This window comes from Streptomyces roseolus, from assembly GCF_014649855.1.
Lineage (GTDB): Bacteria > Actinomycetota > Actinomycetes > Streptomycetales > Streptomycetaceae > Streptomyces > Streptomyces roseolus.
In genome coordinates, this window is the sequence record NZ_BMTV01000017.1 from 129603 (window position 1) to 180487 (window position 50885).

Annotated in this window: 40 protein-coding genes; 24 read left to right on the plus strand and 16 right to left on the minus strand. The window is 72.7% G+C overall.

Features of this window, described 5'->3' with window-relative positions:
• The 6 genes from infB to IE245_RS21215 all read left to right on the plus strand — a co-directional run.
• Positions 1 to 2122 (plus strand): translation initiation factor IF-2 (gene infB, locus IE245_RS21190; protein WP_229851421.1); only part of this gene is annotated, 2122 nt, incomplete at its 5' end.
• Between the two features lie 189 nt (positions 2123 to 2311).
• Entirely contained in the window at positions 2312 to 2605 is a 294-nt protein-coding gene (locus IE245_RS21195; RefSeq protein ID WP_031008504.1) for a DUF503 domain-containing protein, read from the plus strand.
• Positions 2606 to 2634: 29 nt separating this feature from the next.
• Positions 2635 to 3075, plus strand: coding sequence for a 30S ribosome-binding factor RbfA (rbfA, locus tag IE245_RS21200; RefSeq protein ID WP_169094413.1), 441 nt, complete (start codon positions 2635 to 2637; stop codon positions 3073 to 3075).
• The gene (gene truB / locus IE245_RS21205) at positions 3072 to 3971 is read left to right on the plus strand and encodes a tRNA pseudouridine(55) synthase TruB (RefSeq protein WP_189949903.1); all 900 of its coding nucleotides are present in this window, start codon (positions 3072 to 3074) and stop codon (positions 3969 to 3971) included. Before rbfA ends, truB begins: the two co-directional genes overlap by 4 nt.
• Positions 3972 to 4237: 266 nt before the next feature.
• Entirely contained in the window at positions 4238 to 7630 is a 3393-nt protein-coding gene (locus tag IE245_RS21210; protein ID WP_189949904.1) for a S1 family peptidase, read from the plus strand.
• Between the two features lie 40 nt (positions 7631 to 7670).
• Positions 7671 to 8630, plus strand: coding sequence for a bifunctional riboflavin kinase/FAD synthetase (locus IE245_RS21215; protein WP_189949905.1), 960 nt, complete (start codon positions 7671 to 7673; stop codon positions 8628 to 8630).
• An 18-nt stretch (positions 8631 to 8648) separates the two neighbouring features.
• Here IE245_RS21215 and IE245_RS21220 read toward each other — a convergent pair whose 3' ends face one another.
• A complete protein-coding gene (locus IE245_RS21220; protein WP_229851422.1) occupies positions 8649 to 10031 on the minus strand; it encodes a cytochrome P450 in 1383 nt (460 codons plus the stop codon).
• 179 nt (positions 10032 to 10210) lie between these two features.
• Here IE245_RS21220 and IE245_RS21225 point away from each other — a divergent pair, with 179 nt between their 5' ends.
• On the plus strand, positions 10211 to 11341 hold the full coding sequence (locus tag IE245_RS21225; RefSeq protein ID WP_189949906.1) for a type III polyketide synthase: 1131 nt from the start codon (positions 10211 to 10213) through the stop codon (positions 11339 to 11341).
• 121 nt (positions 11342 to 11462) lie between these two features.
• Entirely contained in the window at positions 11463 to 12353 is an 891-nt protein-coding gene (locus IE245_RS21230; RefSeq protein WP_189949907.1) for a hypothetical protein, read from the plus strand.
• Between the two features lie 70 nt (positions 12354 to 12423).
• Here IE245_RS21230 and IE245_RS21235 read toward each other — a convergent pair whose 3' ends face one another.
• From IE245_RS21235 to eccE, 9 genes are all read right to left on the minus strand, one after another.
• Positions 12424 to 13413: an oligopeptide/dipeptide ABC transporter ATP-binding protein gene (locus IE245_RS21235; protein WP_189949908.1), complete on the minus strand. Its 990-nt coding sequence runs from the start codon at positions 13411 to 13413 to the stop codon at positions 12424 to 12426.
• Entirely contained in the window at positions 13410 to 14378 is a 969-nt protein-coding gene (locus tag IE245_RS21240) for an ABC transporter ATP-binding protein (protein ID WP_189949909.1), read from the minus strand. Before IE245_RS21240 ends, IE245_RS21235 begins: the two co-directional genes overlap by 4 nt.
• A complete protein-coding gene (locus tag IE245_RS21245; protein WP_189949910.1) occupies positions 14375 to 15259 on the minus strand; it encodes an ABC transporter permease in 885 nt (294 codons plus the stop codon). Before IE245_RS21245 ends, IE245_RS21240 begins: the two co-directional genes overlap by 4 nt.
• Positions 15256 to 16317 (minus strand): ABC transporter permease, encoded by a 1062-nt coding sequence (locus IE245_RS21250; RefSeq protein WP_189949911.1) that lies wholly within the window; start codon positions 16315 to 16317, stop codon positions 15256 to 15258. The genes IE245_RS21245 and IE245_RS21250 overlap by 4 nt, the downstream gene beginning before the upstream one ends.
• 2 nt (positions 16318 to 16319) lie before the next feature.
• Positions 16320 to 18203, minus strand: a complete 1884-nt coding sequence (locus IE245_RS21255) for an ABC transporter substrate-binding protein (protein WP_189949986.1) — start codon at positions 18201 to 18203, stop codon at positions 16320 to 16322.
• A gap of 200 nt (positions 18204 to 18403) precedes the next feature.
• Complete coding sequence (locus tag IE245_RS21260; RefSeq protein WP_189949912.1) at positions 18404 to 21649, minus strand: SCO5717 family growth-regulating ATPase; 3246 nt, start codon at positions 21647 to 21649, stop codon at positions 18404 to 18406.
• Positions 21650 to 22074: 425 nt separating this feature from the next.
• A complete protein-coding gene (locus IE245_RS21265; protein ID WP_189949914.1) occupies positions 22075 to 22308 on the minus strand; it encodes a DUF397 domain-containing protein in 234 nt (77 codons plus the stop codon).
• A 166-nt stretch (positions 22309 to 22474) separates the two neighbouring features.
• Complete coding sequence (locus tag IE245_RS21270; RefSeq protein ID WP_189949916.1) at positions 22475 to 23194, minus strand: hypothetical protein; 720 nt, start codon at positions 23192 to 23194, stop codon at positions 22475 to 22477.
• Positions 23191 to 24543 carry a type VII secretion protein EccE gene (gene eccE / locus IE245_RS21275; protein WP_189949918.1) on the minus strand — a complete coding sequence of 451 codons (1353 nt, stop codon included), beginning with the start codon at positions 24541 to 24543 and terminating at the stop codon, positions 23191 to 23193. Before eccE ends, IE245_RS21270 begins: the two co-directional genes overlap by 4 nt.
• A 181-nt stretch (positions 24544 to 24724) precedes the next feature.
• Between eccE and eccB the strand changes: the two genes are divergently transcribed.
• The 7 genes from eccB to IE245_RS21310 all read left to right on the plus strand — a co-directional run bounded on the left by eccB (position 24725) and on the right by IE245_RS21310 (position 32155).
• Positions 24725 to 26248 carry a type VII secretion protein EccB gene (gene eccB / locus IE245_RS21280; protein ID WP_189949920.1) on the plus strand — a complete coding sequence of 508 codons (1524 nt, stop codon included), beginning with the start codon at positions 24725 to 24727 and terminating at the stop codon, positions 26246 to 26248.
• Positions 26245 to 27531 (plus strand): type VII secretion-associated serine protease mycosin, encoded by a 1287-nt coding sequence (gene mycP / locus IE245_RS21285; RefSeq protein ID WP_189949942.1) that lies wholly within the window; start codon positions 26245 to 26247, stop codon positions 27529 to 27531. Before eccB ends, mycP begins: the two co-directional genes overlap by 4 nt.
• Before the next feature lie 215 nt (positions 27532 to 27746).
• Positions 27747 to 28193: a DUF2563 family protein gene (locus IE245_RS21290; RefSeq protein ID WP_189949945.1), complete on the plus strand. Its 447-nt coding sequence runs from the start codon at positions 27747 to 27749 to the stop codon at positions 28191 to 28193.
• A gap of 6 nt (positions 28194 to 28199) precedes the next feature.
• Positions 28200 to 30011 carry a WXG100 family type VII secretion target gene (locus tag IE245_RS21295; protein WP_189949947.1) on the plus strand — a complete coding sequence of 604 codons (1812 nt, stop codon included), beginning with the start codon at positions 28200 to 28202 and terminating at the stop codon, positions 30009 to 30011.
• A 37-nt stretch (positions 30012 to 30048) separates the two neighbouring features.
• On the plus strand, positions 30049 to 31344 hold the full coding sequence (locus tag IE245_RS21300) for a S8 family serine peptidase (protein WP_229851423.1): 1296 nt from the start codon (positions 30049 to 30051) through the stop codon (positions 31342 to 31344).
• Between the two features lie 89 nt (positions 31345 to 31433).
• Positions 31434 to 31796 carry a WXG100 family type VII secretion target gene (locus IE245_RS21305; protein ID WP_043230526.1) on the plus strand — a complete coding sequence of 121 codons (363 nt, stop codon included), beginning with the start codon at positions 31434 to 31436 and terminating at the stop codon, positions 31794 to 31796.
• Between the two features lie 62 nt (positions 31797 to 31858).
• Complete coding sequence (locus IE245_RS21310) at positions 31859 to 32155, plus strand: WXG100 family type VII secretion target (protein ID WP_189949951.1); 297 nt, start codon at positions 31859 to 31861, stop codon at positions 32153 to 32155.
• A 106-nt stretch (positions 32156 to 32261) separates the two neighbouring features.
• On the opposite strand, the gene IE245_RS21315 is transcribed toward IE245_RS21310, so the two are convergent.
• The 4 genes from IE245_RS21315 to eccCa form a co-directional block, all read right to left on the minus strand.
• Complete coding sequence (locus IE245_RS21315; protein WP_189949952.1) at positions 32262 to 32711, minus strand: hypothetical protein; 450 nt, start codon at positions 32709 to 32711, stop codon at positions 32262 to 32264.
• A gap of 71 nt (positions 32712 to 32782) precedes the next feature.
• Positions 32783 to 33481 (minus strand): hypothetical protein, encoded by a 699-nt coding sequence (locus tag IE245_RS21320; RefSeq protein WP_189949953.1) that lies wholly within the window; start codon positions 33479 to 33481, stop codon positions 32783 to 32785.
• 20 nt (positions 33482 to 33501) lie between these two features.
• Positions 33502 to 34638, minus strand: coding sequence for a hypothetical protein (locus tag IE245_RS21325; protein WP_189949954.1), 1137 nt, complete (start codon positions 34636 to 34638; stop codon positions 33502 to 33504).
• A 70-nt stretch (positions 34639 to 34708) separates the two neighbouring features.
• Entirely contained in the window at positions 34709 to 38671 is a 3963-nt protein-coding gene (gene eccCa, locus IE245_RS21330; RefSeq protein ID WP_189949955.1) for a type VII secretion protein EccCa, read from the minus strand.
• A gap of 287 nt (positions 38672 to 38958) precedes the next feature.
• Between eccCa and eccD the strand changes: the two genes are divergently transcribed.
• From eccD to IE245_RS21360, 6 genes are all read left to right on the plus strand, one after another.
• On the plus strand, positions 38959 to 40458 hold the full coding sequence (gene eccD, locus IE245_RS21335) for a type VII secretion integral membrane protein EccD (RefSeq protein ID WP_189949956.1): 1500 nt from the start codon (positions 38959 to 38961) through the stop codon (positions 40456 to 40458).
• A gap of 166 nt (positions 40459 to 40624) precedes the next feature.
• Entirely contained in the window at positions 40625 to 40915 is a 291-nt protein-coding gene (gene rpsO / locus IE245_RS21340) for a 30S ribosomal protein S15 (RefSeq protein ID WP_128976159.1), read from the plus strand.
• Positions 40916 to 41188: 273 nt separating this feature from the next.
• Positions 41189 to 43399, plus strand: coding sequence for a polyribonucleotide nucleotidyltransferase (locus tag IE245_RS21345; RefSeq protein ID WP_189949957.1), 2211 nt, complete (start codon positions 41189 to 41191; stop codon positions 43397 to 43399).
• The gene (locus IE245_RS21350; RefSeq protein WP_189949958.1) at positions 43396 to 44775 is read left to right on the plus strand and encodes a M16 family metallopeptidase; all 1380 of its coding nucleotides are present in this window, start codon (positions 43396 to 43398) and stop codon (positions 44773 to 44775) included. Before IE245_RS21345 ends, IE245_RS21350 begins: the two co-directional genes overlap by 4 nt.
• Before the next feature lie 23 nt (positions 44776 to 44798).
• Positions 44799 to 45551 carry a 4-hydroxy-tetrahydrodipicolinate reductase gene (gene dapB, locus IE245_RS21355; RefSeq protein WP_189949960.1) on the plus strand — a complete coding sequence of 251 codons (753 nt, stop codon included), beginning with the start codon at positions 44799 to 44801 and terminating at the stop codon, positions 45549 to 45551.
• Positions 45552 to 45556: 5 nt separating this feature from the next.
• Positions 45557 to 46009: a hypothetical protein gene (locus tag IE245_RS21360; RefSeq protein WP_189949961.1), complete on the plus strand. Its 453-nt coding sequence runs from the start codon at positions 45557 to 45559 to the stop codon at positions 46007 to 46009.
• On the opposite strand, the gene IE245_RS21365 is transcribed toward IE245_RS21360, so the two are convergent.
• Positions 45999 to 46547, minus strand: coding sequence for an SCO5741 family PH domain-containing membrane protein (locus IE245_RS21365; RefSeq protein WP_189949962.1), 549 nt, complete (start codon positions 46545 to 46547; stop codon positions 45999 to 46001). The genes IE245_RS21360 and IE245_RS21365 overlap by 11 nt on opposite strands.
• 54 nt (positions 46548 to 46601) lie before the next feature.
• Positions 46602 to 46841 (minus strand): hypothetical protein, encoded by a 240-nt coding sequence (locus tag IE245_RS21370; protein WP_189949964.1) that lies wholly within the window; start codon positions 46839 to 46841, stop codon positions 46602 to 46604.
• A 158-nt stretch (positions 46842 to 46999) separates the two neighbouring features.
• Between IE245_RS21370 and thyX the strand changes: the two genes are divergently transcribed.
• The 3 genes from thyX to IE245_RS21385 all read left to right on the plus strand — a co-directional run bounded on the left by thyX (position 47000) and on the right by IE245_RS21385 (position 50631).
• Positions 47000 to 47740 carry an FAD-dependent thymidylate synthase gene (thyX, locus tag IE245_RS21375; protein WP_189949966.1) on the plus strand — a complete coding sequence of 247 codons (741 nt, stop codon included), beginning with the start codon at positions 47000 to 47002 and terminating at the stop codon, positions 47738 to 47740.
• A gap of 177 nt (positions 47741 to 47917) precedes the next feature.
• Entirely contained in the window at positions 47918 to 48817 is a 900-nt protein-coding gene (gene dapA / locus IE245_RS21380) for a 4-hydroxy-tetrahydrodipicolinate synthase (RefSeq protein ID WP_189949968.1), read from the plus strand.
• A gap of 128 nt (positions 48818 to 48945) precedes the next feature.
• Positions 48946 to 50631, plus strand: coding sequence for a ribonuclease J (locus IE245_RS21385; RefSeq protein ID WP_189949969.1), 1686 nt, complete (start codon positions 48946 to 48948; stop codon positions 50629 to 50631).
• Positions 50632 to 50885 lie beyond the last annotated feature (254 nt).

Below are 50885 nucleotides of genomic sequence, written 5' to 3' on the forward strand. Positions count from 1 at the left end.
TGGCGGCGGCGGTCGTCCCGGCTTCGCCGGTCGTCCGGCCGGTCCCGGCGGCGGTGGCGGCGGCTTCGCCGGCCGTCCCGGCGGTCCCGGTGGCGGCGGCGGTCGTCCGGGTGGTCCCGGCGGCGGTGGCGGCGGCTTCGGCGGTCGTCCCGGCGGCTTCGGCGGCCGTCCCGGCGGCCCGGGTGGCCGTGGTGGCACGCAGGGCGCCTTCGGTCGTCCCGGCGGTCCCGCGCGTCGCGGTCGCAAGTCGAAGCGGCAGAGGCGCCAGGAGTACGAGGCCATGCAGGCCCCGTCCGTGGGCGGCGTGATGCTGCCTCGCGGCAACGGCGAGACCATTCGCCTGTCGCGCGGTGCGTCCCTCACCGACTTCGCGGAGAAGATCGGCGCCAACCCGGCGTCGCTCGTCGCGGTCATGATGAACCTCGGCGAGATGGTCACGGCCACGCAGTCCGTCTCCGACGACACGCTGGTCATGCTGGCCGAGGAGATGAACTACGTCGTCCAGGTCGTCAGCCCGGAGGAGGAGGACCGCGAGCTGCTCGAGTCCTTCGACATCGAGTTCGGCGAGGACGAGGGCGGCGAAGAGGCCCTGGTCTCCCGTCCGCCGGTCGTGACCGTCATGGGTCACGTCGACCACGGAAAGACCCGACTCCTCGACGCGATCCGCAAGACGAACGTCGTCGCGGGCGAGGCCGGTGGCATCACCCAGCACATCGGTGCCTACCAGGTCTCCACCCAGGTCAACGACGAAGAGCGTCGCATCACCTTCATCGACACCCCGGGTCACGAGGCGTTCACCGCCATGCGTGCCCGTGGTGCGAAGTCGACCGACATCGCGATCCTCGTGGTCGCGGCCAACGACGGCGTCATGCCGCAGACGATCGAGGCGCTCAACCACGCCAAGGCCGCCGGCGTCCCGATCGTCGTCGCGGTCAACAAGATCGACGTCGAGGGCGCGGACCCGGTCAAGGTCCGCGGTCAGCTGACCGAGTTCGGCCTGGTGGCCGAGGAGTACGGCGGCGACACCATGTTCGTCGACATCTCCGCCAAGCAGGGTCTGCACATCGACTCCCTGCTGGAGGCCGTGGTCCTCACCGCCGACGCCTCGCTCGACCTCCGGGCCAACCCGGACCAGGACGCGCAGGGCATCGCGATCGAGTCCCACCTCGACCGCGGCCGTGGTGCCGTCTCGACGGTCCTGGTCCAGCGCGGAACGCTGCGCATCGGCGACACCATCGTCGCCGGCGACGCGTACGGCCGCGTCCGGGCCATGCTCGACGACAAGGGCAACAACGTGGAGGAGGCGACCCCGTCGACCCCCGTCCTCGTCCTGGGTCTCACCAACGTCCCGGGTGCCGGTGACAACTTCCTCGTCGTCGACGAGGACCGCACCGCCCGCCAGATCGCCGAGAAGCGTGCCGCCCGCGAGCGCAACGCGGCCTTCGCCAAGCGCGTCCGCCGCGTCTCGCTCGAGGACCTGGACAAGGTGCTCAAGGCCGGCGAGATCCAGCAGCTGAACCTGATCATCAAGGGTGACGCCTCCGGTTCCGTCGAGGCCCTCGAGTCCTCCCTGCTCCAGCTGGACGTCGGCGAGGAGGTCGACATCCGCGTCCTGCACCGCGGCGTGGGTGCCGTCACCGAGTCGGACATCGACCTGGCGATGGGCTCCGACGCCATCGTGATCGGCTTCAACGTGCGCGCCGCCGGGCGTGCGCAGCAGATGGCCGAGCGCGAGGGCGTGGACGTCCGGTACTACTCGGTCATCTACCAGGCGATCGAGGAGATCGAGGCGGCCCTCAAGGGTCTGCTCAAGCCGGAGTACGAGGAGGTCGAGCTCGGCACCGCGGAGATCCGCGAGGTCTTCCGCTCCTCCAAGCTCGGCAACATCGCCGGTGTCCTCATCCGCTCCGGCGAGGTCAAGCGCAACACCAAGGCGCGCCTCATCCGCGACGGCAAGGTCATCGCCGAGAACCTCAACATCGAGGGTCTGCGTCGCTTCAAGGACGACGTCACCGAGATCCGTGAGGGCTTCGAGGGTGGTATCAACCTCGGAAACTTCAACGACATCAAGGTCGACGACGTCATCGCGACGTACGAGATGCGCGAGAAGCCGCGCGCGTAACACGCGGGGCGTACAGCCCGCGCGAAGCGCGGACCACCAGGGGTGGTGGTCGGGCGACGGGCGGGACGGGGCCGGTCGGCGGAGGTTATTCCGTCGATCGGCCCCGGCCGTTCCGTGTACGGTTTCGGTGTTCCCGTCCAGCGGTGGGCGGGGCCACTGACCCCGAACCGGCGGGACATCCGGACACATATGTATGTGGGGACACTGTCCTTCGACCTGCTCCTCGGCGACGTCCATTCGCTCAAGGAGAAACGCTCCCTCGTGAAGCCGATCGTCGCCGAGCTCCAGCGGAAGTTCTCGGTGAGCGTGGCGGAGGTGAGCGGCCAGAACCTCCACCGGAGGGCCGAGATCGGCGTCGCGATGGTGTCGGGGGACCTCGGACACCTCAACGGCGTGCTGGACCGCTGCGAGCGGCTGGTGGCCGCCCGGCCCGAGGTGGAGCTGCTGTCGGTGCGCCGAAGGCTCCACACTGATGAAGACTGAACGAGCAAGGCAAAGAAGGAGACGGACCAGTGGCCGACAACGCGCGGGCGAAGAAGCTGGCGGACCTCATCCGGGAGGTGGTCGCCGAGAAGCTGCAGCGCGGCATCAAGGACCCGCGCCTGGGTACGCACGTGACCATCACGGACACCCGCGTCACCGGTGACCTGCGGGAGGCCACGGTCTTCTACACGGTCTACGGGGACGACGAGGACCGGGCGAGCGCCGCGGCCGGCCTGGAGAGCGCCAAGGGCATCCTCCGTTCGGCCGTGGGCCGGGCGGCGGGGACCAAGTTCACCCCCACCCTGGCCTTCGTGGCCGACGCCCTCCCGGAGAACGCCCGGACCATCGAGGACCTCCTCGACAAGGCGCGGGCCTCCGACGCCCAGGTGCGGGAGGCGTCCTCGGGCGCCGCCTTCGCGGGCGACGCCGACCCCTACAAGAAGCCGGGCGAGGACGACACCGCCGAATGAGCGACAAGACCCCCACGCCCGACGGCCTTGTCATCGTCGACAAGCCGTCGGGCTTCACTTCGCACGACGTCGTGGCCAAGATGCGCGGGATCGCCAGGACCCGTCGCGTCGGCCACGCCGGCACGCTCGACCCCATGGCCACGGGCGTCCTCGTCCTCGGCGTGGAGCGGGCCACCAAGCTGCTCGGTCACCTCGCGCTGACCGAGAAGGAGTACCTGGGCACCATCCGCCTGGGCCAGACCACGATCACCGACGACGCCGAGGGCGAGATCACGGCGTCGGTCGACGCGTCGAAGGTCACCCGCGAGCAGATCGACGCGGGCGTCGCGGAGCTGACCGGCGACATCATGCAGGTGCCGTCGAAGGTCTCCGCGATCAAGATCGACGGAAAGCGGTCCTACGCGCGCGTGCGCGGCGGCGAGGAGTTCGAGATCCCGGCCCGTCCGGTCACCGTCTCCTCCTTCCGGGTGTACGACGTCCGCGAGGAGACCGCCGAGGACGGCACCCCGGTCGTCGACCTCGTCGTCTCCGTGGTCTGCTCCTCCGGTACGTACATCCGGGCGCTGGCCCGGGACCTCGGCGCCGGGCTCGGCGTCGGCGGGCACCTGACCGCGCTGCGGCGCACCCGGGTCGGCCCGTACAAGCTGGACGGCGCCCGCACCCTCGACCAGCTCCAGGAGGAGCTGACCGTGATGCCGGTCGCCGAGGCCGCGGCGGCGGCGTTCCCGCGCTGGGACGTCGACGAGAAGCGGGCCCGGCTGCTGCTCAACGGGGTGCGCCTGGAGATGCCCGCGTACCCCAAGGGCGCCGTGGCGGTCTTCGGGCCGGACGGCAAGCTGCTCGCCCTGGTGGAGGACCAGCGGGGCAAGGCGAAGAGCCTGGCCGTCTTCGGCTGACCGGAGCCGGCACGAGGAAGGGGCGGGTGCGCGCGGCGCACCCGCCCCTTCGCGTTCCTCGAGCGCCCCCCTTCGCCCTGCTCGCGGCGCGCCCGCCCGCTCGTGTTCCGCGGCGAGACCCCGCTTCGCGTTTCTCGCGGCGCGCCGGCGCTTTCGTGTTTCTTCACCCCATCGGGGAAGCGCTCGGAGTGAAACGGGGGAGTGCGAGGGGGCGCCTTGGTCGCTCGCCGCCCTTCGGCGGCCGTCGCCGACCTACCCTCCACACCATGGGACGCGGGGACCTGGCGGAGCCGGTGGGGCTGGTGCGCATCTGCGATCTGGCGGGCCGGCCGCGCGGCACCGGATTCCTCGCCGACCACGAGGGCACCCTCGTCACCAGTCACGAAGCCGTCGACGGGCTGACGCGCGTCGTGCTGCACGCGCCGGGGGATCGGACCCGGCTCGCCGAGGCCGACGCGATCACCCCGTTCCCCGAACAGGGGCTGGCCCTGATCCGCACCGAGGGCCTGGGCGTGCCCCCGCTGCCGCTCGCCACCCGCGCGGCCGTCGAACCCGGCACGTACGTCAGGATCGCCGCGCACGGCTGGCGGGAGGCCCGCGTGCTCGGTCCCGCCGCCGTCACGTACACCGCCACCGACCGCTTCCACGTCCTGCCCGACGCCCTCGAACTCGCCATCGGCACCGAGGGCGCCGAGGCGCTGCGGCTCGGCGGCCCGGCCGCCGGCGGCCCCGTCGTCGACAGCGCCACCGGCACCGTCCTCGGCGTCGTCGGCACCGCCCTCCAAGGCGACCCGCGCGCCGCCGGACACGCCGTCCCGATCCGCCCCGACGGGCCCCTCGGCGCGCTGCTGCGCCGCAACTCCGCCACGATCCCCGCCCACGGCCCCGACCTGAACCTCGCCGCCCTCCTGGAGCTCACCGCCGCCACGGCGCTCGCGCCCGCGGAGCCGGCCCCCTGGCCGGCCCCGGTCGCCCGGCCCGCCGCGCTGCGCGCCGTCACCGGCTTCGCCCGCGCCGCGGCCCCCTCCGGCGGCGTGCCCGTGCTCACCGTCGTCGGCGAACCAGGGTGCGGCCGCACCACGCTGCTCGGCGCGGCCTGCGAGGCACGGACCAGGGGCGTCGCGCCCGCGCCGACCGTACGGCTGCGCGGCGCCGACCTGCGGGAGGACGACGGCTCGCTCGCCGAGGCCGTCGGGCGGGCGCTGGAGCGGGCCGCGCGGATCGCCGCCGCCTCGGGGGCCGCCGGCGACCCCGTCACCGCCGACCGGGCCGCCACCCTCGCCCGGGAGGCCGGACGGCCCCTCCTCGTCGTCCTCGACGGCCCCGAGGAGATGCCGCCGCCCCTCGCCCACCGGCTCGCCGACTGGACCGCCGCCACCGAGCGCTGGCTGCGCGCCCACGGCGTCCGGCTCGCCCTCGCCTGCCGCCCCGAGCACGCGGAGCAGGCCGCGCCGCTGTGGAGCGCGGCGCCGGCCGTGCTGCCGCTCGGCGACCTCACGGAGGCCGAGGCCAGGGCCGTACGCCAGGGGTACGGCCTCGGGGACGAGGACCTCGACGCGGCGGACGCCCGGCACCCGCTCGCCCTGCGGCTGCTCGCCGAGGTGCGGGCCGCGCTCCCCGGCGACGTGCCGGGACGGCCCGGGCGGGCCGAGATCTTCACCGCGCACCTGGACCTGCTGTGCCTGCGGATCGCGGTCAGGATCGCCGCCGGAGCCGGAGCCGGAGCCGGAGCCGGAGCCGGAGCCGGAGCCGGCCCCCGGCCCGACGGCCGTGCCGTCCGCCGGCTCGCCGCGCGCGTCACCGGCCAGGTCCACGAGGCCGCCCGGCGCTGCCTCGGCCCCGGCCACGGCCTCCTCGACCGCGCCTCCTTCGAGGAGCTCTTCCCCTGGCGCGACGGCTGGGCCCCCGCCGTCCTCACCGAAGGCCTCCTCGTCCCCGCCGGCACCGGCTACCGCTTCGCCCACGAGGAGCTGTCGGACTGGCTCCAGGCCGCCCACCTGGACCTCGACACGGCCCTCGACGCCCTGGTCCGCGGCACGGATCCCGCAGCGGAGGCCGGGGGCGGAGCGGGGACCGGTGCCGGTGCCGAGCGGGCCGCCGTGCCCCGGCACCGGGTCGGGACCGTCCTCCAGGCGCTGTTGCTCGTGCACCGCGAGGGCGGGCCCGCCGCGCTGGCACCGCTGCTCGACCGGCTCGTCGGCGCCCTCGCCGGACGCGGGGAGGAGCCGGCCGGCGAGGCCGCCTGGTGGGCGCGCACGCTGCTCGCGCGGACCCTCGACCGGGTCGGCGACCCGCGGCCGTACCTGCCCGTGCTGCGCCGGCTCGCCGACCGGGTGGGGGAGGGCGCCGGCCGGCCGGACGCCTTCGAAGGCTTCGGGCCCGCCTGGTGGGGGCGGCTCGCCGTCGGCGAGGACGAACGGCTCGACCTGCTGCGCCGGACCGTCACCGCCGACCCGGCGGGCTGCCTCGCCCTCGTCGAGGAGCTGCTCGTCGCCCGCACCCGGGAGGTGCAGCCCCTGCTCTGCCGCTGGTTCACCGACGGCCGGACCCTGCCGGAGCGGCCGTACGTCACCGTGGGCACCGTCGCGCAGGAGCTCCTGCACACCCATCGGGGGCTCGCCACCGACGACCTCTGCGAGGCGCTCGCCGGCACCGCGCACCCCCTCGCCGAAGGGCTGCTCACCGCGCTCGTCGACGACGAGCCGGCCGCGCTCTGCCGGGCCGTGGACCGGTGGGCGCACGACGACGGCCGGCCGGAGCGGCGGATCGCCGCCGCCGTCCACGGCACCCTGCTCGCCGCACGCGGACAGGACGGGCAGGAGCGGGAGCTGCTGCGGTACGCGGCGGGCGCGCTGCTCGGCCGGGCCGCCGACCGGGCGCTCCACGGGGCCGCCCTCGGCATCCTCGTCCGGGACCCCGACACCCGCGGCGCGTACCTCGCGCGCGCCCTCGCCGACGCCCGGGTGCCCGCCGACGCGCTCGTCGGGGCGCTGGCCGAGCACCCCGGGGCCGTGCTCGACGCCTTCCGGGACCGCCTCGACCAGGGACGGGACCCGGGCGGCGCGCTGCGGGCCCTCGCCGCCGTCGACGCGCCCGCCCTCACCCGCCGGATCGCCGGCCTCGTCCGGGAGCACGCGCACCGCCACCCCGAGGGCGCCGCCCACGTCGCCGGCTACGTCGACCTGCGGTTCGAGGAGGGGCCGACCGCGCGGGCCGTGCTCTTCCCGCTGGTCGTCGGACTCGTCCACGGCCCGTCCGCCGCCGTCCGGCGCGCCCTCGCGCCCGTGCTCGCCGCCCCCGGCACCGGCGCCTCCCGCCATCTGCGGGCCGAACTCCTCGACGTCCTCCTCGACCACGAGACGTACGCGACCGGGCCCGGCGACCTGACCGTGGCGGACGCGCTGCTGACCGCCACCGCCGAGGGAGCCGCCCGCCGCTCGCTCCCGCGCAACCGCGCGCTGCTCGCCAGGACCGCCGCCCTCCACGCCCGCGATCCGGGCGGCGCGGCCCACCGGAACCGGCTGCTCGCCGCGCTCGCCGCCGACCATCCGGCCTTCGCCGCACTGCTCGCCCAGGCCCTGCCGGCACCCCGAACACCCGGCACTTCCATGCCGATGCGGACCGACGGGCGTGGGCATGGCAGTCTTAGACCTGCGTAATGGGCGTACAGGGCGAACAGGCGGACGAGGAGCGGTCACAGTGCAGCGCTGGCGTGGCTTGGAGGACATCCCCCAGGACTGGGGGCGCAGCGTCGTCACCATCGGCTCCTACGACGGTGTGCACCGAGGGCACCAGCTGATCATCGGGCGGGCCGTGGAGCGCGCCCGCGAGCTCGGCGTCCCCGCCGTCGTCGTCACCTTCGACCCGCACCCCTCCGAGGTGGTGCGCCCCGGCAGCCACCCGCCGCTGCTCGCCCCGCACCACCGGCGCGCCGAGCTGATGGCCGAACTGGGCGTGGACGCCGTCCTCGTGCTGCCGTTCACGGCCGAGTTCTCGCAGCTGTCGCCGGCCGACTTCATCGTCAAGGTGCTCGTCGACAAGCTGCACGCCCGGGCCGTCATCGAGGGCCCCAACTTCCGCTTCGGCCACCGCGCCGCGGGCACCGTGGAGTACCTCACCGAGCTGGGCGCCACCTACGACTACGAGGTCGAGGTGATCGACCTGTACGTGAGCGGCTCCGCCGGCGGCGGTCAGCCCTTCTCCTCCACCCTCACCCGGCGGCTCGTCGCCGAGGGCGACATGGCCGGTGCCGCCGAGATCCTCGGCCGCCCGCACCGCGTCGAGGGCGTCGTCGTGCGCGGCGCCCAGCGCGGCCGCGAACTGGGCTTCCCCACGGCCAACGTGGAGACCCTGCCGCACACCGCGGTCCCCGCCGACGGCGTCTACGCCGGCTGGCTGACCGCGAACGGCGAGCGGATGCCGGCGGCGATCTCCGTCGGCACCAACCCGCAGTTCGACGGCAAGGAGCGGACGGTGGAGGCGTACGCGATCGACCGCGAGGGCCTCGACCTGTACGGCCTCCACGTCACCGTCGACTTCCTCGCCTACGTGCGCGGCATGCTCAAGTTCGACACCCTCGACGACCTGCTCGTCGCCATGGCCGGGGACGTCGCCACGTGCCGGACCCTGACGGCCGAGTACGACGCCGCGCGGGACTGACCTCCCCCCGGGGGCCCGTCACCAGGTGACGTACAGCTCCCTCGGGCCGCGGATCAGGCCCTTGGACTGGAACGGCACCGACTCGGGCGGGCCCGCGAGCCGCAGCTCCGGGTAGCGGGCGAGCAGGGTGGAGAGCATCACCTCGGACTCCATCCGGGTCAGCATCGCGCCCATGCAGTGGTGCGGCCCGTGCCCGAAGGAGAGGTGGCCGGTGCCCGCGCGGTCGAAGTCGAGGGCGTCCGGGTCGGCGAAGACCTCCGGGTCCCGGTTGGCCGTCAGGTAGGAGGCGTACACCGCCTCGCCCGCCCGGATCACCACCCCGCCGACCTCGACGTCCTCCGTCGCGATCCGGGGCAGCCCCACGCCGTTGCGGTGCGGGATCCAGCGCAGCAGCTCGTCCACGGCCTGCGGCAGCAGCTCCGGCTCCGCCCGCAGCCGGGCGAGCAGCTCCGGACGGGTGAGCAGCACGTAGACCATGTTGGCGCTGTTGTTGCGGACCGCGTGGGCGCCGCTGATCAGCACCGCCATCGCGAGCGACACGGCCTCGTCGGCGCCGATCCGGCCCTCCGCCAGCGCCTCGGCCAGCTCACCCGCCAGGTCCTCCCGGGGCTCCGCCGTCCGGCGGTCGAGCAGCCGGGTGACATAGCCGTGGATCTGCGCCTTGGCGGCGCGGCTGCTCTCCGGGCCCGGCCCGGAGGAGAGGATCAGGTCCGGCCAGGACGCCAGCTCGGCCCGGTCCTCCTCGGGGATGCCGAGCAGGTCGCAGACGACCGCCATCGGCAGCGGCCCGTGCAGATGGGCCATCAGATCGGCCGGCCGGCCCGCCGCCTCCATGGCGTCCAGGAGCCGGTCGCAGGCCGCCTGGGCGAGGGGCCGCAGCCGCTGGACGCCCCGGCCCGTGAAGGTCTTGGTCACCGCCTTCCGCAGCCGGGTGTGGTACGGCGGATCGGCGTAGTTCAGGGCCGCCTTCGAGGCCACCATGTGGCCGGTCATCGTGGTGACCTGGCGGTCGAGCAGGGCCGTCCGGCTGAACCGCGGGTCCGAGGTCACGGCCCGTACGTCGGCGTACCGGGTGACCAGCCAGGCCTCGTTCTCCGCGGCGAACGGCAGGCTGATCCGGGAGACCGGTTCCTTCGCGAGCAGTTCGGCCAGGAGCGGGTCGAAGTCCAGGGCGGGCAGGTCCTCCACGGTCCACACGCGGGCCGGCCGGGCGGCGCCGGGGCAGCCGGCGGGGGCGGCGCCGGGCGCGGCCGGTCCGTCGGCGGAAGCCCCGGACGGCGGAGGGGCGGCCGCCGGCGGACCGGAGGGCGACGGGGCGGACGGCGACGGGCCGGGCGAGGGGCGCCCGGACGGTGGCGGTTCGGACGTCGGCGGCTGCGACGTCAGCGGTTCGGAGGTCATGCGGTGCCTCTTCCCGGCGGCGAACGGGCGCGACACGCCGAAGGCCGCACAGCCCCCCGTACGGCCGAGCCCTCCGCTCACCGTCCGTGATCGGACGGACGCGCTCGCGGTTGCGGGCTCGGGAACACGGGGTGAGTGTGGGCCGCAGTTCGCCCGATCGACAAGAAGGAGCGAGTGCCGTGGTGACCTTGTGTAAACCCGCGGTGGCCGTGCCGGAGCACGTGATCACGATGGAGGAGACCCTCGACCTCGCCCGTGCGCGCCACGCCGACCATCCCCAACTCCCCCTGGCGCTGCGCCTGATCGGCAACACCGGGGTTGCCAAGCGGCACATCGTGCAGCCCATCGAGCGGACCCTGGAGCATCCGGGCTTCCAGGAACGCAACGAGCTGTACGAGGCCGAGGCCAAGGCGAGGGTGCCCGCCGTCGTCGAGGAGGCGCTCGGCAACGCGGGCCTCCGGCCGGCCGACATCGACATGATCGTCTACGTGTCGTGCACGGGCTTCATGATGCCCTCGCTCACCGCGTGGATGATCAACACCATGGGCTTCCCCAGCCACACCCGGCAGATGCCCATCGCCCAGCTCGGCTGCGCCGCCGGCGGGGCCGCGATCAACCGGGCGCACGACTTCTGCACCGCGTACCCGGACGCCAACGTCCTCATCGTGGCCTGCGAGTTCTGCTCGCTCTGCTACCAGCCGACCGACCTCGGCGTCGGCTCGCTGCTCTCCAACGGCCTCTTCGGCGACGCCGTCGCCGCCGCCGTCGTGCGCGGCCGGGGCGGCTCCGGCATCGCCCTGGAGCGCAACGACTCCCACCTGGTGCCCGACACCGAGGACTGGATCGCCTACAGCGTCCGCGAGACCGGCTTCCACTTCCTGCTCGACAAGCGGGTGCCCACGACGATGGAGCCGCTCGCCCCCGCGCTCCGCGAGATCGCCGGCGCGCACGGCTGGGACGCGGGCAACCTCGACTTCTACATCATCCACGCGGGCGGCCCGAGGATCCTCGACGACCTCAGCCGCTTCCTCGAAGTGCCGTCGGAGGCCTTCCGGTTCAGCCGGGCGACCCTCACGGAGTACGGGAACATCGCCAGCGCCGTCGTCCTCGACGCGGTCCGGCGGCTCTTCGAGGAGGGCGGGCAGCCGGAGGGCGCCCGCGGCATCCTCGCGGGCTTCGGTCCCGGCATCACCGCCGAGATGTGCCTGGGGCGCTGGACCACCGCCGCCCGTCCGTCCGAACCGCCGCTGGCCGCCCGCCGGATCGTCGGCTACTCGCCGCGCTTCCAGCACGCCCGCAGCAGGACCTGACGGTCCTGGTTCCCCTGCGCCCGCGGCCGGACCCGAACAGGTTCGCGCCGCGCCGGCTTCCCCCCTCCGCCCGGTCCGAACCGGGCGGAGCGCACCCCCCGCCCCCGCCAAGGAGAGCCGCATGTCCTCCACCCCGCCGTCCCGACGCCGTCTTCGCGGATCCACCGCCCTCGCCGCGCTCCTCGCCGGTGCCGCCGCCGCCTCGTTCACCGTCGCGCCCGCCCAGGCGGCGGGTGCCGGCAAGGCCCGGGTGCCGATGCACCAGTGCTGGGTCAACGGCGTCTCCGCCCCGCCCGGCGACACGGTCGGCGGAACCCCCCACGACGACCACATCTTCTGCGACAGCGACATCCAGAACGTCACCGTCTGGGGCGGCGACGGCAACGACATGATCGAGATCCGCGGCCTCGTCATCGACTCCGCGGTGATGGGCGGCGAGGGCAGGGACGTCATCCGCGCCAAGCACCTGGTGCCGCAGAACGCGACCAGCATGGTCCGCGGCAACAGCGGCCCCGACATCATCAAGGTCGCCACCGTCCGCGGTGACGGCGCCGAGCGCGGAGCCGTCGTCCACGGCGACGAGGGCGACGACCAGATCACCACGGGTTCGGTCTCCGGGGCGCCCGGGAACTTCAACCGCGGCGGCGGGATCGTGACCGGCAACGACGGCGCCGACACCATCAAGACGGGCGTCATCGACTTCTCCGGCCGGGTCCTCGGCGGCAGCGAGAACGACCGCATCGAGGCGGCGGGCCTCGGCCCCGAGTCCGGCGGCCTCATCCAGTCCGGCCCCGGCGACGACACGATCAGCGGCCCCGGCGGCGCGATCCTCACGGTCGGCCCGCACTGGGGCATGGTCGACGCGGGCGTCGGCAAGGACACCTGCACGGTGAAGTCGGTCTCGACCCGGACCTCGATCGCCGCCTGCGAGATCATGCCGAAGGCCGACCCCTCCGGGGCGAAGCCGCAGGGCCCGTCCGGCGCGAAGCCGGCGGCCCCGGCGGCCGGCTGATCCCCCGCACCCCCGCACCACCGCCCGGCGACCCGCCGCCCCCCAGGGCCGCCAGGCGGTTCCGCGTGGGTCAGCCGTCCTCCCGGGCCGTCGCCCAGTGACAGGCCACGCCCGGCTCCCCGCCGGCCGCGCGCAGCACCGGCAGGGGCTCCGTGCGGCAGCGGTCGGCGACCGGGGCCGCCTCGCCCGAGGCCAGGACGTGGCAGCGGGCGTGGAAGCGGCAGCCGCAGGGGATCCGGGCCGGGTCCGGCGGCTCGCCGGCCAGCACCACCGGGGCCGTCTCCGACTCCGGCAGCACCGAGAGCAGCGCGCGGGTGTACGGATGGCGGGGCGCGGTCAGCACCGACTCGACCGGGCCCGACTCCACCACCCGGCCCAGGTACATGACCGCCACCCGGTCCGCGATGTTCCACGCCAGGCCCAGGTCATGGGTCACCACCAGGGCGGAGAGGCCCAGTTCGTCGCGCAGACGGAGCAGCAGGGCGAGGATCTCGCCGCGTACCGAGGCGTCCAGGGAGGCCACCGGCTCGTCCGCGACGATGAGTTCCGGCTCCAGGACGAGCGCCCCGGCGATCACCACCCGCTGGCGCTGCCCGCCGGACAGCTCGTGCGGGTAGCGCAGGAAGAACCGCTCGGGCGGGCGCAGCCCGGCCCGGGCGAGGGCCTCCGCCACCGCCGCGCGCTCGTCGGCCCCGCTCCGGTGGACCCCGTGGATCCGCAGGCCCTCGGCGACCGCCTCGTACACGGTGTGCCGGGGGTTGAGGGAGCCGCTCGGGTCCTGGAGGACGAGCTGGGCGCGCCGCCGGTACGCCTTGAGCGCCCGGCCGGAGTACGCCAGGGGCCGCCCGGCGAAGGAGACCGTGCCGGCCCCGGGCCGCACCAGGCCGAGGAGGGTGCGGGCCAGGGTCGTCTTGCCGCAGCCGGACTCGCCGACCAGGGCCACGATCTCGCCCGCGCCGATCTCCAGGTCCACCCCGTCGACGGCCCGGGCGGGCGGCGCGCCCCGCCGCCCGGGGAAGGTGACGTGCACCCCGCTCGCCGTCAGCAGCGCCTCCGTCATCCGCTCTCCCTCCCCACGAGGACGCAGGCGGCCCGGTGCCCGGCGCCCGCCGTCCGCAGTTCCTGGTCGTCCTCGGCGCACTCCGCCACCGCCACCGGGCAGCGCGGGTGGAAGGCGCAGCCGCCCGGCAGCGCCGCCGGGTCCGGCGGGTCGCCCGGCAGGCCGCGCGGCGCCCGCCGCGAGGCCGGGTCCCCGATCCGGGGGAACGCCGAGGACAGCGCCCGCCCGTAGGGGTGGGCCGCCGCCCGGTACACCTCGCGGGCCGGACCCTCCTCGACGATCCGGCCCGCGTACATGACGGCGAGCCGGTCGCAGGTGTCGGCGAGGACCGCCAGGTCGTGGCTGATCATCATCAGGCCGATGGACTCCTCGGCGACGAGTCGCTCGATCAGCCGCAGGATCTGCGCCTGGATCATCACGTCGAGCGCGGTGGTCGGCTCGTCGGCGACGATCAGGCGCGGTTCGCAGGCGAGCGCCATCGCGATCATCACGCGCTGGCGCTGCCCGCCGGACAGCTCGTGCGGATAGCCGGCCGCCCGGGAGGCCGGGAGGCCGACCTGCTCGAGGAGGGCGGCGACCCTCTCGCGGGCCTCGGCGGGGGTGGCCCGCCTGTGCACCAGGAGCGGTTCGGCGATCTGGTCGCCGATCCTGCGCACCGCGTTCAGCGAGTGCATCGCGCCCTGGAAGACGATCGAGGCGCCCGCCCAGCGGACCGCCCGCAGCCGGCCCCACGTCATGGCGAGGACGTCCTCCCCGTCGAGGAGGATCTCCCCTTCGAGCCGGGCGGTCGTCGGCAGCAGTCGCAGCAGGGCGAGCGCCAGCGTCGACTTGCCGCAGCCGGACTCGCCGGCCACGCCCAGCTTCGACCCGGCCTCCAGGCTGAGGTCGACCCCGCGCACGGCGGGCACGGCCCCGGCCCCTGAGCCGTACGTGACCCTCAGGTCCCTGATCTCCAGGAGGCTCAACGCCCCACCCCCAGCCTCGGGTTGAGCACGGATTCTACGGCCCGGCCGCAGAGCGTGAAGGCGAGCGCGACCAGCGCGATCGCGATCCCGGGCGGGGCCAGGTACCACCAGTGCCCGGAGGAGACCGCGCCCGCCTCCCGCGCGTCCTGGAGCATGCCGCCCCAGGAGACGACCGTCGGGTCGCCGAGGCCGAGGAAGGCGAGGGTGGCCTCGGTGAGGATCGCGGTGGAGATGCCGAGGGTGGTCTGCGCGAGCACCAGCGGCATCACGTTCGGCAGCACGTGCCGCGCCATGACGTGCCCGTGGCCGCCGCCGAGCGCGGTGGCCCGCTCGATGTACGGGCGGGACTCGACGGCGATAGTCTGCGCCCGCACGAGCCGGGCGGTGGTCGGCCAGGAGGTGACGCCGATGGCGAGCACCACCGTCCACATCGACCGGGACAGCACCGTCGCGAGCACGATCGCCAGGACCAGGGCCGGCATCACCAGGAACCAGTCGGTGATCCGCATGACGACCGTGGAGAGCCAGCCGCCGTAGTGCCCCGCGAGGACCCCGACGAGGGTGCCGATGGCGACCGACAGGGTGGCCGCGAGCAGACCCACGAGCAGCGAGATCCGGGCGCCCCAGATCAGCAGGCCGAGCAGCGAGCGTCCGAACTGGTCGGTGCCGAGCGGGAATTCCGCGCTCGGCGGCTCCAGGGCCGTGCCGGGCGCGTTCGTCACCGACTGGACGTCGGCGCCGACGGTCCACGGGGCGGTGAGCGCGAGCAGCGCGATCAGCGCCAGGCCGGCGAGTCCGTACAGGCCCGCCCGGTGGCCGCGGTACGCCTTCCAGAAGCGCGCCGCGGAGCCCCTGCGGCGCTCCCATGCGAGAGAGGTCATCGGCCCACCCGGGGATCGAGCAGCGGATAGAGCAGGTCGGCGATCAGGTTCATCAGGATCATCGCTCCGGCGAAGACGACGAACAGGCCCTGCACGAGGGGGAGGTCGGGCACGCTGAGCGCCTGGTAGAAGAGGCCGCCGAGCCCCGGCCAGGAGAAGACGGTCTCCACCAGGATCGAACCGGCCGCCACGTGGCCCAGGTTGATGAAGACCATGGTGACGGTCGGAAGCAGGGCGTTGGGCACCGCGTGCCGGCGCCGCACCTCGTCGTCCCTGAGCCCCTTCGCCCGGGCGGTCGTCAGATAGTCGCCGCCCATCTCGTCGAGGAGCGAGGAGCGCATCACGAGCAGGGTCTGCGCGTAGCCGACCGCGACCAGCGTCACCACCGGGAGGACGAGGTGGTGGGCGACGTCGAGGACGTACGCGAAGCCGGTCTCGCCCGTCCCCGACTCCATGCCGCCGGTCGGGAAGAGCCCGGGGACCGGGCCCGTGCCCACCGAGAAGACGATGATCAGCAGCAGTCCGAGCCAGAACGACGGCACCGACCACAGGGTGAGCGCGATGCCGGTGTTCACCTTGTCGCCGAGGCGGCCGTGCCGCCACGCCGAGCGGGTGCCGAGCCACAGCCCGAGCGCCGAGTAGATCACCACGGCGACGCCGGTGAGCAGCAGCGTCGCGGGCAGCTTCGCCGCGATCAGCTCGCCGACCGGCGCGCGGAACTGGAAGGAGGTGCCGAGGTCGCCGGTGAGCGCCTTGGCGCAGTAGTCGGTGAACTGCTGCCACAACGGCAGGTCGAGGCCGAACTGGCGCCGCAGGGTCGCGAGTTGCTCGGCGGAGGTGGGGACGCCGTGGGTCATCGCCTTCACCGGGTCACCGGGGATGATCCGGAAGAGGAAGAAGCTGGTGACCAGGACGGCGAAGAGGGAGACGAGCGCGCCGCCCAGCTTCCCCGCCGCGTGGCGGAGATAGCCGGAGGTGACGCCGGTGCGGGGCGCGCCGTCCGTGGCGCGGGCCTCCTCGGCCCGCGCCACGCCGGCGGGGGTGCTTGCCGTCGTCATCGCTACTCGCGGTCGTCGGCGGTGGCGCGCCGGCGCGTCCGGAGGAGGAGCAGTCCGCCGGCGACGACGACCACGGCCGCGCCGACCCCGATCCAGACCCCGGTCGAGGACGAGCCGGAGCCGTCCCCGGAACCGGAGGCGGAGCCGGCGGGCACGGCCGACCACCAGCTCCAGTAGCCGTCCTGCCCCCACAGGTTCCCGGCCGCCTCGGGCATGGTGGTGATGGACGCGATCTGGTCGGTGCGGTACGCCTCCAGGGCGTTGGGGTAGGCCATGACGTTCATGTACCCCGTGTCGTACAGCCGGGACTGCATCCGCTTGACCAGGTCCGCCCGCTTGGCGGTGTCGTACTCCACTGCCTGCTGCGCGTAGAGCGCGTCGAACTCCTTGTCGCAGATGAAGTTGTCGGTGGCGCCGGTGTCCTTCGGGGTGGCCGGGAGGGTGCCGCAGGTGTGGATGGAGAGGACGTAGTCCGGGTCGGGGTTGACCGACCAGCCGTCGAAGGCCAGGTCGTAGTCGCCCTTGACCCAGGGGTCGGAGACGCTGTCCAGGCATTCGACGGTCAGGCCGATGCCCAGCGCGCCCCACCACTCCTGGAGGTACTTGCCGACCGCCTTGTCGTTCGGGTCGGTGGCGTGGCAGAGGATCCGGAAGTTCAGCGGCCTGCCGTCCTTGCCGAGCCGCTTCCCCTCGCCGTTCTTCCGGTACCCGGCGTCGTCGAGGGCCTTCGCGGCGGCGGCGGGGTCGTACGCCCGCTTCTGCTCGGGGCCGGGCTTCCAGAAGTACGAGCCGAAGCGCGGCGGGATGTACCCCTCGCCCTCCACGGCGTGTCCCTGGAAGACCTTGTCGACGAGGGCGGCGCGGTCGACGGAGAGGAAGAGCGCCTTGCGCACGGCCGGGTCGAGGAGGGCCGGGTGGCCGTTGCCGAAGGTCTTCCCGTCCTTCGCGCGGGCGCCCGGGTTGGTGGCGAGCGCGTAGAAGCGGCGCCCGGGGGCGTCGTTGACCTTGATGTCCTTCTGCGTCTTCAGCGCCGCGGCCTGGGCGGGCGTCAGGTTCGGCACGAAGGACACCTCGCCCTTCTGGAGGGCGGCGACGGCCGCGTCCCCGTCCTTGTAGTACTTGAAGACCAGCTCGTCGAACTTGGGGGAGCCGCGCCAGAACGTCTTGTTCGGCTTCAGCTTGATGTACTGGTCGACCTTGTAGTCGGTGATGACGAAGGGGCCGTTGCCGACGATCGGGAACTGCTGGTCGTTGTTGAACTTCGAGAAGTCGCCGACCTTCTCCCACACGTGCTTCGGCACGATCGGCACGTCGAGGGCGGTCATCGTCGCCTGCGGCTTCTTCAGCCGGATGACGAGGGTGCGCGGATCGGGGGCGGTGACCTCGGCGAAGTTCGCCGTGAAGCTGCCGTTGGCGGTGGCCGCGTTCGGGTCGGTCATCATCTTGTTGAAGGTCCAGGCCGCGTCCTCGGCGGTGGCCGGCTTCCCGTCGGACCAGGTGGAGTCCTCGCGGATCCTGTACGTCCACGTCAGCTTGTCCGCCGAGGCGGACCACTCGGTGGCGAAGCCCGGGACGGTCCTCGCGTCCTTGGCGTCGTAGTTGGTGAGGTACTCGTAGGCCAGCCGGTGGATGCTGGTCGAGGTGAGCTTCTGGGCCAGGAACGGGCTGAGCGAGTCGATGCTCTGCGAGACGGCCACCGTGAGCGTCGTGCCGCCGGACTTCTCGTCCCCGGCGGCGGCCGGAGCGGCGGCCGGAGCGGCGGTCGCGGTGGCGGGGAGCGCCGCGAGCGAGGCGGTGGCGAGGGCGGCGGCGAGCAGGAGGCGTGCGGTCCGGCGGGGCCGGTCCGGTCGGCGGGGGAGTGGGCGGGAGGGAACCTTCGTGACCATGACCATGGGACGTGACCTCGCGTCGGGGGATCTGTCGTGGAGTCGTGGATCTTGGGCTGACGTCAAGTGAAGCGAAGATGTATCAGCGGTGGTCTGCCGTCGTCAACGATGACTCAAACCCCGTGTGTGCTGCGGGAATGCAAGGAGGCTCCGTACCGGTGAACCGGTACGGAGCCTCATTGGTCTACTCCTGTGACGCGCTACTGCTGAGGGGCTGGCGGCGCCTGCGGGGGCGCCTGCGGCGGGGCCTGCGGAGGCAGCGGCTGACCGAACGGCTGCCCCGGATCGGGCTGCTGTCCGTACGGCTGCGGAGGCTGCCCGGGCTGCCCCGGCCGGCCGGAAGCCGCCGCCGGCGGGTAGGGCTGCTGCCCGTACGGCTGCCCGGGATGCCCGGCCTGACCCGGCATTCCGGGCTGACCGGCCTGACCCGGCATTCCGGGCTGACCGGGCATGCCCGGCTGGGGGTACGGCTGCGGCTGGCCCTGCGGCGGGTACGGCTGACCGGGGGCGTACTGCCCCGGCATCGGCTGGGCGGCGTAGGGCTGTCCGGGCGCGGGCGGAGCGCCGTACGGCTGCCCCGGACCGGGCTGACCCGGCTGACCCGGCTGACCCGGCTGTCCGGGCGCGGCCGCCGGCTGCCCCGGCATCGCCTGGGCCGGCATCGGCTGCCCGGGCATCGGCTGGGCGGGGTACGGCTGGCCCGGGGCGGGCGGAGCGCCGTACGGCTGACCGGGCGAGGGCTGGCCGGGCATCGGCTGGCCGGGGGCGTACTGCCCCGGCATCGGCGGCGCCATGTGCGGCGGCATGCCGCCCTGGGCGTCGCCGGTCCACAGGCCCTGTGCCTGCTGCGCCCGGGCGAAGTCCTCGGCCACCATCGCCGAGAGGTCGAAGTACGCCTCCCGGGTCTTGGGCCGCATCATGTCGAGGTCCACCTCGGCGCCGGCCGCCAGGTGCTCGTCGAAGGGCACCACGATCACCCCGCGGCAACGGGTGCGGAAGTGCTGCACGATGTCCTCGACCTTGATCATCTTTCCGGTCTCGCGGACCCCCGAGATGACCGTGATCGAGCGCTGCACCAGGTCCGCGTAGCCGTGCGCCGACAGCCAGTCCAGCGTCGTCGAGGCGCTGGAGGCGCCGTCCACCGACGGCGTGGAGATGATGATCAGCTGGTCGGCGAGGTCGAGCACCCCGCGCATGGCGCTGTAGAGCAGACCCGTGCCGGAGTCGGTGAGGATCACCGGGTACTGCTTGCCGAGGACGTCGATCGCCCGCCGGTAGTCCTCGTCGTTGAAGGTCGTCGAGACGGCCGGGTCCACGTCGTTGGCGATGATCTCCAGGCCGGACGGCGCCTGCGAGGTGAACCGGCGGATGTCCATGTACGAGTTGAGGTACGGGATCGCCTGCACCAGGTCGCGGATGGTCGCCCCGGTCTCGCGCCGCACCCGGCGGCCGAGCGTGCCCGCGTCCGGGTTGGCGTCGATCGCCAGGATCTTGTCCTGCCGCTCGGTGGCCAGGGTCGCGCCGAGCGCGGTCGTCGTCGTGGTCTTGCCGACACCGCCCTTGAGCGAGATGACCGCGATCCGGTAGCAGGAGAGGACGGGCGTGCGGATCAGGTCCAGCTTCCGCTGCCGCTCCTGCTCCTCCTTCTTGCCGCCCAGCTTGAAGCGGGAGGCCGCGCCGGGATTCCGGCTCGACTTCGGCTTCTGCTTGTTGTTGCGCAGCAGGCGGTCGGAGGAGAGCTCGACGGCCGCGGTGTACCCGAGCGGGGCGCCCGGCACGGACCGCTCGCGCTGGTCGTGCGTGACCGACTGCGGCCAGGCCGCCCCGGTCCGCGGGTCGACGCCGCCCGGCGGGTAGCCGTACCCCTCGGGCCCCTGAGGCCCCTGCTCACCGGGCGCGCCGGGACCCTGGGGGTAGCCGTATCCGCCGGGGACGGGTGCCTGCGGCGGGAACCCCTGCCCGGCGGGCGCCGGGGCGGCCGGCTGGGGCTGGGGCTGCAGGCCGGGGTGGGGGTATCCGTAACCGCCCTGCGCGGCGGCCGGCGGCTGCGGATAGCCGTACCCGGCGGGCGCGCCGGGGGCGGGGGCCGGTGCCTGGGGGTGCGGCTGGGCCTGGGGCTGCGCCTGCGGAGGGAGGGCGGCGCCCGGGGGGTACCCGTACCCGCCCTGCGGCGGTACGGCTCCGGGCGCGTCGGCCGCCGGCTGCCCGGGCCACTGCTGCGCGGGCGCGGGCGCGGATGCCTGCGGGGCCGGCTGGGCCGGCGGCGCCTGCGGCGCTTCGGGGGAGGCGGGCGGGAAGTCCGGCGGCAGCGGCGGCAGCGCACCGCCCGCGTCGGCCGGGACGACCGGGGCGGCGGTCCCGGCCGGTGCGTCCTCGGCGGGCAGCGGCGCGGCGGCGGGGGCGTCGGAGGGACCGGCCTCGGAGGGCGCGGTCTCCGAGCCGTCCGCCGCGTCGGCGGCGGGCTCGTCGGACTCCGCGTCGGCTTCGGCCGTGCCGTGGGCGTCGGAGAGCGCCGCATCGGAGCCGGAGCCGGAGCCGGAGCCGGAGCCGGAGTCGGAGTCGCCGGTGGCGTCGGCCGCGGCCTCCGTCCCGGTGTCCGCCTCGGCCTCCGGCCCGGTCGTCTCCGCCTCTGCCTCGGTCTCCGCGGCGGGAGCCTCCGGAGCGCGCGGGTCCTCCTGCTCGGCGGCGGGGGCGGACCCGTCCGCGGCCGGCGCCGCCGGGACGTCCGCGCGGGCCAGGCCCGCGGCCTCGGGGGAGCCCGGCGGGGGACCGGCCTGGCCGGCCGCCGCGTCCGCCGCCGCCTCGGGTGCCGGCTGGGCGGCGGCGTCCTGCCGCAGCGCGGCCGGGTTGAAGCGCATGGTGGAGCCGCTCTCCAGATCGCCGCCGCCGAAGGGCGCCGCCGGGGCCGGCTGCGCGGGCGCGGGGACCTGCCCGGGAGCGGACGCCGGGTACGCGGGCGGCGTGCCCGGAGCGGCGGCCTCGGAGCCGTACCCCTCGTACGGTCCCGGCGCGGGCGCCTGACCCGGGATCTGGCCCGGCGCGGGGGCCGGGGGGTACGCGGCCGGTGCGCCCGGGGCGCCGGCCTCCGGTCCGTACCCTCCGTGCGGTCCGGGCGCCGGGGCCGCCGGGTGGCCGGGCGGCGTGCCCGGGGCGGCGGTCCCGGAGCCGTACGCGCCGTAGGGGCCCGGCGGCGGGGTCTGCTGCGGGGGCTGTGTCCAGCCGGGCTGGAGGCCGGCCGGGGGCGTCCCGGGCGCCGGGAGCGGCGCGCCCGTCGGCGGCGGGGGAGTGGCACCGACGCTTCCCGAACCGCCCGGCGCGTTCTGCGTGTACCAGGCCGGCGGGGTGTAGTCGATGGTGAACTCACCCGTCATCTCGGCGGGATCCGCGTCGGACTCGTCGGCGGGCACGTTCCAGCCCCCGCGGATCTCGTCACGATCGCCGTTCACTTTGCCTCCTGGTGTGGTCGAGCACCCTTGTGCCGTCGTGCGTCGGGGCCACCGTTCGCTGCCGGTCGGGCGGCTCTCCCCCTCGGACCCGGCGACCGTTCCGAGGGATACTCCGCCGCGCCCCCACCCACCCTAAACGCCCCCGCCGTCAGGGCGGCAGGCCCGTCCTCCCCCTTCGGGCCGCGGCTCCGCCCGGGAGCACGGCCAGGGTGACGCCGGTGCGGCGGAGCGTGAGGGAGGACCGGGGGCGAAACCGTACGAGAGGGGGCAACGAGGGGTATTGCGTACCGTCTTGCCGGCCCTGTGCCGACCCCTGTCCCTTGCCCGAACGGGTGATGCGACGAACCGGCGGCCGCGCACCCGTCTCCGGGCACCCGACCGCCGGCTCGACACGGTCCCCGCCACCGGAGGGCGGGGCCGCGGACTCACTTCAGGTCGAACTCGCCGTCCCGCGCGCCGAGGACGAAGGCCGTCCACTCCGCCTCCGTGTACCGCAGCACGGTGCCGTGGTCCAGCGAGGAGCGCATGGCGACGGCGCCGTTCGGCAGGTGGGCGATTTCGACGCGCTCCTCGTCCGGGCTCGTGCCGGGGGCGCCGATCCACTCGACGTCCGAGATGTCGAGGGCGTACAACTCGTCCTTCTCCTGCGCGCTCCCCATGGGAGTTCCTTTCGTTCACGGCCTGTCGGCGGCCCCTGTGTCCCGTGGCGCGGGGCGGTTGGGACCCGCCCGTGCCACCAGGGGAAATACTAGGGAAACCGGCTTCCGCGCGGGGGTGCTTCGGCGAACTGCGGCTCTCCTCCGCCCCTGCGCCGGCCCGCTCTTCTCAGTCCATGCGGCGGGCCGTGCCGAGCAGTCCCGACTCCGCGTCCGTGGCGTTGGTGATCACCCAGTGCCGCTCGCCGCCCGCGCACCACAGCGTCACGCCGTCCGCCAGCGTCGGCAGCGCCTCGACCTCGGTCCGCGTCAGGCCCAGGATGCGCCCGGTCTGCTCGGCCTCCTGCGGCGAGACGCGCTGGATGCCGACGAGCGTGGCCGCGCGCATCAGCCGCGGGGCGACCGGGCTGAGGTACGGAAGGAGCGTCAGCACCGACTGCCACGGCGAGGAGACGACCCGGCCGCGCGGCGGCCGCATGCCGCAGTCCCGCACCACGACCGCCGGGCTGCCGACGGTCGCGCCCAGCGGCGGGACCCGGCCCACGTCATGGAGGGTGATGCACTCCAGGCCCGCGCCCGCCGCCTGCGCCAGACCCACCCACGCGTGCGGGCGGCCGGTCTCCACGACGACCCGGGAGCCGGTGGCGGCGGCGCGCAGCGCCAGCACCTGCGCCGTCCACAGACCACCGATGAGCAGGACGTCGTACGGCGTCGAGCGGTGGAAGCCCACCAGCTGCGCGCGGCCCTCGGAGTCCTCGCCGATCACCACGCCGTCGTCGCCCACCGGCAGGGAGAGCGCGCCGAGTTCGGCCGTCGGCACGGTGTGCCCCGCGTGCCGCGGGCCGATCAGACCGCGCAGCCCCTTCACCGCTCCGCCGCGGACCGTCATCGAGCACCCCCGAGAGGCATCGTCGCCAGCACGCCCGGAAGCTGCTCGCGGTCCAGTCGCAGCAGGCCGACCTTCGCGGTGCGCGCCGCCTGCTCCAGGGTCCGGCGCACCCGGACCAGTTCGTTGTCGGAGCCGCCCGTCACCCGGACGTGGCCGCCGACCTCCATCGTGCCCTGGCGCGCCCCGCGCCGGACGGTGAGGCTGAAGGTCGTGGCGTAGGCGGGGACCGAGGTCAGCAGCGAGACGAGCCGCGGCAGCGGCGCCGCGCCCCGGCCCAGCTCGGGCCAGCGCCCGACCGCGTACGTGGTGTGCCAGCGGTCGTCGCACCGCCACACCCGGGAGGTCTCGGCCGTCCGCCGCTGCGGCGCCGCGTCCGCCCGGCCCGCCCGCGCGGCCGCGTGGGGACTCGTACAGGCGGCGGTCGCGATCGTCGAGTTGACCTCCTCCTGGTCCAGCACGACCGCCTGGAAACCGGCGCCGGTGATCCGGCTCGCCAGGTGGTCGGCGATCCGCACCAGGCAGCGCTGCGCGCCCTCCAGGCCGCCGCCGCGCGCCGCGACCGCCTCCTTGCAGCGCTCGGGGTCCAGCTTCACCGCCACCCAGGTCAGCCGCAGCGCGGGCGCCCCGGTCCGCTCCTGGAGGGGGGTGTACGAGAGGCGGGCCACGGCCTGCTGGGGGAGGTGCGGCGCCGGGGCCGGGCGGACCTGCTGCACCAGCTGGACCGACTCGACCACGATGTCGTCGACCTCCAGGGCGTCGCCGAGGAGGGTCAGCGGGAAGGCGCGGGCACCGAAGACCGGCCGCAGCGCCGAACCGCTCGCCTCGACGCGCAGCACGGCGGTCAGGAACGTGCCGTCGCCCAGCATGCCGACGGTGCGGTGGTTGCGGTCGACGTACGGCCGGGCGCCGAAGCCCCGCACGCTCTCGGTGACCGGGGCGAGGGCCGGGTCCGCGTCGGCCGCCGAGGGCGCGGTGTCGCGCCGGCGCGCCCGCAGCGCGAGCGCCGTCCCCATCCAGTCCTGCACGGCCTGCCCGCGGCGCCGTATCACCGCCAGGAGCACGAGGACGCCGGCCACGACACACGTCGGGACCAGCCAGAGCCCGCCCATCACGAAACCGACGGCCACCAGCGCGAGCGCCGCCTCGACCAGCACGAGCTGACGGAGGTGGACGGGGCCGACCCGGCTCGTGCGCGACAGCGGACGGAGCGTCGTCGTCGCCGGGACGGCGGTCTGCGCGGCCGGCCGCGCCGGGGCCTCACCGCTTTCGTTGCTGCGTTGCCGTCGGGAAGATTGAGGCGCTCGGCCGCTGGTCCGCCGCCCGTCGCGCGCACGCGTCGCCGTACCCATCGCCGCGTTGCCCCCTCGTGTCCGTAATAGCCGAATTCCCTTGGGCGTTGACCGGGCGATCACCCTACCTGAGCGGTGAGACACGGGTGCCGCCAGGCATAGTAGGGGGCGGCGGGACGGCGGAAGGACCCGCCGAGCGTGGCAGACCGGTCGGCCGGCGGGGAGAGGGACGACTCAACAGATGGCATCACGACGCGACGAACTGAACGCCTACACCTTCGCGAAGCGGAGATTGGTCGCGCAGTTCGTGCAGCCGAACTCGACGGGCTCCGAGGAGGGCGCGCCGCGCCCGCTGCGCGCGGTGGTGCCGGGCGCCATCGTCGGCGTGGTCGTCCTCGCCGTCTTCGGGGCCTGGGGCATGTTCAAGCCCGTCGCCCCCAAGGACTGGGACAAACCCGGCCAGAACGTGATCATCGCCGACAAGTCGACGACCCGGTACGTGGTCCTCAAGACCGGCGACAAGCTCCAGCTCCACCCGGTCCTCAACATGTCGTCGGCGAGGCTCCTCCTCGACCCCGACAAGGAGAAGATCATCACGGTCGCCGAGTCGGTGCTCGACAGCGGCAAGATCCCGCACGGCGCCACCCTCGGCATCCCGTACGCCCCCGACCGCCTCCCCGACCCGAAGGAGGCCGGCGCCGCCAAGCGCTGGGCCGTCTGCGAACGCCCCGGCGAGGGCGGCCGCGCCATCCAGAAGGCCGCCTTCGTCCTCGCCGCCCGCGAGGAGGGCAGGACCGACGGCAAGGAACGCCTCACCGGCGGCGAGCTGCTCTACGTCGAGGGCCCGGACCGCACCCGCTACGTCGTCGACGCCAAGGGGACCGCGTACCCCGTCGAGAAGGACGAACTGCTGCTCCGCCAGCTCGTCGGCCACGGCCGCGTCGCCCAGCGCGTCTCGGACGCCTGGCTGAAGACCCTGCACAAGGGCGACGCCATCTCCTTCCCGAAGGTCCCCGGCGAGCCCGGCGCCACCGCCCGCGTCGACGGTCTCGAGCCCGAGCTCGCCAAGGTCGGCACGGTGCTCTCCGCCACCGACGGCACCAGCTGGAAGAAGTACGTCGTCCTCCAGGACCGGGTCGCGCCCCTCACCGACTTCACCGCCAAGCTCCTGCTCAACAGCCGCCAGCTCGTCGAGCTCGGCCAGGCCGGCCAGGCCACCAAGGTCAGCGGCGGCGCCTTCCTGCCGGGCGACGCCTTCGGCATGGACAAGAGGTGGCCGAAGGCCGAACCCGTCCCCGTCAACGAGGCGGGCACCGGCGACGGCAACCGCAACACCGTCTGCAACGTGCTCCGCGGGGTCGACGCCGACAACGGCCGCACCACCCTGAGCACCTGGGCCGGCAAGGACTTCCCCGCCACCCTGCCGACCGGCTCCAGCAGCGCCTACGTCACCCCCGGCTCCGGCCAGCTCTTCCGCCAGTTCACCGGCTCCACCACCACGACCGGCTTCCTCTTCCTCGTGACCGACACCGGCCTGCGCTACGCGATGCAGTCCAACGGCGACACCGTCGCCGACGACTCCGGCATCGGCTCCTCCGGCTCCGAGGAGGAGAAGCAGGCCCGCCAGGCCGAGGCCCAGCAGGCCCAGAACCGCCTCGGCTACAAGAACATCGAGCCGGTGCCCGTCCCCGCCGAGTGGTCCGCCTTCCTCCCCACCGGCCCCCGCCTCTCGACCGGCGGCGCACGCCAGCCGCAGGGCTCATGAGCACGCCACCGCGCCGCCCCCGGCGCCTCCCGCCCGCCCGCCTCCCGCTCGCCCGCCTTCCGCTCCTCGCCGCGGCGACGGCGCTCTGCGCCCTCGGCCTGCCGCTCGTCCCCGCCTCCCCGGCGGCGGCCGACGGCGGCGGCCAGTGCACCTACCCCAACAAGAAGTACGAGGGACGCCCCTGGTCCCTCCAGCGCGTCCAACTCGACGAACTCTGGGCGCAGTCCACCGGCAAGAACGTCCGCGTCGCCGTCATCGACACCGGCGTCGACGTCCGCAACCCCCAGCTCGCCAAGGCCGTCGACGCCAAGAGCGGGATCAACCTGATCCCGAAGGACGCCAAGGACGCCAACGGCTACAAACTGAAGCGCGGCAAGGAGAACGGCACCACCGACACCGTCGGCCACGGCACCAAGGTCGCCGGCATCATCGCCGCCCGCCCCGCCAAGGGCACCGGCTTCGTCGGCCTGGCCCCCGACGCCACCATCATCCCCATCCAGCAGAACGACGCCGAGGGCAACGGCACCACGACGACCCTGGCCGCCGCGATCCGCCACGCCATCGCCAAGAAGGCGGACGTGATCAACATCTCCCAGGACACGGCGGACGCGGTCAAGCCCACCCCGCTCCTGGAACAGGCCGTCAAGGCCGCCCTGGACGCGGAGATCGTCGTCGTCGCCTCGGCCGGCAACGACGGCCTCGGCGGCAACGTCAAGCGCACCTACCCCGCCTCGTACGAGGGCGTCCTGGCCGTCGCCGCCTCCGACCGCAACAACGAACGCGCCGCGTTCTCCCAGTCCGGCGACTTCGTCGGCGTGGCCGCCCCCGGCGTCGACATGGTCTCCACGGTCCCCCTCGGCGGCCACTGCGCCGACAACGGCACCAGCTTCTCCGCCCCCTACGTCGCCGGCCTCGCCGCCCTGATCAAGTCCGAGCACGACGACTGGACCCAGGAACAGATCGTCGCCCAGATCCAGCAGACCGCCGAACGCTCCGTCGCCGGCCACGACCGCCTGGTCGGCTGGGGCGTCGTCGACCCGGTCCGGGCCCTCACCGAGGACGACAAGCCCATCGAGAAGCCCGTCGCCCGCGAAGGCGTCACCCGCGCCGAGGCCCCCACCCCCGCCGCCGTCCACCTCGGCGAGACCCCGGAACAGCGCGCCACCCGCCTGGCCACCTACGTCGTCGTCAGCGGAGGCGTCCTGGTCGCGGTCATCGCCGGCTCCGCGGTGGCCGTCCGGGACCACCGCCGCAGACGCGGCACCGCGGCGCCGGGCCGGTGATCATTGCAGACGCACACGCCTGATAGCGTCCGGTGAGCAGCACGGTTGTAGAAGTCTCGTGACGAACAAGAGACTTGGGGCTGTCAGCCGCAATCACTAGAGTGGTAAGCGCGCGAACGGGGATGGCGAGTCTCCACGATCGCAATGCAGGACAGCAGGAGCAAACGGGGAGGATTGGCTCGTGTTTCACGTGACGGGTGACGGGGGTGGTGACCGTGAGTAACCTCAAGCGCGGTGTCGAGGCGCTGGTGAAGTTCCAGCGCGACGTCGATCACGTCATCGAGAACCTGGAGAAGGGCGCCGGCGGCTCCGCGCAGCTGAACCAGAACCGTGTGACGCGCCAGGCGTTCGGCACCGGCATCCCCTTCGCGGAGGCGGACGGCTTCTTCACGGAGTACGAGCGCGTCCACGCGTCCCTCGTCTCCCTGTCGAAGAACCTCGGCGGCCAGATCGAACTGCTCCGGATCGGCGTCCATGCCGCCGACGTCGGCTACGACAACGTCGAAGAGGACCAGCGGCGCCAGTTCCACGACATCCAGGCCCGACTGAGCCAGGAGCGCGCCGAAGCCATCGAGCGCGAGGAGCAGGCCCGTACGAAGGACCCGGCGCAGCCGGCCGCGCGCCGCGGCCAGGCCGACACCGCGACGGAAGGCATCGGGTGACGAACGATGAGTGAAGAGAAGTCTCCGAACACGAACACGGCCCCGCCGTCGAACCTGACGCCGCAGGAGCAGCAGCAGGCGAAGGACACGGCCCAGATCGAGGCCAAGCACGAGACCACGGACTTCCTGGAGAAGCTGGACGACATCCGCCTGCCCTTCCCCTTCGGAGGCGACTTCCGCCTCAGGCCCAAGGGCAGCGTCTACGGTGAGACCTCCTTCGAGGGCCACAAGCTCAACGCCATGCTCGATCTCCTCGACAGCGCCGACCCGTCCCAGCTGTCCACCGCCGGCGACGCCCTCCAGACGGCGACGAAGGAGCTCAACGCGGCCGCGAAGGCCCTGACCAAGTTCGTCGGCAGCGTCGACTGGGAGGGCGACGCCGCCGTCGAGTTCCAGCGGTACGGCTCCGAGGTCGCGAACTACGCCTGGGCCATCGGCAAGGTGGCCAACGCCGTCGGCTCCCAGATGAAGGTCGCCAACGACGGCCTGACCTCGGTCCGCAACGCGGCCCCGCCGCGCGACACCCGCGCCGACCAGCGCAAGCCCTCTGAATTCTCGGAGCTTGAGAAGACCGAGAAGAAGGAGGAGTACGAGAAGGCCGTGGCGGTGGAGAAGGACCGCCAGGAGGCCATCAACCAGATGAACCGCCTGGCGTCCTTCTACGCGGTGTCGCAGAGCACGCTGGCGGCCCAGGAGATGCCTAAGCCGCCGGAGGCTTATCGGGCACCGGTGCCGCCGCCGACTGGGAGGGTACGGATCGATTCTTCGGGAGGCTCGGCTACCGGCTCCTCTCGCGACGGCCTGTCGAGGGAGACCACCGGCCACATCAGCGCCGTAGAGGACCGGACCACCCCGACGATGCCCCGCACCGGCGGCCAGCTCGACGGCTCCGACCCGATCCGCGAGAAGCCTTCGGACGACACGAGGGTCCAGATCGACACGGTCAAGACGCCGCCGGCTCCTACCCTTCCGAACACGCCTCCCACCCCGACCGCGCCCACGAACACCGCGCCCCCGACCGGCCCCGGGATGCCTCCGCCGCTCACGCTCGGCACCCCGCCGCGCGCCACTGGACCCAAGATCACCGGGAACCCGGGTGTGCCGCGTACGACCACCGGCCGGACCGGCTTCGGCCGCCCGGTCGGCCCGACGACGGCACCGACCGTCGGCCGCGCCGGTGGACCGAAGGGACCGATCGGCCCGCAGGCCTTCGGCCGCTCCAGCGGCCCCACGAACTCTCCGGTGGTGGGCCGTCCGGGCAATCCCACGAGCTCTCCCATGGCAGGCCGTCCGGGCACCCCGACGAACTCCCCGGCAACGGGCCGTGCCAACGGCCCCATGGGGCGCGCGGGCGGACCGCAGGCCACCTCGCAGTCCACGCCGGCGGGCCGCGCCACGCCGCAGACCGGACGTCCCGGGCAGCCCGCCACGGGCCGTACGGCCGGCGGCAAGGCGAACCCCATCATGGGCGGCACCCCGCAGCGCCCCACCGGCGGGAACACCGGTTCGCGGATCCCGAGGGGCACGGTCGTCGGCAGCGAGGGCCCGGCCGCGGGCCGTACGGCTGCGGCACGCCCCAGCCAGGCCGGCGTCGTCGGCGCCAACAACGCCAAGGCGGCGCCCCGCCCCGCCGGTCGAGGCACCCCCAGCTCCAACGGAGTGGTCGGGACGCCCCGCGGCATGGCCGGCCGCGGCAGCCAGCGTCCGGACCGCGACGAACAGGACCGCGACGGCTCTTCGCGCCCCGACTACCTGACGGAAGGCGAAGAGACCTGGACGAACCGTCGGCGCGGCGCCGTACCGCCGGTGATCGACTAACCACTCGGAAGGCTCGGAAGTCAGGATGACGGCACGAATGATCGAGAGCGGCGGCAGGCTCCGGCGGGCGCTCCTCGGCACCACGGCGATCGCGGTGCTGACGACGTCGCTCGTCGGGCTCGCCCCGACGGCAGTCGCTGCCGACGCACGGTCGCAGCAGTGGTACCTGGACGCCATGAAGGCCGAGGAAATCTGGAAGAAGTCGACCGGAAAGGGCATCACGGTCGCCGTGATCGACTCCGGTGTCGACCCGGACACTCCCTCGCTCAAGGGCAAGGTGCTGAAGGGCTGGGACGCGTCCGAGTCCAAAGGCGACGAGACAGACGACTACAGCGGCCACGGTACGACCATGGCCGAGCTGATCGTCGGCTCGGGTGAGGGCGGCGGACTCAGAGGACTGGCACCGGACGCCAAGATCATTCCGTACCGCGTGAGTGACACCGAGCGGCAGAACGAGCAGGCTGTCAACGCCTTCGACATGGAGGAATCGATCAGGGCTGCTGCCGATAGCGACGCGCAGATCATCAACATCTCGTTCGCCTCCGACTACTACAACGAAGGCGGCCGAGAAGCGGTCAAGTACGCTCAGAGCAAGGGCAAGCTGGTCTTCGCGGGCGCCGGCAACAATGCCACTGAGGGCAACAAAAAGCAGTACCCCGCAAGTTATCCCGAAGTCATCGCCGTCTCGGCGTCTGACCGGGACGGCTCGGTGGCCGAGTACTCGCAGCACGGCGAAACCATCGACCTCGCAGCACCGGGAACCAGCATCCCCGGATACTGCGACAAGAGCTTGACCAAGTACTGCCTCGGCGACGGCACCAGCAACTCCACCGCCATCGCCTCCGCCTCCGCCGCCCTCATCTGGTCCATGCACCCCGACTGGACCGGCAACCAGGTCCTCCGCGTCATGCTCGACTCCGCGGCGCGGGGCAAGGACTGGGAGCCGGGTACGGTCAGCGACTACCTCGGCTACGGCATCGTCCGGCCCAACGCCCACGTCTCGCGGGGTGAGGGCAACCCGGGCGAACCGAACATCAGCCCCCTCACCAACAAGTCCACCGTGGCGACCCCGTCGGCCTCCGCATCCGCGTCCGCATCGGCTTCCGCCTCCTCCGGCACGTCGACGACCGCCCCCTCCGCAACAGCTTCGACACAAGCTCCCGACGGCAAGCAGACGTCGGACGCACCTGTGGCAGGCTCCAACGGGAGCGCGGCCGAGGACGCGGACGGCGGCAGCAGCACCGGCCTCGTCATCGGCATCGCCGCAGCGGTCGTGGTCGTCGTGGCGGCCGCGGGCATCGTCATCGCGCGCCGCCGACGCACGGTCGCCTGACGGCAGCAGCACCCACACAAACCTCCCTGCGTCCGCGCGAGTCTGCGGGCGCAGCCTCAACAGAGAACCCGAGAAAGGGAGAGCGACACATGTCAGTCTTGAAGGTTGGCGATCAGAGTCTCAAGGATTTCCAGGACGAGCTCACCCGCAAGTTCGATGACGTGAAGGGCCAGCTGACGGCCCTCCAGGGCGTCATCGACAGCCTCGAAGGCCGCTGGAAGGGCATCGGCGCCGGCGCGTTCGACGCCAAGCAGACCGAGATCAACCAGGGCATGGTGCGCATCGCCAAGCTGATGCTGAACTTCCAGGAGGCCATCCAGGTCACCCGGACGACGTCCAGCAACACGGACGACGAGGTCGAGGCGGCCCTGCGCGGCGTCGACGTGACCGCGGGCTTCTCCGGTGACGCGGGCGCCGAGAAGGCCGCCCGTTCGGGCATCGCCGGCCTCTGACCTCCGGGTCGGAGCCACGCACCAACCCCACCTGAACGACACCACCCAAAAACGGAGGGAACATGGCCGGCAACGACGGCATCATGCTCGTCACGTACGCCTCGCTCGACGACGCGGCGAACCAGATCGACGCGCAGGCGAAGCGCCTGGACGAGGCCCTGGAGGCCATCCAGGCGAAGATCCGCTCGGTCTCCAACACCTGGGAGGGCGAGGCGAAGACCGCCGCCGACGGCGCCCACGCCAAGTGGGACCAGGAGACGCGCGCGATCCACCAGGCCCTGCAGGGCATCTCCAAGGCCGTCCGCCAGGCCGCCCCGGCCTACCAGGCCGGCGACAAGCGCGCCGCGGGCTTCTTCTAGACCGCAGGCGTGTAAACCGCGGCCGTACGACGGCAACACAGGGTGGGCGTGCACGGGAGGCGCCCACCCTGTCGCGCATCCTGCGCTTCCTGACCCCGAGGTGGCCTCAGCAGGGGCCCTGCGTGACCCTCACGGTCAGAGAGACGGTTTCGGTCCTGCCCCCGGCGCGCGGCGGCTCAGGGGGAGAGAGGCGCATGCAGTAGGTCTCGGACATGAAGGCCGCGCCGATCTCGAAGCTGTCCGGGGCGCCTTCGCCGGCGGGCTTGACGACGAGGTCGGCTCCGGGGCCCTCCTCCGTCGCCGTAAGGGCGTCCCTGATCAGGCTCTCGTAACCGAAGTGGGCCTTCCGCGGCTGCGCCTCCAGATCACGCGCGGCCTCGTGAACGGCGTCGTGCAGCTCCGGCTCGCTCCACTGGCCGTTGTCGGAGGCGTAGAGGTAGAGGCCGACCAGGCCGACGGCGGTCGCGAACATCAGCACCCGGGCCACGAGGCTGCGTGTGTTGTAGACCCAGCGCCCCCTTCGTACGAAGACCGGCTCGCGGTCGCTTTGCGTCATGGGGTCCCCCTGGGAGTCGGACTTGTCGTGGCCGGACGGGTGAGGTCGGGGCACGAGTGGATACGGAGTCGTCACCGCGTCGGCCCCGACAGGTCCGTGCCTTTTCCGCCCTCGGCATGAAGTCCTGACGCGGTTCCGAGCTCTTTCGATCCGATGCGCGGCAGCTCGTCGGGGAACTCCCGGGGCTCCTGGCACTCACCGACCTCGTACGCGTGCCGGGCCAGCCGGTAGGCGAAGTCGACCACGATCTGGCGCAGTTCGTTGCCCTGGGCTCGGGTCTCCCCGAGGGTCCTGGCCTCCGAGATGAGCGAGTGCCCCTTGTCGCGGTCGCCGACATGTCGCGGCGGCGTGCACTGCACGTAGACCCAGGCAGTGTCCGGTCTGTCCCGCAGCGTGAGGGCGTGTATTCCGTCCGACGAGACATAGATCCGTTCGTCTCGCTTGTGGGACTTGAATTCCCGCCATCCTTCGAGTGTGGCGATGCCGGATTTCGCCTCGCCCGAGATGAGGGAATCGTCCGTGCGCACGTAACACCAGAACGTGAAGGTGTCGAGGGCCGACGACGTCGTGAGCTTCCCGCGTTCCTCGGCCTTCCGGGCGGAAGGCAGTGCGCGGGCGGCGAGGTCCCGGTCGACGGCACCCGCGCACGGCTTCTCGGGAAGTCGATCGATTCCCTTGGTGAAGATCTCCACGTATCCGAGGACGGCGCAGACAGCGATCACGCAGGTGATTCCCGCGACACGCAGACGCTTCTTCAGTGTGTTCTGCATGGTGTCCGATTCTCTGCGTGTCACGCGGCGGGTTGGTTGTGGGCGTCTTCGAGGACCGTGTCACTGGCGCGCCATCCGTCGTTCACCGCGTCGCGCATCTCGTTCCTCGTCGATTCCGGCGGAAGCTTCGACCCGTACGTCTCGATGGATTCGATGGCGGAATCCTGCGTCTGCTTGATCACCGAGTCCTGATAGCCGTTCAGTTCATGTCCCGAGGCGTAGATCGCGCGGTCCGCGGCCCCCGAAGCCTGCCGCCCCTCCATCATGCGGTCGATGGCGATGCCGGCGATGGCGCCGAAATATCCTCCGGCTGTCGCCGACACGACGCCGCCCGCCATGCCCTGGGGGACGAGGGCCGCGGCTCCGGCGCCGATCAGCACGCCGGCGACCCCCTTCGTCAGGACCCCCTTGGTCTTGAGCGAGTCGTTCTGCCCCTTCTCGCTCGCGAGCGCGTCCGAGAGGGCCGCGTCGGCGTTCGCGTGCCCGACGATTCCCTGGATGGGGCCGCTGCTCTCCGAGATCGTCCGGATCGCCTTCCCGGGGCCGCCGTCGTGGAGCTCGGGGTGGGCGATGTGCGCCTCCAGAAGGCCGGCGGTGCAGACGGTCTGTCCCAGGACGATGCCCGCCCTTCCGTTCGGGTCCTGGGCGACCTCGTACAGGAGGCGTGTTGTGTCCAGCCGGTCGAGGCCGTCGGGCGCGGCGCTGTGCGTCAGGAAGATCGACTCGGCTCTCCGGCCGGTGAGCGTCTGGCTGATCTCCGGCACATAGGCGCTCGCCATGTCCCCGAAGCCGTCCCCGATGCCCTTGCTCACCAGGTCCTTGCCACCGTCCGGCTGCGCCACGAGGTGCATGACGTTGTTCATGATCTCGACCTGGGTCGCCGTGTGCGGGGCCGGGCCGGTCGGCGTCTGGCCCACGCCGTCGCCCGTCACGGCGGCCTCCGGCGCGTGGCCGACGGCGCCGTCCCGGTCGGTGTACTTGATGCTCTGCAGGACGTGCTCCAAGACCTGCTTGTCGTCGAAGGTGTTCGTGGCGGCCTCGGGGTCGTGGGACAGCGCGCCCATGAAGCCCACCATGGGGTCGCGTCCGTCGTCGTCGCCGAAGACGAGGTCGGTGAGCTGGTGGTTGTCGCTCTTCCACAGGTCGGTGGTGCCCATGCCGGGCCGTCCGTCCGGACGGCCCGTACTTCCGTGCCCCGCACGGCGAGGGCGGTTCCCGCCCTCGCTGCTACAGCTCCGGCATCCGCCCCGTCTGCACCAGCGGGTTGCCCCGCTGGCGGGAGACGTAGATGCCGCGGCCCGGGGGCATCGGGCGCATGCGGACGCCGCCGAGGACGTCGCCTTCCTGGGGGTCGCCGGACAGGAGGACGCCCTGGGCGCCGAGTTCCATCATGCGCTGCATGAAGGACTCGTACGCCGAGCGGCTGGCGCCCGCCGCGCTGCGGGCGATGATGAAGCGGACGCCCACGTCCCGGGCGAACGGGAGCAGTTCCGTCAGCTTCGCCAGCGGGTTGCCGCTCGACGTGGAGACCAGGTCGTAGTCGTCGACGACCACGAACAGGTTCGGGCCCGACCACCAGCTGCGGTCCCGCAGCTGCTGGGCCGTGACGTCCGCCGACGGGGAGCGGCGGCGCATCAGGTCCGCGAGGGCGTCGACGTGGTGCTCCATGTTGTTGGACATGGGGACGTACTCGGCGAGGTGGCTCGCCGGCGTGACGTCGAGCAGCGCGCGCCGGTTGTCGATCACGAAGAACTTCGCCGAGGCCCCGTCGTACCGTTCCGTGACCTGCTTGATCATCAGCCGCAGCAGGTTCGACTTGCCCGACTCGCTCTCGCCGAAGACGAGGAAGAAGGGGTCGCGGTCGAAGTCGACGAAGACCGGCTCCAGGTTGTTCTCGTCGATGGCGAACGCGATGCCGCGCTGCGGCTCCGCGTAGCCCGCCGGCAGGGTCCGCGCGTCCAGCTCGCGCGGCAGCAGCCGCACCTCGGGCGCGCCCGGGGCGGTCCAGTGCCGGGTGACCTCCTGGGTCATCGCGGCCGTCGCCTCGGCGAGGTCGCTGTCGGAGCTGATGCCGTCGATGCGCGGTACGGCGGCCATGAAGTGCAGCTTCTCCGGGGTCAGGCCGCGGCCGGGGACGCCGGTCGGCACGTTCGCGGCGATCTTGCGGTCGAGCTCGGAGTCCATCGTGTCGCCGAGCCGCAGCTCCAGGCGGTTCATCAGGTGGTCCTTGAGGTTGGCGCGGACCTCCATGGAGCGCGAGGCGGTGATGACCACGTGGATGCCGTAGCCGAGACCGCGGGCCGCGATGTCCACGACGGCCGGCTCCAGGCCCTCGTACTCGGTGCGGAAGTTGCCCCAGCCGTCGATGACGAGGAAGACGTCGCCCCACGGCTGCTCGGTGACCGAGATGTCGCCGCGGGCCCGCAGCCGGCGGAAGGTGCCGATCGAGTCGATGCCGGCGCTGCGGAAGTACTCCTCGCGCCGCGACAGGATGCCGTACACCTCGGCGACCGTGCGCCGCACCCGTTCGGGGTCGAGCCGGGAGGCGACCCCGCCGACGTGCGGAAGGCCCGCCACCGAGGCCATGCCGCCGCCACCGAAGTCGAGGCCGTAGAACTGCACCTCGTGCGGCGTGTGCGTCAGCGCGAACGCCGAGATGAGGGTCCGCAGCAGCGTCGACTTGCCGGACTGCGGACCGCCGACGATCTGCATGTGGCCGGCCGCGCCGGAGAAGTCCCGGTAGAGCGTGTCGCGGCGCTGCTCGTACGGCTTGTCGACGACGCCGAGCGGGACGACGAGCCGGCCCGCGCCCTCGTAACCGGGCTGGGTGAGCCCCCGGCCCTCGACGCCCGCGAGCCCCGGCAGGACCGCGTCGAGCGCCGGCGGGTTGTCCAGCGGCGGCAGCCACACCTGGTGCGCCTCGACGCCGCGTCCTTCGAGCCGGCGCACGATGACGTCGAGCACCGAGTCCGCCAGCGCGTCGTCCTCCGCCTCCCGCGCCTCGGGCACGCGCGCCTGCGCCTCCGGCTCCAGGTAGCGCACCGGCACCGGCGCGGCGGTGAAGGGCACCGGCCGCCGGTCCACCGGCAGCGGCCCGCCGGGCAGCGCCGCGTGCTGGTTGGCGCGGTAGGTGCCGGAGACGTACGCGGCCTTGAACCGCACCATCTCGTCGGTGCCGTACTTGAGGTAGCCGGAGCCCGGCACGTTCGGCAGCGAGTACGCGTCGGGCACGCCGATCGCCGCCCGCGACTCGGCCGCCGAGAAGGTCCGCAGACCGATCCGGTAGGAGAGGTACGTCTCCAGGCCGCGCAGCCGGCCCTCCTCCAGGCGCTGCGAGGCGAGGAGCAGGTGGACGCCGAGCGACCGGCCGATGCGGCCGATCTGCACGAACATCTCGATGAAGTCCGGCATGGCCGTCAGCAGCTCGGAGAACTCGTCGATGACGAGGACGAGCGAGGGGATCGGCTGCAGCGGGGCGCCGGCCGCGCGCGCCTTCTCGTAGTCGTGGATGTTCGCGTAGTTGCCCGCGTCGCGCAGCATCTCCTGGCGCCGGTTGAGCTCACCGCGGATGGAGTCGCCCATGCGGTCCACCAGGGTGAGGTCGTCCGCCAGGTTGGTGATCACCGCGGCGACGTGCGGCATCTGGGACATGCCCGCGAAGGTGGCACCGCCCTTGAAGTCCGCGAGGACGAAGTTCAGGGTCTCCGAGGAGTGCGTCACCGCGAGCCCGAGGACCAGGGTGCGCAGCAGCTCCGACTTGCCGGAACCGGTGGCGCCCACGCACAGGCCGTGCGGGCCCATGCCCTCCTGCGCCGCCTCCTTGAGGTCGAGCATCACCGGCACGCCGTCCTCGCCGACGCCGATCGGCACGCGCAGCCGTTCCGAGCGGGACCGCGGCCGCCAGGTGCGGCTCACGTCGACGGAGGCCGCGTCGCCGAGGTTCAGCAGGTCGGTGAAGTCGAGGTTGGCGAGCAGCGGCTCGTCGTCGTCCGAACCGCCCGCCATCCGCAGCGGCGCCAGCTGCCGGGCCAGCGCCTCGGCCGCGTCCGGGCTCAGCGCGTCCGGGCTGCCGTCGTACACGTGCCCGTGCCCGGACTCGAGGCGCAGCGACCCGCCCTCCACGATCACGGACAGGTCGCCGCGGGCGCCGGCGCGCCCCTCCACGACCTCGATGATCGTCACGCCCTGGATGCCCTCCGGCGAGGCGAGCGGCGAGGTCTGCGGCACGGACTGCCCGTCGAGCACCACCACGAGGTGCGGGAAGTCGAGCAGCGGGTGGTTGGGGCCCTGGAAGCGGGGCCGCCCGTCGAGGCGCTCGGCGACCAGGTCCTCCAGCTCCCGCGCGTCCGTCGTGATCAGCCGCCGGCTGCCCGCGCCGTCACCCGGGCCCGGGGCCTGCACGTGCGGCAGCCACTTCGTCCACTCCCAGGCGGGGGCGGCGCCGTCACCGGTGGCGACGACGAGGACCAGGTCCTCGGGGGAGTGGAGCGCCGCCAGCGAGCCCACCATCGCGCGGGCCGTCGACCGGGCCGCCTCCGGCTCGCCGCCGACCGTGAGGTGGTAGAAGGCGCGCAGCGACACGGCCATCGGCAGGCCGTCGAGCGTGCCGTGCGCGTGGAGGAACTGCCGCATCGCCCCGGCGGTCAGCGGTTCGAGCTCGTCCACCGGCGCCGTCTCGGGGGCGATCAGCGGCGTCGCCAGCTGCTGGCTGCCGAGACCGACCCGGACCTGGCCGAAGTCCGCGTCCCCGAGGCGCCGCTCCCAGACCCGGCTGCCCTCGGCGACCAGTGCCCACAGCTGCTCGGGCGAGGGGTGCAGGTAGTACTGCGCGTCCCGCTGGAGCCGCGCCGTCCGCAGCACGGCGCGCCGCGTCTGCGTCAGGTACTTCAGGTAGTCGCGCCGCAGGTCGGCGAGCTGCCCCTGCGTCCCCCGCCGGTAGCGGACCAGCATCGCGATGGCCATGGCCACCGTCGACGCGATCATCACCATGCCCATGATCCGCATGATCGGGTTCGGCGTCATGAAGAAGAACACCACGGAACCGCCCATGCCGAGCATCGGCAGGAGCTGCATCAGGGCGCCCTCCTGCTGCCCGCGGGGCAGCTCCGGAGGGGGTTGCAACTGCACCTGCTCGTCAGGCACTTCGGACGGCAGGGCCCGCGGTGGGCGCTTGACGACGATCTGGCTCACAGCTCACCAATTTCCGTTGCCGGACGGAAAGTTCCTCTAGACGCCCCCGTGGCGACGGGATCCATCCGCGGGGAGGGATCCTACTTTGGTGCCGGGTCGCGGGTGGGCGGTAGGGTGGCCCGAAATATTTGCGTGGCCATGAACTATCGCAAAAAACGGGTCATTCGGAGCGCAACATCCGCGGCTCCCGGACCCCGGTCCGCGAGCCGCTCCGCGGTCGCGCGCCGGCGGCCGGACCCGCCGGCCAGGAGCACCAGGACCACCACGAGGGGAAGCAGCAGGTGAGTATGACGGCCCCAGCCACGGCCGGCGGAGCCGGCCAGTCGGCTCCCACCACCGTGTTCCACGGCGGCACCGGCTTCTGCCGGATCACCGTCGTCGCGCCCGACGGCCGCGTCGACGTCGCCCTCCCCGAGGACGTCGCCCTCGCCGACCTCTACCCGGAGGTGCTCCGCCTCTCCGGCCAGACCCCGGCGCCCGGCGCCCCCGTCGGGTACCACCTGGTGCGCCGCGACGGCACCGTCCTCGACGGCAGCCGCTCGCTGGCCGCCCAGCGCATCCTCGACGGCGAGCTGCTGTCGCTGCGCCCCTTCGCCGAGTCGCTGCCCCCGGCCGTCTTCGACGACGTCTCCGACGCGGTCGCCTCCGCCGTCGCCAAGGACCGCACCCTGTGGTCCGACGCCCTGATGCGCGGCGCCGGCCTCTTCGGCGGCGCGGTCCTCCTCGTCCTGCTCGCCTTCGTCCTGTGGACGTCCGAGCCCCGCCACGACATGCACGGCCTGCCCGGCGTCCTGGCCGGCGTCACCGCCGTCCTGCTGCTCGCGCTCGCCGCCGTCCGGGCCCGCGTCTACGACGACCGCGGCTCCGCCGTGGCCCTCGGCACGGGCGCGATGGCGAACGCCGCCGTCGCCGGCTCCGGAGTGCTCGCCCTCGCCGCCGGCCAGGGCATCGGCAAGCTCCAGTTCCTGCTCGCCTGCACCGCCGTCCTCGTCTGCGCCGTGATCCTCACGATCGTGTCGCCGAGCGGCGACGGCCCCTTCGTCGCCTTCGTCTTCGCCTCCGCCGTCGGCGTGCTGGTCGCCTTCGCCGCGATCCTCACCCGGCTCACCCCGGCCGAGACCGCCGCCGTCTGCGCCCCCTTCGCGGTCGGCGCGCTCGCCTTCCTGCCCGGCCTCTCCACCCGCTTCGCCCGCCTCCCCATCGGCTTCGATCCGCCCCGGACCACCGTCGGCGGATACGGCTCCGAGGCCGAGCCCCAGGGCCCGGTCGACGCCGTCCGGATCGCCGCCCAGGCCCGCCGCGGCCACGAGCTGCTGGTCGGCCTCGTCGGCGGCTGCGCGCTCGTCGCCGTCGGCTCCGCCGCCGTCCTCGGCTTCTCCGACACCGTCTGGGGCCAGCTCCTCGCTCTCGCCACCGGCGTCGCGATGCTGATGCGCGCCCACCTCTTCCGCTACACCGCGCAGGTCGGCTGCGCCCTCGCGGCCGGCCTCGGCTCCCTCGTCCTCCTCGGTCTCGGCCTCGCCCTGAACCCGCCGGCCGAGCTCCTCCTGGAGGCCCTGAAGGGCGACGGCACCGCGCTCGACATCCGCACCGTCTGGCTCTCCGCCGCGATCGCCGGCGTCGCCGCGCTCCTCACGGCCATCGGCCTGATCGTCCCGCGCAAGGGCGTCACCCCCTTCTGGGGCCGCTTCCTGGAGATCGCCGAGACGTTCGTGCTGCTCACGCTGCTGCCGCTCTGCCTCGCGGTCTTCGACGTCTACCACTCCATCCGGGCGCTCACCTCCTGAGCCGCCTGGTACGCTGTGTGACGGCCGTTGGTGTGCGCCCTCCCGGAAGCAGGCGAGATCCCGCCCGGGGAAGCAGCGCTCATCGGACCTCCGCTCCCGAGTCACGGAAGCTCCCCTGAGATGTAGACCAGGGGCACTCGTGGGCACGAAACCTGAGGAGAACCGCGTGGCTCTCGACGCCGCCGTCAAGAAGCAGATCATGGCCGAGTTCGGCACCAAGGAGGGCGACACCGGCTCCCCCGAGGTCCAGGTCGCCATGCTGTCCCGCCGCATCTCGGACCTGACCGAGCACCTCAAGACCCACAAGCACGACCACCACTCCCGTCGTGGTCTGCTGATCCTGGTCGGTCAGCGCCGCCGCCTGCTGCAGTACCTGGCCAAGAAGGACATCCAGCGCTTCCGTACGCTGGTCGACCGCCTCGGCATCCGCCGCGGTGCGGCCGGCGGCGCCAAGTAAGACGCCGTGGAGGGAGCGGTTCCCACTTTCAGGGGGCCGCTCCCTTTGCTGTACGTGCGCGAAGTGCCGACCGGCAATTACTCTGGTCGCAGAACGCCACAAGAACGACCGCGCGAGAAGCAGCCGGCACGCCGCCGGTCCTCGGTAGTGGCCCCCGGGAAGCGTTCCCGGGTGCTTCGATCGAAGACCGGCCCGCCACTTCACCGCTTCTCCCGCCTCCGTCCCGCGCCACACGGGCGCCCGGACCAAAGACGAACGTAGGAGAAACCCATAGTGGAGAACGAGACCCACTACGCCGAGGCCGTCATCGACAACGGCACCTTCGGCACCCGTACCATCCGCTTCGAGACCGGCCGCCTGGCCCGTCAGGCCGCCGGCTCCGCCGTGGCCTACCTGGACGACGACACCATGGTGCTGTCGGCGACGTCCGCCTCGAAGCGCCCCAAGGACCAGCTCGACTTCTTCCCCCTCACGGTGGACGTCGAGGAGCGGATGTACGCGGCCGGCAAGATCCCCGGCTCCTTCTTCCGCCGTGAGGGCCGTCCCTCCGAGGACGCCATCCTCACCTGCCGTCTGATCGACCGCCCGCTGCGCCCGTCCTTCAAGAAGGGCCTGCGCAACGAGATCCAGGTCGTCGCCACGGTCATGGCGCTCAACCCCGACCACCTGTACGACGTCGTCGCGATCAACGCCGCGTCCGCGTCCACCCAGCTGGCCGGCCTGCCCTTCTCCGGTCCGATCGGCGGCGTCCGCGTCGCGCTGATCAAGGGCCAGTGGGTCGCGTTCCCGACGCACACCGAGCTCGAGGACGCCGTCTTCGACATGGTCGTCGCCGGTCGCGTCCTGGAGGACGGCGACGTCGCGATCATGATGGTCGAGGCCGAGGCCACCGAGCAGACCATCGCCCTCGTCAAGGGCGGCGCCGAGGCGCCGACCGAGGAGATCGTCGCCGCCGGCCTGGAGGCCGCGAAGCCGTTCATCAAGGTCCTCTGCAAGGCCCAGTCGGACCTCGCCGCCAAGGCCGCCAAGCCCGAGGCCGAGTTCCCGATCTTCCTGGACTACCAGGACGACGTGTACGCCGCCCTCGAGGAGGCCGTCCGCGGCGAGCTGGCCCAGGCCCTCACCATCCCGGGCAAGCAGGACCGCGAGGCCGAGCTCGACCGCGTCAAGGAGCTCGCCGCCGAGAAGCTCCTCCCGGCCTTCGAGGGCCGCGAGAAGGAGATCTCCGCCGCCTACCGCTCCCTGACCAAGGCCCTGGTCCGCGAGCGCGTCATCAAGGACAAGGTCCGCATCGACGGCCGCGGCGTCACGGACATCCGTACGCTCGCCGCCGAGGTCGAGGCCATCCCGCGCGTGCACGGCTCCGCCCTGTTCGAGCGTGGCGAGACCCAGATCCTGGGCGTCACCACCCTCAACATGCTCCGCATGGAGCAGCAGCTGGACACCCTCTCCCCGGTGACCCGCAAGCGCTACATGCACAACTACAACTTCCCGCCGTACTCCGTCGGCGAGACCGGCCGCGTCGGCTCCCCGAAGCGCCGCGAGATCGGCCACGGCGCGCTCGCCGAGCGCGCGATCGTGCCGGTCCTCCCGACCCGCGAGGAGTTCCCCTACGCGATCCGCCAGGTGTCCGAGGCCCTCGGCTCCAACGGTTCGACGTCCATGGGCTCGGTCTGCGCCTCCACCATGTCGCTGCTGAACGCCGGTGTGCCGCTCAAGGCCCCCGTCGCCGGCATCGCCATGGGCCTGATCTCCCAGGAGATCAACGGCGAGACGCACTACGTCGCCCTCACCGACATCCTCGGTGCGGAGGACGCCTTCGGCGACATGGACTTCAAGGTCGCCGGTACGAAGGAGTTCGTCACCGCCCTCCAGCTCGACACCAAGCTGGACGGCATCCCGGCCTCCGTCCTGGCCGCGGCCCTCAAGCAGGCCCGCGACGCCCGCCTCCACATCCTCGACGTGATGATGGAAGCGATCGACACCCCGGACGAGATGTCCCCCAACGCCCCGCGGATCATCACCGTCAAGATCCCCGTGGACAAGATCGGCGAGGTCATCGGCCCCAAGGGCAAGATGATCAACCAGATCCAGGAGGACACCGGCGCCGAGATCACGATCGAGGACGACGGCACCATCTACATCGGTGCCCAGGTCGGCTCGCAGGCCGAGGCCGCCCGCGCCACGATCAACGGCATCGCCAACCCGACCATGCCGGAGGTCGGCGAGCGCTACCTGGGCACGGTCGTCAAGACCACCACCTTCGGTGCCTTCGTCTCCCTGCTCCCGGGCAAGGACGGCCTGCTGCACATCTCGCAGATCCGCAAGCTCGCCGGCGGCAAGCGCGTGGAGAACGTCGAGGACGTGCTCGCGATCGGCTCCAAGGTCCAGGTCGAGATCGCCGAGATCGACCAGCGCGGCAAGCTCTCCCTCATCCCCGTGATCGAGGGCGAGGACGAGCAGAAGGACGACGCCTCCTCGTGACGTCCCGTAGTTCCGCGACGACGGCCCGCCCCTCCTCCGAGGGGCGGGCCGTCGCCCGTACCCAAACGCTTCTCCCGGGCAAGGACGGCATCGGCACCGTCCGCCGCACGACGCTCCCCGGCGGCCTGAGGATCGTCACCGAGACCCTTCCCTCGGTGCGCTCGGCGACCTTCGGCATCTGGGCCCACGTCGGCTCCCGCGACGAGACGCCGGCGCTCAACGGCGCCACCCACTACCTGGAGCACCTCCTCTTCAAGGGCACCGCCAAGCGCTCCGCCCTCGACATCTCCTCCGCGATCGACGCGGTCGGCGGCGAGATGAACGCCTTCACGGCGAAGGAGTACACCTGCTACTACGCCCGGGTCCTCGACACCGACCTGCCGCTGGCGATCGACGTCGTCTGCGACATGCTCACGGGCTCGCTCATCCTCGACTCCGACGTGGACGCCGAGCGCGGCGTGATCCTCGAGGAGATCGCGATGACCGAGGACGACCCCGGTGACGTGGTGCACGACCTGTTCGCGCAGACGATGTTCGGCGACACCCCGCTGGGCCGCCCGGTCCTCGGCACCGTCGACACGATCAACGCGCTCTCCCGCGGCCAGATCGCCCGCTTCTACAAGAAGCACTACGACCCCACCCATCTGGTCGTCGCCGCCGCGGGCAACGTGGACCACGCCACGGTGGTCCGCCAGGTCCGCCGCGCCTTCGAGAAGGCCGGCGCCCTCACCCGCACCGACGCGGCCCCGATCGCCCCGCGCGACGGCCGGAAGACGATCCGCACGGCCGGCAAGGTCGAGCTGCTCGGCCGGAAGACCGAGCAGGCGCACGTCGTCCTCGGCATGCCCGGCCTGGCCCGCACCGACGAGCGCCGCTGGGCGCTCGGCGTGCTGAACACCGCCCTCGGCGGCGGCATGTCCTCCCGCCTCTTCCAGGAGGTCCGGGAGAAGCGCGGCCTCGCCTACAGCGTGTACTCGTACACCTCGGGCTTCGCCGACTGCGGCCTCTTCGGCGTCTACGCGGGCTGCCGCCCCGGCCAGATCCACGACGTGCTGCGGATCTGCCGGGACGAGCTCGCCGAGGTCGCCGCCGAGGGGCTCACGGACGAGGAGATCACCCGCGCCGTCGGGCAGCTCTCCGGCTCCACCGTCCTCGGTCTGGAGGACACCGGCGCGATCATGAACCGGATCGGCAAGAGCGAGCTGTGCTGGGGCATCCAGATGTCGGTCGACGACATGCTGGCCCGGATCGCGGCCGTCACCCCGGACGAGGTCCGGGAGGTCGCCCGGGACGTGCTGACCCAGCGGCCCTCGCTCTCGGTGATAGGCCCGCTGAAGGACAAGCAGGCGGACCGCCTCCACCAGGCCGTCTCCTGACCACCCCCTAAGGAAGAAGTGCGATGAGCAAGCTGCGCGTGGCGGTCCTCGGCGCCAGGGGCCGTATCGGCTCCGAGGCCGTGAAGGCCGTCGAGGCCGCCGAGGACATGGAACTGGTCGCGGCCCTGGGCCGCGGCGACGAGCTGGAGACCCTCGCCGAGGCGGGCGCCCAGGTCGTCGTCGAGCTGACCACCCCCGACTCGGTCATGGCCAACCTCGAGTACTGCGTGGGTCACGGCATCCACGCAGTCGTCGGCACCACCGGCTGGACCGAGGACCGCCTCGCGCGGCTGAACGGCTGGCTCGCCGCCTCCCCGGAGACCGGCGTGCTCATCGCACCGAACTTCTCCATCGGCGCGGTCCTCACCATGAGGTTCGCCCAGCTCGCGGCCCCGTACTTCGAGTCGGTCGAGGTCGTCGAGCTGCACCACCCGAACAAGGCGGACGCGCCCTCCGGCACCGCCACCCGCACCGCCCAGCTGATCGCCAAGGCCCGCGCCGAGGCCGGTCTGGGCGCCCAGCCGGACGCCACCGCGACCGCCCTCGACGGGGCCCGCGGCGCGGACGTGGACGGCGTGCCGGTCCACGCGGTACGGCTCCGGGGCCTGCTGGCCCACCAGGAGGTGCTGCTCGGCGGCGAGGGGGAGACGCTCACCGTCCGCCACGACTCGCTGCACCACTCCAGCTTCATGCCGGGCGTACTGCTCGGTGCCCGCCGCGTGGTGAGCACCCCGGGCCTCACGTTCGGCCTGGAGCACTTCCTGGACCTGGGCTGACGGTCATGGGCGGCAAGATCACGTACGTCTTCCTCGCCACCGTCCTCGTGCTGGTCTTCGGGGTGGTGGCGATGGAGGGCGTCCTGCTCCTCCTGACCGGCGAGCCGGCGGCCATGGGCATGGGCGCGGTGGCGTTCCTGCTGCCCTGCGTCGGCGGCTGGTTCCTGTGGAAGAACACCAGCTTCGCGCGCCGGGCGAACCGGCTGGCCGCGGAGCTGGAGGCCGAGGGCGGCCTGCCCGTCGACGAGCTGAAGCGCACCCAGGGCGGCCGGATCGACCGCGACTCCGCGGACGAGGTCTTCGCGCGGCGCAAGGCCGAGACCGAGGAGACCCCGGAGGACTGGCGCTGCTGGTTCCGGCTGGCGGTCGCCTATCACGACGCCCGCGACACGCCCCGGGCCCGCAAGGCGATGCAGCGGGCCATCGCCCTCCACGAGGGCCGGACGGTCAGCGCCTGACGCCGTACTCGGCGTGCCAGGCCTCGACGGTGTCGGCGGCCCGGTCGAAGGCCTCGACCCGGGAGAGGAAGTCGGCGTTGTGGTCGGTGAGCAGCACCAGCTGCTCGCCGGCCGTCCGGTCGAGGAGCAGGGCCTGGCCCTGGACCGTCCGGGGGAAGTTCAGCCAGCGCACCGGCTGCTGCGCCGTGCGGACCCCGGCCACCTTCGCCCAGGGCGTGGTGCCGGTGGTGAGGAAGCCGACGCGGCGCACGCCGGCGCGGCTCACCCAGGTGCCCATGCGCAGCAGGCGCAGCGCGGCCAGGATGATCAGCACGGCGATGCCGAAGGTGACGCCGGCCCCGCCGACGGCACCCGCGGCGGCGATGATCACCGCGGCGAGCAGCACGAACGAGGCGAGCAGCAGCGCGAGCGCCGCCGCACCGACCCGGTAGGGCCCCGGACGGTACGGACGGCGCCACTGGTCGTGGTCGTCGAACGGCAGCGCGACGGCGTCGTCGGCGTCGAAGGCACGGTCGGCCGTCAGGAAGGGCAGGGGCACGGCGGTTCCTCACTCACAAGCACGCTCGAAGGGGCAGTGCCCGGTGAGGCTACCTCAGCGGTTGTCGGAGGCTTCGGACTGCTGCTGGCGCGCGGGCGAGTCCGTGCTGTCGAGGGAGGGCATCCCGAGGAGCAGGGAGCCGACGAGCCCGGCGGCCACGGTGAGCCCCAGCAGCGCACGCCCGACGACCTGTCCGGGCCTGAGCCGCTCCCGAGGCGGTGGAGTGACGTTACTGCGGAATTCGTCGGCCTCCGCCACGAACGCGAACGGTACGGCCTCGTCCCGCCTGTACATGGGTGTCCCTCTCCTCGGTGGTCGTCGTGCGCCTCACAGGTACAGACGATCGAACAGAGGGTTTGGTGCCGTTTTTCACCGAAGCAGCCCAATCTCATCCTCCAGACGGACTCGCGCTAACCTGGGCCCGCCCCACAGACGACTGGAAGGTACTCCTGGTGACCGACACCCCCACCGAGCCGGCGAAGATCGACCTCAGGAGCGACGTCACCGTCGAACTGGTCAAGAGCGCCGCGGCCGACTCCGACGTCCTGTGGGCGGCGCGGGTCTCCACGGCGGGGGAGCAGTCCCTCGAAGAGCTCCAGAAGGACCCGGAGCGCTCGAAGGGCCTGATCAACTATCTGATGCGGGACCGCCACGGCAGCCCCTTCGAGCACAACTCGATGACCTTCTTCATCAGCGCCCCGATCTTCGTCTTCCGCGAGTTCATGCGGCACCGGGTGGGCTGGTCGTACAACGAGGAGTCGGGCCGCTACAGGGAGCTCCAGCCGGTCTTCTACGTCCCCGACGCCTCCCGCAAGCTCGTCCAGGAGGGCCGCCCGGGCAAGTACGTCTTCGTCGAGGGCACCCCGGAGCAGCACGAGCTGACCGGCCGCGCGATGGAGGACTCGTACCGCCGGGCGTACGAGACGTACCAGGAGATGCTCGCCGCCGGCGTCGCCCGCGAGGTGGCCCGCTCGGTCCTCCCGGTCGGCCTCTACTCCTCGATGTACGCCACCTGCAACGCCCGCTCGCTGATGCACTTCCTCGGCCTGCGCACCCAGCACGAGCTGGCCACGGTCCCGTCCTTCCCGCAGCGGGAGATCGAGATGGTCGGCGAGAAGATGGAGGAGCACTGGGCCCGGCTGATGCCGCTGACCCATGCGGCCTTCAACAAGAACGGCCGCGTCGCGCCGTAGGGCACAGATGTTCGCCCCCTCTTGCGAAGTGTCCGTATTGCGACGTTTCGCGAAGTTCATCTAGGCTGATCAAACGGACCCGGCACTGCTTGAACCCCCGAGCAGGCAGTGCCGGGCTCCACTTCTCACGTCCCCCGAGGGGACACCCGGCGCTGAGCAGCGAGTAGCGTGTTACCCATGGCTCCGATCTCCACTCCGCAGACCCCCTTCGGGCGGGTCCTCACCGCCATGGTCACGCCCTTCACGGCGGACGGCGCTCTCGACCTCGACGGCGCCCGGCGACTCGCCACCCACCTGGTGGACGCAGGCAACGACGGCCTCGTCGTCAACGGCACCACCGGCGAGTCCCCCACCACCAGCGACGCGGAGAAATCGGAGCTCGTACGCGCCGTACTGGAGGCGGTCGGAGACCGCGCCCACGTCGTCGCCGGCATCGGCACCAACGACACCCACCACTCCATCGAGCTGGCCCGCGCCGCCGAGCGCGACGGCGCCCACGGCCTCCTCGCCGTCACGCCGTACTACAACAAGCCCCCGCAGGAGGGCCTGTACCGGCACTTCACCGCCATCGCCGACGCCACCGGCCTCCCGGTGATGCTCTACGACATCCCCGGCCGCTCCGGCGTCCCGATCGACACCGAGACGATCGTCCGGCTCGCCGAGCACCCCCGGATCGTCGCCAACAAGGACGCCAAGGGCGACCTCGGCCGCGCCAGCTGGGCCATCGCCCGCTCCGGCCTCGCCTGGTACTCCGGCGACGACATGCTCAACCTGCCGCTCCTGTCGGTCGGCGCCGTCGGCTTCGTCTCCGTCGTCGGCCACGTCGTCACCCCCGACCTCCGCGCCCTCCTCGACGCCCACCTCGCGGGCGACCACGAGAAGGCCACCGAGATCCACCAGAAGCTGCTCCCGGTGTACACCGGCATGTTCCGCACCCAGGGCGTCATGACCACCAAGGCCGCGCTCGCCCTCCGGGGCCTGCCCGCCGGCCCGCTGCGCCTCCCGCTCGTCGAGCTCTCCGACCAGGAGACCGAGCAGCTCAAGGTCGACCTGGCCGCGGGCGGGGTAGACCTCTGACATCCGACTTCACAACTGAACAGTGACAACTCAAGACCGCGACAACTGAACACCGACAACAGCAAGTGCACGATTGTCATGCGCGCCACGTGCCGACGGTACGTGGCGCGTGTGGTGAGGAGAGTCTTTTGAGTCATCCGCATCCCGAACTCGGCGCCCCGCCGAAGCTCCCCCAGGGCGGCCTGCGAGTCACCCCGCTCGGCGGCCTGGGCGAGATCGGCCGCAACATGACCGTCTTCGAGTACGACGGCAAGCTGCTGATCGTCGACTGCGGCGTCCTCTTCCCGGAGGAGGAGCAGCCCGGCGTCGACCTGATCCTGCCCGACTTCACCACGATCCAGGACCGCATCGACGATGTCGTCGGCATCGTCCTGACCCACGGCCACGAGGACCACATCGGTGGCGTGCCGTACCTGCTGCGCCTGCGGCAGGACATCCCCCTCATCGGCTCCAAGCTGACCCTCGCGCTGATCGAGGCGAAGCTCCAGGAGCACCGCATCCGCCCGTACACCCTCGAAGTGGCCGAGGGCCACCGCGAGCGCCTGGGCGCCTTCGACTGCGAGTTCATCGCGGTCAACCACTCCATCCCGGACGCCCTCGCGGTCGCCATCCGCACCCCCGCGGGCATGGTCGTCCACACCGGCGACTTCAAGATGGACCAGCTGCCGCTGGACAACCGCCTCACGGACCTGCACGCCTTCGCCCGGCTGAGCGAGGAGGGCATCGACCTCCTGCTCACCGACTCGACGAACGCCGAGGTCCCCGGCTTCACGGCGCACGAGCGGGACATCTCCAACGTCCTGCGGAACGTCTTCGCCAACGCCCAGAAGCGGATCATCGTGGCGAGCTTCGCCAGCCACGTGCACCGCATCCAGCAGATCCTCGACGCCGCCCACGAGTACGGCCGCCGGGTCGCCTTCGTCGGCCGCTCGATGGTCCGCAACATGGGCATCGCCCGCGACCTCGGCTACCTGAAGGTCCCGGCCGGCCTCGTCGTGGACGTGAAGACCCTGGACGACCTCCCGGACGACGAGGTCGTGCTCGTCTGCACGGGCTCCCAGGGCGAGCCGATGGCGGCCCTGTCCCGGATGGCCAACCGCGACCACCAGATCCGGATCGTCCCCGGCGACACGGTGATCCTGGCCTCGTCCCTCATCCCGGGCAACGAGAACGCGGTCTACCGCGTGATCAACGGCCTGACCCGCTGGGGCGCCAACGTCGTCCACAAGGGCAACGCCAAGGTCCACGTCTCGGGCCACGCCTCGGCCGGCGAGCTGCTGTACTTCTACAACATCTGCAAGCCGAAGAACCTCATGCCGGTCCACGGCGAGTGGCGCCACCTGCGCGCCAACGCCGAGCTCGGCGCGATGACGGGCATCCCGAAGGACCACATCGTCATCGCCGAGGACGGCGTCGTCGTCGACCTCGTCGACGGCCGCGCCCGCATCACCGGCAAGGTCCAGGCGGGGTACGTGTACGTGGACGGCCTCTCGGTCGGCGACGTCACCGAGACCTCCCTGAAGGACCGCCGGATCCTCGGCGAGGAGGGCATCATCTCGGTCTTCCTGGTGGTGGACTCCTCCACCGGCAAGATCACCGGCGGCCCGCACGTCCACGCGCGCGGCTCCGGCATCGAGGACTCCGCCTTCGACGCGGTGCTCCCGAAGATCGAGCAGGCGCTGAACAAGTCCGCCCAGGACGGCGTCGTCGAGCCCCACCAGCTCCAGCAGCTGATCCGCCGCGTCGTCGGCAAGTGGGTCTCCGACACCTACCGCCGCCGGCCGATGATCCTCCCGGTCGTCGTCGAGGTCTGAGCCCGAAGGGCCTGACCAGCACCGTCACGGAGCGGGGCGCCTCGATTTGCATCGGGGCGCCCCGCTCCAGTACGTTTACGGCTCCACCAGAACGGGAAGCCGCAGCGCCGCAGTGCGCTCGGACGGCCGAACGGGAGGTGGGAAATCCGACCGAGATCATCTGATAAAGTCGGAGCGCGCCGGAAGGCCCCGGGAAATTCGATTTCGGGACCGGAAAGCACCGAGGAAATCGGATCGGAAAGATCTGATAGAGT

Excerpts from the sequence above, each read along its gene's own strand:
- IE245_RS21195 (WP_031008504.1), top strand. The coding sequence starts at position 2,312 with ATGTATGTGGGGACACTGTCCTTCGACCTGCTCCTCGGCGACGTCCAT.
- truB (WP_189949903.1), top strand. The coding sequence starts at position 3,072 with ATGAGCGACAAGACCCCCACGCCCGACGGCCTTGTCATCGTCGACAAG.
- IE245_RS21210 (WP_189949904.1), top strand. The coding sequence starts at position 4,238 with ATGGGACGCGGGGACCTGGCGGAGCCGGTGGGGCTGGTGCGCATCTGC.
- IE245_RS21220 (WP_229851422.1), bottom strand. The coding sequence starts at position 10,031 with ATGACCTCCGAACCGCTGACGTCGCAGCCGCCGACGTCCGAACCGCCA.
- IE245_RS21230 (WP_189949907.1), top strand. The coding sequence starts at position 11,463 with ATGTCCTCCACCCCGCCGTCCCGACGCCGTCTTCGCGGATCCACCGCC.
- IE245_RS21235 (WP_189949908.1), bottom strand. The coding sequence starts at position 13,413 with ATGACGGAGGCGCTGCTGACGGCGAGCGGGGTGCACGTCACCTTCCCC.
- IE245_RS21245 (WP_189949910.1), bottom strand. The coding sequence starts at position 15,259 with ATGACCTCTCTCGCATGGGAGCGCCGCAGGGGCTCCGCGGCGCGCTTC.
- IE245_RS21250 (WP_189949911.1), bottom strand. The coding sequence starts at position 16,317 with ATGACGACGGCAAGCACCCCCGCCGGCGTGGCGCGGGCCGAGGAGGCC.
- IE245_RS21255 (WP_189949986.1), bottom strand. The coding sequence starts at position 18,203 with ATGGTCACGAAGGTTCCCTCCCGCCCACTCCCCCGCCGACCGGACCGG.
- IE245_RS21265 (WP_189949914.1), bottom strand. The coding sequence starts at position 22,308 with ATGGGGAGCGCGCAGGAGAAGGACGAGTTGTACGCCCTCGACATCTCG.
- IE245_RS21270 (WP_189949916.1), bottom strand. The coding sequence starts at position 23,194 with ATGACGGTCCGCGGCGGAGCGGTGAAGGGGCTGCGCGGTCTGATCGGC.
- eccE (WP_189949918.1), bottom strand. The coding sequence starts at position 24,543 with ATGGGTACGGCGACGCGTGCGCGCGACGGGCGGCGGACCAGCGGCCGA.
- eccB (WP_189949920.1), top strand. The coding sequence starts at position 24,725 with ATGGCATCACGACGCGACGAACTGAACGCCTACACCTTCGCGAAGCGG.
- mycP (WP_189949942.1), top strand. The coding sequence starts at position 26,245 with ATGAGCACGCCACCGCGCCGCCCCCGGCGCCTCCCGCCCGCCCGCCTC.
- IE245_RS21295 (WP_189949947.1), top strand. The coding sequence starts at position 28,200 with ATGAGTGAAGAGAAGTCTCCGAACACGAACACGGCCCCGCCGTCGAAC.
- IE245_RS21300 (WP_229851423.1), top strand. The coding sequence starts at position 30,049 with ATGATCGAGAGCGGCGGCAGGCTCCGGCGGGCGCTCCTCGGCACCACG.
- IE245_RS21305 (WP_043230526.1), top strand. The coding sequence starts at position 31,434 with ATGTCAGTCTTGAAGGTTGGCGATCAGAGTCTCAAGGATTTCCAGGAC.
- IE245_RS21310 (WP_189949951.1), top strand. The coding sequence starts at position 31,859 with ATGGCCGGCAACGACGGCATCATGCTCGTCACGTACGCCTCGCTCGAC.
- IE245_RS21315 (WP_189949952.1), bottom strand. The coding sequence starts at position 32,711 with ATGACGCAAAGCGACCGCGAGCCGGTCTTCGTACGAAGGGGGCGCTGG.
- IE245_RS21320 (WP_189949953.1), bottom strand. The coding sequence starts at position 33,481 with ATGCAGAACACACTGAAGAAGCGTCTGCGTGTCGCGGGAATCACCTGC.
- IE245_RS21325 (WP_189949954.1), bottom strand. The coding sequence starts at position 34,638 with ATGGGCACCACCGACCTGTGGAAGAGCGACAACCACCAGCTCACCGAC.
- eccD (WP_189949956.1), top strand. The coding sequence starts at position 38,959 with ATGACGGCCCCAGCCACGGCCGGCGGAGCCGGCCAGTCGGCTCCCACC.
- dapB (WP_189949960.1), top strand. The coding sequence starts at position 44,799 with ATGAGCAAGCTGCGCGTGGCGGTCCTCGGCGCCAGGGGCCGTATCGGC.
- IE245_RS21360 (WP_189949961.1), top strand. The coding sequence starts at position 45,557 with ATGGGCGGCAAGATCACGTACGTCTTCCTCGCCACCGTCCTCGTGCTG.
- IE245_RS21370 (WP_189949964.1), bottom strand. The coding sequence starts at position 46,841 with ATGTACAGGCGGGACGAGGCCGTACCGTTCGCGTTCGTGGCGGAGGCC.
- dapA (WP_189949968.1), top strand. The coding sequence starts at position 47,918 with ATGGCTCCGATCTCCACTCCGCAGACCCCCTTCGGGCGGGTCCTCACC.